Origin of the sequence: Micromonospora halotolerans (genome assembly GCF_032108445.1) — a bacterium.
Lineage (GTDB): Bacteria > Actinomycetota > Actinomycetes > Mycobacteriales > Micromonosporaceae > Micromonospora > Micromonospora halotolerans.
On sequence record NZ_CP134876.1, the window covers coordinates 4,865,974 to 4,922,122 of the forward strand.

General features: G+C 72.5%; 54 protein-coding genes (2 of these 54 running past the window's edge). 28 read left to right on the top strand and 26 right to left on the bottom strand.

Going from position 1 to position 56,149, the window contains the following annotated elements; translation table 11 throughout:
- On the top strand, positions 1 to 872 hold the 3' portion of the coding sequence (locus RMN56_RS22970; RefSeq protein WP_313719585.1) for a low temperature requirement protein A. Its footprint begins 316 nt before the window's first position; 872 of the gene's 1,188 nt are visible here — the last part of the coding sequence; its start codon lies beyond the left edge, outside the window; the stop codon is at positions 870 to 872.
- A gap of 6 nt (positions 873 to 878) precedes the next feature.
- Here RMN56_RS22970 and RMN56_RS22975 read toward each other — a convergent pair whose 3' ends face one another.
- The gene (locus RMN56_RS22975) at positions 879 to 1,373 is read right to left on the bottom strand and encodes a nucleoside deaminase (RefSeq protein ID WP_313719587.1); all 495 of its coding nucleotides are present in this window, start codon (positions 1,371 to 1,373) and stop codon (positions 879 to 881) included.
- Positions 1,374 to 1,611: 238 nt separating this feature from the next.
- On the opposite strand from RMN56_RS22975, the gene aceB reads away from it, so the two are divergent.
- The 11 genes from aceB to RMN56_RS23030 all read left to right on the top strand — a co-directional run bounded on the left by aceB (position 1,612) and on the right by RMN56_RS23030 (position 14,735).
- Positions 1,612 to 3,195: a malate synthase A gene (aceB, locus tag RMN56_RS22980; protein WP_313719589.1), complete on the top strand. Its 1,584-nt coding sequence runs from the start codon at positions 1,612 to 1,614 to the stop codon at positions 3,193 to 3,195.
- A 27-nt stretch (positions 3,196 to 3,222) separates the two neighbouring features.
- Entirely contained in the window at positions 3,223 to 4,695 is a 1,473-nt protein-coding gene (locus RMN56_RS22985; RefSeq protein WP_313719590.1) for an FAD-linked oxidase C-terminal domain-containing protein, read from the top strand.
- Positions 4,695 to 5,942, top strand: a complete 1,248-nt coding sequence (locus RMN56_RS22990; RefSeq protein ID WP_313719591.1) for an FAD-binding oxidoreductase — start codon at positions 4,695 to 4,697, stop codon at positions 5,940 to 5,942. The genes RMN56_RS22985 and RMN56_RS22990 overlap by 1 nt, the downstream gene beginning before the upstream one ends.
- A complete protein-coding gene (locus tag RMN56_RS22995) occupies positions 5,942 to 7,363 on the top strand; it encodes a (Fe-S)-binding protein (RefSeq protein WP_313719592.1) in 1,422 nt (473 codons plus the stop codon). The genes RMN56_RS22990 and RMN56_RS22995 overlap by 1 nt, the downstream gene beginning before the upstream one ends.
- Positions 7,364 to 7,418: 55 nt before the next feature.
- Entirely contained in the window at positions 7,419 to 9,302 is a 1,884-nt protein-coding gene (locus RMN56_RS23000) for an L-lactate permease (protein WP_313719593.1), read from the top strand.
- A gap of 51 nt (positions 9,303 to 9,353) precedes the next feature.
- Positions 9,354 to 9,581, top strand: coding sequence for a DUF6767 domain-containing protein (locus RMN56_RS23005; RefSeq protein ID WP_313719594.1), 228 nt, complete (start codon positions 9,354 to 9,356; stop codon positions 9,579 to 9,581).
- Between the two features lie 154 nt (positions 9,582 to 9,735).
- On the top strand, positions 9,736 to 10,509 hold the full coding sequence (locus RMN56_RS23010) for a (Fe-S)-binding protein (RefSeq protein WP_313719595.1): 774 nt from the start codon (positions 9,736 to 9,738) through the stop codon (positions 10,507 to 10,509).
- A 53-nt stretch (positions 10,510 to 10,562) separates the two neighbouring features.
- Positions 10,563 to 11,972 (top strand): lactate utilization protein B, encoded by a 1,410-nt coding sequence (locus RMN56_RS23015; RefSeq protein ID WP_313724839.1) that lies wholly within the window; start codon positions 10,563 to 10,565, stop codon positions 11,970 to 11,972.
- Complete coding sequence (locus RMN56_RS23020; RefSeq protein WP_313719596.1) at positions 11,969 to 12,571, top strand: LutC/YkgG family protein; 603 nt, start codon at positions 11,969 to 11,971, stop codon at positions 12,569 to 12,571. Before RMN56_RS23015 ends, RMN56_RS23020 begins: the two co-directional genes overlap by 4 nt.
- Before the next feature lie 320 nt (positions 12,572 to 12,891).
- Positions 12,892 to 13,749 (top strand): MerR family transcriptional regulator, encoded by an 858-nt coding sequence (locus RMN56_RS23025; RefSeq protein WP_313719597.1) that lies wholly within the window; start codon positions 12,892 to 12,894, stop codon positions 13,747 to 13,749.
- Positions 13,746 to 14,735, top strand: a complete 990-nt coding sequence (locus tag RMN56_RS23030; protein WP_313719598.1) for a BtrH N-terminal domain-containing protein — start codon at positions 13,746 to 13,748, stop codon at positions 14,733 to 14,735. The genes RMN56_RS23025 and RMN56_RS23030 overlap by 4 nt, the downstream gene beginning before the upstream one ends.
- Positions 14,736 to 14,824: 89 nt before the next feature.
- Here RMN56_RS23030 and RMN56_RS23035 read toward each other — a convergent pair whose 3' ends face one another.
- Positions 14,825 to 15,352, bottom strand: coding sequence for a hypothetical protein (locus RMN56_RS23035; RefSeq protein WP_313719599.1), 528 nt, complete (start codon positions 15,350 to 15,352; stop codon positions 14,825 to 14,827).
- 258 nt (positions 15,353 to 15,610) lie between these two features.
- Between RMN56_RS23035 and RMN56_RS23040 the strand changes: the two genes are divergently transcribed.
- Positions 15,611 to 16,321 (top strand): hypothetical protein, encoded by a 711-nt coding sequence (locus RMN56_RS23040; protein ID WP_313719600.1) that lies wholly within the window; start codon positions 15,611 to 15,613, stop codon positions 16,319 to 16,321.
- Between the two features lie 34 nt (positions 16,322 to 16,355).
- The gene (locus RMN56_RS23045) at positions 16,356 to 16,751 is read left to right on the top strand and encodes a VOC family protein (RefSeq protein WP_313719601.1); all 396 of its coding nucleotides are present in this window, start codon (positions 16,356 to 16,358) and stop codon (positions 16,749 to 16,751) included.
- Positions 16,752 to 16,865: 114 nt separating this feature from the next.
- Here the strand turns inward: RMN56_RS23045 and RMN56_RS23050 are convergent, their stop codons facing one another.
- The 3 genes from RMN56_RS23050 to RMN56_RS23060 form a co-directional block, all read right to left on the bottom strand.
- Complete coding sequence (locus RMN56_RS23050; RefSeq protein ID WP_313719602.1) at positions 16,866 to 17,195, bottom strand: nuclear transport factor 2 family protein; 330 nt, start codon at positions 17,193 to 17,195, stop codon at positions 16,866 to 16,868.
- Positions 17,196 to 17,377: 182 nt separating this feature from the next.
- On the bottom strand, positions 17,378 to 17,692 hold the full coding sequence (locus RMN56_RS23055) for a TraR/DksA family transcriptional regulator (protein ID WP_313719603.1): 315 nt from the start codon (positions 17,690 to 17,692) through the stop codon (positions 17,378 to 17,380).
- Positions 17,693 to 17,720: 28 nt separating this feature from the next.
- On the bottom strand, positions 17,721 to 18,533 hold the full coding sequence (locus RMN56_RS23060) for a rod shape-determining protein (protein ID WP_313719604.1): 813 nt from the start codon (positions 18,531 to 18,533) through the stop codon (positions 17,721 to 17,723).
- Between the two features lie 506 nt (positions 18,534 to 19,039).
- On the opposite strand from RMN56_RS23060, the gene RMN56_RS23065 reads away from it, so the two are divergent.
- Positions 19,040 to 19,264 carry a hypothetical protein gene (locus RMN56_RS23065; RefSeq protein WP_313719605.1) on the top strand — a complete coding sequence of 75 codons (225 nt, stop codon included), beginning with the start codon at positions 19,040 to 19,042 and terminating at the stop codon, positions 19,262 to 19,264.
- 53 nt (positions 19,265 to 19,317) lie between these two features.
- Positions 19,318 to 19,548, top strand: a complete 231-nt coding sequence (locus RMN56_RS23070; protein ID WP_313719606.1) for a cation:proton antiporter regulatory subunit — start codon at positions 19,318 to 19,320, stop codon at positions 19,546 to 19,548.
- Between the two features lie 4 nt (positions 19,549 to 19,552).
- Here the strand turns inward: RMN56_RS23070 and RMN56_RS23075 are convergent, their stop codons facing one another.
- From RMN56_RS23075 to RMN56_RS23085, 3 genes are all read right to left on the bottom strand, one after another.
- A complete protein-coding gene (locus tag RMN56_RS23075; RefSeq protein WP_313719607.1) occupies positions 19,553 to 20,830 on the bottom strand; it encodes a PucR family transcriptional regulator in 1,278 nt (425 codons plus the stop codon).
- A gap of 92 nt (positions 20,831 to 20,922) precedes the next feature.
- The gene (locus RMN56_RS23080) at positions 20,923 to 22,500 is read right to left on the bottom strand and encodes an amidohydrolase (protein WP_313719608.1); all 1,578 of its coding nucleotides are present in this window, start codon (positions 22,498 to 22,500) and stop codon (positions 20,923 to 20,925) included.
- Positions 22,501 to 22,636: 136 nt separating this feature from the next.
- Positions 22,637 to 23,035, bottom strand: a complete 399-nt coding sequence (locus RMN56_RS23085; protein ID WP_313719609.1) for a MarR family winged helix-turn-helix transcriptional regulator — start codon at positions 23,033 to 23,035, stop codon at positions 22,637 to 22,639.
- Positions 23,036 to 23,165: 130 nt separating this feature from the next.
- On the opposite strand from RMN56_RS23085, the gene RMN56_RS23090 reads away from it, so the two are divergent.
- Positions 23,166 to 23,615: an SgcJ/EcaC family oxidoreductase gene (locus RMN56_RS23090; protein WP_313719610.1), complete on the top strand. Its 450-nt coding sequence runs from the start codon at positions 23,166 to 23,168 to the stop codon at positions 23,613 to 23,615.
- 64 nt (positions 23,616 to 23,679) lie between these two features.
- Here the strand turns inward: RMN56_RS23090 and RMN56_RS23095 are convergent, their stop codons facing one another.
- Positions 23,680 to 24,309 carry a TetR/AcrR family transcriptional regulator gene (locus tag RMN56_RS23095; RefSeq protein ID WP_313719611.1) on the bottom strand — a complete coding sequence of 210 codons (630 nt, stop codon included), beginning with the start codon at positions 24,307 to 24,309 and terminating at the stop codon, positions 23,680 to 23,682.
- 86 nt (positions 24,310 to 24,395) lie between these two features.
- On the opposite strand from RMN56_RS23095, the gene RMN56_RS23100 reads away from it, so the two are divergent.
- Positions 24,396 to 25,667: an FAD-dependent oxidoreductase gene (locus RMN56_RS23100; protein WP_313719612.1), complete on the top strand. Its 1,272-nt coding sequence runs from the start codon at positions 24,396 to 24,398 to the stop codon at positions 25,665 to 25,667.
- Positions 25,668 to 25,726: 59 nt separating this feature from the next.
- Here the strand turns inward: RMN56_RS23100 and RMN56_RS23105 are convergent, their stop codons facing one another.
- Both RMN56_RS23105 and RMN56_RS23110 read right to left on the bottom strand, forming a co-directional pair.
- A complete protein-coding gene (locus tag RMN56_RS23105; protein WP_313719613.1) occupies positions 25,727 to 26,389 on the bottom strand; it encodes a response regulator in 663 nt (220 codons plus the stop codon).
- On the bottom strand, positions 26,386 to 27,501 hold the full coding sequence (locus tag RMN56_RS23110) for a sensor histidine kinase (protein WP_313719614.1): 1,116 nt from the start codon (positions 27,499 to 27,501) through the stop codon (positions 26,386 to 26,388). Before RMN56_RS23110 ends, RMN56_RS23105 begins: the two co-directional genes overlap by 4 nt.
- Positions 27,502 to 27,718: 217 nt before the next feature.
- Between RMN56_RS23110 and RMN56_RS23115 the strand changes: the two genes are divergently transcribed.
- The 3 genes from RMN56_RS23115 to RMN56_RS23125 are packed head-to-tail and all read left to right on the top strand — an operon-like array spanning position 27,719 to position 31,467.
- On the top strand, positions 27,719 to 28,126 hold the full coding sequence (locus RMN56_RS23115) for a DUF6223 family protein (RefSeq protein ID WP_313719615.1): 408 nt from the start codon (positions 27,719 to 27,721) through the stop codon (positions 28,124 to 28,126).
- A 53-nt stretch (positions 28,127 to 28,179) separates the two neighbouring features.
- Positions 28,180 to 29,853 (top strand): Na+/H+ antiporter, encoded by a 1,674-nt coding sequence (locus RMN56_RS23120; protein ID WP_313719616.1) that lies wholly within the window; start codon positions 28,180 to 28,182, stop codon positions 29,851 to 29,853.
- Positions 29,854 to 29,907: 54 nt separating this feature from the next.
- Positions 29,908 to 31,467, top strand: coding sequence for an MDR family MFS transporter (locus RMN56_RS23125; protein ID WP_313719617.1), 1,560 nt, complete (start codon positions 29,908 to 29,910; stop codon positions 31,465 to 31,467).
- A gap of 92 nt (positions 31,468 to 31,559) precedes the next feature.
- Here RMN56_RS23125 and RMN56_RS23130 read toward each other — a convergent pair whose 3' ends face one another.
- Entirely contained in the window at positions 31,560 to 32,936 is a 1,377-nt protein-coding gene (locus RMN56_RS23130; RefSeq protein WP_313724840.1) for an endo-1,4-beta-xylanase, read from the bottom strand.
- Between the two features lie 713 nt (positions 32,937 to 33,649).
- Between RMN56_RS23130 and RMN56_RS23135 the strand changes: the two genes are divergently transcribed.
- Entirely contained in the window at positions 33,650 to 35,167 is a 1,518-nt protein-coding gene (locus RMN56_RS23135) for a non-reducing end alpha-L-arabinofuranosidase family hydrolase (RefSeq protein ID WP_313719619.1), read from the top strand.
- A gap of 47 nt (positions 35,168 to 35,214) precedes the next feature.
- Complete coding sequence (locus tag RMN56_RS23140; RefSeq protein WP_313719621.1) at positions 35,215 to 35,454, top strand: RICIN domain-containing protein; 240 nt, start codon at positions 35,215 to 35,217, stop codon at positions 35,452 to 35,454.
- 168 nt (positions 35,455 to 35,622) lie between these two features.
- Here RMN56_RS23140 and mhpA read toward each other — a convergent pair whose 3' ends face one another.
- The 3 genes from mhpA to RMN56_RS23155 form a co-directional block, all read right to left on the bottom strand.
- On the bottom strand, positions 35,623 to 37,125 hold the full coding sequence (gene mhpA, locus RMN56_RS23145) for a bifunctional 3-(3-hydroxy-phenyl)propionate/3-hydroxycinnamic acid hydroxylase MhpA (RefSeq protein WP_313719622.1): 1,503 nt from the start codon (positions 37,123 to 37,125) through the stop codon (positions 35,623 to 35,625).
- A gap of 34 nt (positions 37,126 to 37,159) precedes the next feature.
- Positions 37,160 to 37,927, bottom strand: coding sequence for a L,D-transpeptidase family protein (locus RMN56_RS23150; protein ID WP_313719624.1), 768 nt, complete (start codon positions 37,925 to 37,927; stop codon positions 37,160 to 37,162).
- 212 nt (positions 37,928 to 38,139) lie between these two features.
- The gene (locus RMN56_RS23155) at positions 38,140 to 38,805 is read right to left on the bottom strand and encodes a DUF4097 family beta strand repeat-containing protein (protein WP_313719625.1); all 666 of its coding nucleotides are present in this window, start codon (positions 38,803 to 38,805) and stop codon (positions 38,140 to 38,142) included.
- A 361-nt stretch (positions 38,806 to 39,166) separates the two neighbouring features.
- On the opposite strand from RMN56_RS23155, the gene RMN56_RS23160 reads away from it, so the two are divergent.
- The 3 genes from RMN56_RS23160 to RMN56_RS23170 are packed head-to-tail and all read left to right on the top strand — an operon-like array spanning position 39,167 to position 42,388.
- Entirely contained in the window at positions 39,167 to 40,132 is a 966-nt protein-coding gene (locus RMN56_RS23160) for a carbohydrate ABC transporter permease (protein ID WP_262286405.1), read from the top strand.
- Positions 40,129 to 40,959 (top strand): carbohydrate ABC transporter permease, encoded by an 831-nt coding sequence (locus RMN56_RS23165; RefSeq protein WP_313719627.1) that lies wholly within the window; start codon positions 40,129 to 40,131, stop codon positions 40,957 to 40,959. Before RMN56_RS23160 ends, RMN56_RS23165 begins: the two co-directional genes overlap by 4 nt.
- Positions 40,960 to 40,978: 19 nt before the next feature.
- The gene (locus RMN56_RS23170) at positions 40,979 to 42,388 is read left to right on the top strand and encodes an ABC transporter substrate-binding protein (protein WP_313719629.1); all 1,410 of its coding nucleotides are present in this window, start codon (positions 40,979 to 40,981) and stop codon (positions 42,386 to 42,388) included.
- A 108-nt stretch (positions 42,389 to 42,496) separates the two neighbouring features.
- Here RMN56_RS23170 and RMN56_RS23175 read toward each other — a convergent pair whose 3' ends face one another.
- A complete protein-coding gene (locus tag RMN56_RS23175; protein WP_313719631.1) occupies positions 42,497 to 43,615 on the bottom strand; it encodes a glycerophosphodiester phosphodiesterase family protein in 1,119 nt (372 codons plus the stop codon).
- A complete protein-coding gene (locus RMN56_RS23180) occupies positions 43,612 to 44,403 on the bottom strand; it encodes an SIR2 family NAD-dependent protein deacylase (RefSeq protein WP_313719632.1) in 792 nt (263 codons plus the stop codon). The genes RMN56_RS23175 and RMN56_RS23180 overlap by 4 nt, the downstream gene beginning before the upstream one ends.
- Before the next feature lie 151 nt (positions 44,404 to 44,554).
- Here RMN56_RS23180 and RMN56_RS23185 point away from each other — a divergent pair, with 151 nt between their 5' ends.
- Complete coding sequence (locus RMN56_RS23185) at positions 44,555 to 45,607, top strand: FAD-dependent oxidoreductase (RefSeq protein ID WP_313719634.1); 1,053 nt, start codon at positions 44,555 to 44,557, stop codon at positions 45,605 to 45,607.
- 5 nt (positions 45,608 to 45,612) lie between these two features.
- Here the strand turns inward: RMN56_RS23185 and RMN56_RS23190 are convergent, their stop codons facing one another.
- The 3 genes from RMN56_RS23190 to RMN56_RS23200 all read right to left on the bottom strand — a co-directional run bounded on the left by RMN56_RS23190 (position 45,613) and on the right by RMN56_RS23200 (position 48,898).
- Positions 45,613 to 46,032: a PPOX class F420-dependent oxidoreductase gene (locus tag RMN56_RS23190; RefSeq protein ID WP_313719635.1), complete on the bottom strand. Its 420-nt coding sequence runs from the start codon at positions 46,030 to 46,032 to the stop codon at positions 45,613 to 45,615.
- A gap of 65 nt (positions 46,033 to 46,097) precedes the next feature.
- Positions 46,098 to 47,300 carry a D-alanyl-D-alanine carboxypeptidase family protein gene (locus RMN56_RS23195; RefSeq protein ID WP_313719637.1) on the bottom strand — a complete coding sequence of 401 codons (1,203 nt, stop codon included), beginning with the start codon at positions 47,298 to 47,300 and terminating at the stop codon, positions 46,098 to 46,100.
- A 323-nt stretch (positions 47,301 to 47,623) separates the two neighbouring features.
- A complete protein-coding gene (locus RMN56_RS23200; RefSeq protein WP_313719639.1) occupies positions 47,624 to 48,898 on the bottom strand; it encodes an alpha/beta hydrolase in 1,275 nt (424 codons plus the stop codon).
- Between the two features lie 58 nt (positions 48,899 to 48,956).
- Here RMN56_RS23200 and RMN56_RS23205 point away from each other — a divergent pair, with 58 nt between their 5' ends.
- Positions 48,957 to 49,547, top strand: coding sequence for a helix-turn-helix domain-containing protein (locus RMN56_RS23205; RefSeq protein WP_313719640.1), 591 nt, complete (start codon positions 48,957 to 48,959; stop codon positions 49,545 to 49,547).
- Between the two features lie 45 nt (positions 49,548 to 49,592).
- On the opposite strand, the gene rph is transcribed toward RMN56_RS23205, so the two are convergent.
- The 6 genes from rph to RMN56_RS23235 all read right to left on the bottom strand — a co-directional run.
- On the bottom strand, positions 49,593 to 52,190 hold the full coding sequence (gene rph, locus RMN56_RS23210; protein ID WP_313719641.1) for a rifamycin-inactivating phosphotransferase: 2,598 nt from the start codon (positions 52,188 to 52,190) through the stop codon (positions 49,593 to 49,595).
- 290 nt (positions 52,191 to 52,480) lie between these two features.
- Positions 52,481 to 53,137, bottom strand: coding sequence for an HAD family hydrolase (locus RMN56_RS23215; protein WP_313719642.1), 657 nt, complete (start codon positions 53,135 to 53,137; stop codon positions 52,481 to 52,483).
- A 77-nt stretch (positions 53,138 to 53,214) separates the two neighbouring features.
- Positions 53,215 to 53,820, bottom strand: coding sequence for a response regulator transcription factor (locus RMN56_RS23220; RefSeq protein ID WP_313719643.1), 606 nt, complete (start codon positions 53,818 to 53,820; stop codon positions 53,215 to 53,217).
- A complete protein-coding gene (locus RMN56_RS23225; RefSeq protein WP_313719644.1) occupies positions 53,817 to 54,968 on the bottom strand; it encodes a sensor histidine kinase in 1,152 nt (383 codons plus the stop codon). Before RMN56_RS23225 ends, RMN56_RS23220 begins: the two co-directional genes overlap by 4 nt.
- A 20-nt stretch (positions 54,969 to 54,988) precedes the next feature.
- Positions 54,989 to 55,720, bottom strand: a complete 732-nt coding sequence (locus RMN56_RS23230) for an ABC transporter permease (RefSeq protein WP_313719646.1) — start codon at positions 55,718 to 55,720, stop codon at positions 54,989 to 54,991.
- 1 nt (position 55,721) lies between these two features.
- Positions 55,722 to 56,149 carry the final stretch of an ABC transporter ATP-binding protein gene (locus RMN56_RS23235; RefSeq protein ID WP_313719647.1) on the bottom strand. Its footprint extends 463 nt past the window's final position, so 428 of the gene's 891 nt are visible here — the last part of the coding sequence; its start codon lies off the right edge, out of view; its stop codon occupies positions 55,722 to 55,724.

The window sequence follows — 56,149 nt, forward strand, 5'->3', positions numbered from 1 at the left end:
CCAACGGGATCGCCTTCGCCGGGGCGTACGTGGGCCTGCACCTCTGGCGCGGGCTCATTCTCATCACCGCCCTGCGCGGTCACGCCCTGCAGAGGCGGCCGATGCGGGTGTTGATCTGGTTCTCCCTGACCGGCGTGCTCTGGCTGGTCGGTGCGTTCCTGCCGAGTCCGCTCCGGCTGGTGTTCTGGGCGGTGGCGATCACGGCGGACTTCGCGGTCGGCCTCTTCGGTTATCCGCTGCCCCGGCTCGGCCGTTCGAACGCCGAGGAACTCCGGGTGGGCGGCGAGCATCTCGCGGAACGCTACCGGCAGATGTTCATCGTGACCCTGGGCGAGATCATCCTGGTCGGGGTGAGGCAGTACGGCGACCCCCCGTTCATGTCCCTGCGGACGGCCGGGGTGATCCTGCTCTTCGTCCTGACCGTGACGATGTGGAAGATCTACATCGTCTACGTCGCCGACTACCTCGCCACCGGGATCGACAAGGCCAGCAATCCCGGCCGGATCGCGCTGGTCGCGGCGTACGCGCATCTGGTCATGGTGGCCGGTGTGGTGCTGGTCGCCGCCGGTGGTGACCTGGTCGCCAGGGACCCCGTCGGCGAGATCGAACCCACCGAGCTGGCCATCGTGACCGCCGGTCCGGTGGTGTTCCTCGCCGGCCGCAGCGTGTACGCGCTGGTGGTGTTCCGGGCGATGCTGTGGCGGCTGCCCATCGGCGTGGCCGTCCTGTCGCTGGCGGCGCCGTTGATGCGGGGGCTGCCACCGCTCGCGGTCGCCGCCGTCATGACGGTGGGGATGATGGCGATCGCCTTCATCCCACACCGGGGGCGACCGGTGTACCGCACCCGCTGGCACATCCGTACCCGCTGGTGATGATCCCTATTGCGCGGCGCGCCGGTTCGCGGCGCGTTCGTGCAGGAGCCGCATCTCCTCGTCGAGCGGAGCGACCGGGCCGACAACCGTGAGAGCCGGCGCGACGGCGGTGACGGGAAGCACGGCCACCGGCCCGGCCGGCAGACCCCACTCCGCTCGCCAGGTGGCGAGCTGCGAGCTCGATGCGGCGTAGACGATGCGGCCGAGTCCCACCCACGCATGCGCGGCCGCGCACATCGGGCAGTGTTCCCCGGAGGTGTAGACGGTCGCGGCGGCCCGCGCCTCCGGCGGCAGGTGTCCGGCCGCCCACTGCGCCAGGGCGAGTTCGGGATGCGCCGTCGGGTCCGCCGAGGACGCCTCCCGGTTCCGGGCCTCCGCCAGCACGACTCCGCTCGCGCCGACCAGGACCGACCCGAACGGGTCGTCGCCCTCCGCCAAGGCTTCGGCGGCCAGCGCCACGCAACGCCGCAGATGAGTGATGTCCTGTCGGTCGGTCGTCATGGCCGGCTCTCCTCCCGAGTGTGCGATCATCGCCAGCTTCGCAGACGCGGCGAGCGCGAGATGGGCGGGCGCCCCGGCCCGACCGCTCGCCGCAGGTCAGGCACCGCTCGCCGCAGTGGATCGACCGTTCCCGGCGACTGTGCCGTCGCTCAGCTCGCGGCCATGACCAGCGAGAACTACAGTCGGCTGGAGCACCACCGGATAGATCGCGACACATATCACGGTGAGGAGCGAGTCGATGGCCAACCCTGCCGGCATCGAGGTCACCGGGCCGATGCACCCCCGGTACGACGAGATTCTCACCCCCGAGGCGTTGAGCTTCCTCGCCGACCTGCACCGCGCCTTCGACGGCCGCCGCCGCGAACTGCTCGACCGGCGCAAGCGGCGCGAGGCCGAGCTCGCCGGCGGCGCGCTGTTCGACTTCCTCCCCGAGACCCGGGAGATCCGCGAGTCCGACTGGCGGGTCGCCGACCCCGCGCCGGGCCTGGTCGACCGCCGGGTGGAGATCACCGGCCCGACGGACGCCAAGATGACCATCAACGCGCTCAACTCCGGGGCGAAGGTGTGGCTGGCCGACCACGAGGACGCCAACACCCCGCTCTGGGAGAACGTCATCGCAGGCCAGCTCAACCTGCGCGACGCGATCGACCGCAAGCTCGACTTCACCTCGCCGGACGGCAAGCAGTACGCCCTGCGCGACGGTGAGCTGGCCACCATCGTGGTCCGGCCGCGCGGCTGGCACCTCACCGAGAAGCACATCCTGGTCGACGGCGAGCGCACCTCCGGCAGCCTGGTCGACTTCGGCCTCTACTTCTTCCACTGCGCCCGCCGGCAGCTCGACCGCGGCGCCGGGCCCTACTACTACCTGCCCAAGATGGAGAGCCACCTCGAGGCGCGACTGTGGAACGACGTCTTCCTGCTCGCCCAGGAGCGCCTCGGCATCCCGCGCGGCACCATCCGGGCCACCGTGCTGATCGAGACGTTCCCGGCCGCGTTCGAGATGGACGAGATCCTCTACGAGCTGCGCGAGCACTCCGCCGGGCTGAACGCCGGCCGGTGGGACTACATGTTCAGCGTGATCAAGAAGTTCCGCACCCGGGGCGCCGACTTCCTGCTGCCCGACCGGAACTCGGTGACCATGACGGTGCCGTTCATGCGCGCGTACACCGAACTGCTGGTGCGGACCTGCCACCGGCGGGGGGCGCACGCCATCGGCGGGATGGCCGCGTTCATCCCCAGCCGCCGCGACCCGCAGGTCAACGAGACGGCGCTGGCGAAGGTCCGGGACGACAAGACGCGGGAGGCGGGCGACGGGTTCGACGGCTCCTGGGTCGCCCACCCCGACCTGGTGCCGATCTGCCGGGAGGTCTTCGACCAGGTCCTCGGTGACCGGCCGAACCAGCTCGACCGCACCCGCGACGAGGTCCGGGTGACCGCCGCCGAGCTGCTCGACGTCCGGTCCACCCCGGGGCAGCACACCGAGGGCGGGCTGCGCAACGCGGTCAGCGTCGGCGTGCAGTACCTGGCCAGCTGGCTGCGGGGCTCCGGCGCGGTCGCCATCTACAACCTCATGGAGGACGCGGCCACCGCGGAGATCTCCCGCAGCCAGGTGTGGCAGTGGCTGCACAACGACGTCACCCTCGACGACACCGGTGAGCGGGTCGCCCGGGAACTGGTCGAACGGATCGCCGACGAGGAGATCGGGAAACTGCCCGGTGCTCCGGGTGACTACGCCGACGCCCGGGCGCTGTTCATGGAGGTCGCCGTCGTCGACGAGTTCGCCGACTTCCTGACCGTGCCCGCGTACGAACGGATGCCCTGACCGACGACCGGCGACGCGGAGGTGGCGATGAGCACGACCACGACGGACCTCGACGCTCTCGCCGCCGCCCTGCGGGCCGCCATCGGCGCCGACCGGGTGATCAGCGACCGGCAGGAGCTGCGCACCTACGAGTGCGACGGGCTGGCCCAGTACAAGGTGATCCCCGCGCTGGTGGCGCTGCCGGCGGACGCGGAGCAGTGCGCCGCCGTCGTGCGGGCCTGCGTGGCCGCGGGTACGCCGTTCGTGGCCCGCGGCTCGGGCACCGGGCTCTCCGGCGGCGCCCTGCCCCGCGCCGACGGCGTCCTCGTGGTCACCTCGCAGATGCGGGACATCCTGGAGATCGCCCCGGACGACGAGCGGGCGGTGGTGCAGCCCGGCGTGATCAACCTGGCGGTCACCCGGGCCGCCACCCCGCACGGCTACTACTACGCGCCGGACCCGTCCAGCCAGCAGATCTGCTCCATCGGCGGGAACGTGGCGGAGAACTCGGGCGGCGCCCACTGCCTGAAGTACGGCTTCACCACCAACCACGTCCTCGGCGTCGAGTTGGTCACCCCGGACGGCGACCGGGTACGCCTCGGCGGCCGCGCCCCCGACGCCCCCGGCTACGACCTGCTCGGCGCGTTCGTCGGCTCCGAGGGCACGCTCGGCATCGCCACCGAGGTGACCGTCCGGCTGACCCGGCTGCCCGAGTCGGTGCGCACCCTGCTCGCCGCGTTCGAGACGACCGACGAGGCCGGTGCGGCGACCTCGGCGATCATCGCGGCCGGGGTGGTGCCGGCGGCGGTGGAGATGATGGACGCCCTGGCCATCGAGGCGGCCGAGGCAGCGGTGCAATGTGGCTACCCGGCCGGCGCCGGGGCGGTGCTGATCGTCGAGCTGGACGGGCCGGATCCGGAGGTCGCCGCCCAGTTCGGGCAGGTGGAGAGCCTGTGCCGGGAGAACGGGGCGTTCGAGATCCGGATCGCCGCCGACGACGCCGAGCGGGCGCTGTTCTGGAAGGGGCGCAAATCCGCGTTCGCCGCCGTGGGACGGATCAGCCCGGACTACATCGTCCAGGACGGAGTGATTCCGCGGACCGCCCTGTCGGAGGTGCTGCGCCGCATCGGCGAGCTCTCCGCCGAGCGCGGCATCCGGGTGGCGAACGTCTTCCACGCCGGCGACGGCAACCTGCACCCGCTGGTCCTCTTCGACGCCGCCGTCGAGGGCGAGACGGTCCGCGCCGAGGAGGTCTCCGGCGCGATCCTCGACCTCTGCATCACCCACGGTGGCTCGATCACGGGCGAGCACGGCGTGGGCATGGACAAGGCGAAGTACATGCCCCGCATGTTCACCGACGACGACCTGGACACGATGCAGCTGCTGCGCTGCGCGTTCGACCCGGACGGGCTGGCCAACCCCGGCAAGGTCTTCCCGACGCCCCGCCTCTGCGGCGAGGTGCCCGGCCGGCGCAAGGGGGTCCACCCGGCGCAGGAGGCCGGCCTGGCGGAGGTGTTCTGATGCCCGCCGACCGGACCCTCGACCGGCTCCGCGCCGCCGCCGACGTCGTCCGCACCGCCGGCGAGCACGACACCGTCGCCGGGGTGCCGGCCCGCTACGTCGCCGCGCCCCGGGACACCGGCCAGGCGGCCGCCCTGCTGCGCGCGGCGGCCGCGCTCGACCTGGCCGTCGCGTTCCGCGGCGGCGGCACCAAGCAGGACTGGGGGAGTCCACCCCGCCGACTCGACCTGATCCTCGACACCACGGCCCTGACCGGGGTGGTCGAGCACGCCGCCGGCGACCTGATCACCGTGGTCCGGGCCGGCACCCGCCTCGACGAGCTGCCGGCCACCCTGGCCGGCGCCGGGCAGCAGCTCGCCCTCGACGCGCCGCTGCCCGGCGGCACCGTCGGCGGCGCCGTCGCCACCAACACCAGCGGCCCGCGCCGGATGCTCTACGGAACGGTCCGCGACCTGCTCATCGGGGTCACCCTGGTGCGCGCGGACGGGGTGGTGGCGCACGCCGGCGGCAAGGTGGTCAAGAACGTCGCCGGTTACGACCTGGGCAAGCTGGTCACCGGCGCGTACGGCACGCTGGGGCTGATCACCGAGTGCGCGTTCCGGCTGCACCCGCTGCCCGCCACCGTCGCCTACGTCTCCCGCGCCGTGGACGACCTGGCCGAGGCCGGCCGCCTGGCCGGCACGGTACGGGCGGCCCAGCTCGTCCCCACCGCGCTGGAGGTGGACGCCCCGGCCGGCGGGCCGGCGACGGTCACCGTGCTGCTGGAGGGCACCCCGGCCGGGGTGACCGCCCGGGCCGCCGCGGCCCGCCGGCTGCTCGGCGCCGACGCCACCGCCGCCGACCAGCCGCCCGACGGCTGGGCACGCTGTCCGTGGCGGGACGGGGACGTCGGCCTGAAACTGACCGCCGCGCTCTCCGGCGTGCCCCGGCTGCTGAGCGAGGCCCGCGCGGCGGCCGACCGGCAGAACCTGCCGCTGGCGCTGCGCGGTTCGGCCGGCGTCGGTGTCCTCTACGCCGGCCTGCCCGGCGCGTCCGACCCGGAGCGGGTCGCCGGCCTGGTGGACGCGCTGCGGGCGACGACCGCCGCCGTCGGCGGGCACACGGTGGTGCTCACCGCACCCGCGCCCGTGCGGGACCGGGTCGACCTGTGGGGACCGGTCCACGGCCTGGAGCTGATGCGCCGGGTCAAGCAGCGCTTCGATCCGGACGCCCGGCTGGCGCCCGGCCGATTCGTGGGAGGGATCTGATGAGCATCCCCCAGCAGCCCGGCCCGACCCCGGTCACCTCACCCGGCGGGAGCCAGCCGGCCAGCGGTCCCCGGGACGTGCTCGGCGCGGCCGCCCAGCCGGCCGGCGTCGGCGCCTTCGACGAACACCACCCGCCGTCCGCCGAGCTGGTCGCGGACTGCGTGCACTGCGGCTTCTGCCTGCCCACCTGCCCCACCTACGTGCTGTGGGGCGAGGAGATGGACTCGCCGCGCGGGCGGATCTACCTGATGAAGCAGGGGTTGGAGGGCGAGCCGCTCGCCGACTCCATGGTCACCCACTTCGACCGCTGCCTCGGCTGCATGTCCTGCATGACCGCCTGCCCCTCCGGCGTCCAGTACGACCGGCTCATCGAGGCCACCCGCCAGCAGGTCGAACGCCGGCACCGCCGCGGCCCCCGGGACCGGGCGCTCCGGGCGGCGATCTTCGCGCTCTTCCCGTACCGGAGGCGGCTGCGGCTGCTGCGCGGGCCACTGCGGGCGTACCAGGCCACCGGCCTGGCCCGGCTGATCCGCCGGAGCGGGCTGCTGCGCCGGCTGGCACCCACCCTGGCGGCGGTGGAGTCGCTGGCCCCCCGGCTGGGCCGGGCCGCCCGCCCGCCGGAACGGGTGGCCGCCGTCGGCACCCGGCGGGCCGTGGTCGGCATGCTCACCGGCTGCGTGCAGGGCGCCTTCTTCCCCGAGGTGAACGCCGCCACCGCCCGGGTGCTCGCCGCCGAGGGCTGCGAGGTGGTGATCCTGCCCGACCGGCAGGGCTGCTGCGGTGCGCTGAGCGTGCACAACGGACGGGAAGAGGAGGCGCGCCGCTTCGCCCGCCGGATGGTGGACACGTTCGCCGCCGCCGGCATCGACTACTTCGTGGTCAACGCGGCCGGCTGCGGCTCCACCCTCAAGGAGTACGGTGACCTGCTGCGCGACGACCCCCGGTACGCGGCGCTCGCCGCCGACTTCGCCGGCCGGGTCCGCGACCTCTCCGAGGTTCTCGTCGAGCTCGGCCAGGTCGCCACCCGGCACCCGCTACCGGTGACGGTCGCCTACCACGACGCCTGCCACCTGGCCCACGCCCAGGGGGTCCGCGCGCAGCCCCGCCGGCTGCTGCGCGACATCCCCGGGCTGGAGCTGCGGGAGATCGCCGATCCGGAGATCTGCTGCGGCTCGGCGGGCATCTGGAACATCCTCCACCCCGGGCCGGCCGCCGAGCTCGGCGACCGCAAGGCCCGCACCGTACTGGCCACCGGGGCGCGGCTGCTCGTCACCGCCAACCCCGGCTGCCTGATGCAGGTCGCCGCCTCGGTGACCCGCGCCGGCGGCGACATCGCGCTGGCACACACCGCCCAGGTCCTCGACGCCTCGATCCGCGGACGAGGCGTCGAGGAGTTGCTGCACCAGCGAACCCCGTCCTGACGGCGGGACCCACCGTCACCGCTGACCCCCGTCCCCCATAGCGTCGAGGTGACCCATGTTCGACCAGTTCAAGGTCGTCACCGACCCCGTCGGTGACTCCGTCGCGCTCTCGGCCATCTTCGCGGTCCTACCCCTGCTCACCCTCTTCGTCCTGCTCGGCGTCATGAAGGTCAAGGCCTGGTTGGCCGGCGTCATCTCCCTCGTGGTCGCCCTGATCGTGGCCGTCGCCGTCTACGCCATGCCGGTCGGGCAGGCCGTGCTCTCGGCCACCGAGGGCGCCGCCTTCGGCTTCTTCCCGATCCTCTGGATCGTCATCAACGCGATCTGGGTCTACAACCTCACCGTCGAGAGCGGGCACTTCGACGTGCTGCGCCGCTCCTTCGAACGGGTCAGCCCGGACATGCGCGTCCAGGCGATCATCATCGCGTTTTGCTTCGGTGCGCTGCTGGAGGCCCTCGCCGGCTTCGGCACGCCGGTGGCGATCACCGTGGTGATGCTGATGGCGCTCGGGTTCCGCCCGATCCACGCCGCCTCGGTGTCGCTGCTGGCCAACACCGCGCCGGTGGCCTTCGGCGCGCTCGCCACCCCGATCGTGACGCTCGCCAGCGTCAGCAGTGGCGCCAACCCCGACCCCCGGCTCACCGTCGACACCCTCGGCGCGATGGTCGGCCGGCAGACACCGATCCTCGCGGTGGTCGTACCGCTGATGCTGGTGGCCCTGGTCGACGGGCGGCGCGGCATCCGCCAGACCTGGCCGGCCGCGCTGGTCGCCGGGGTGAGCTTCGGCCTGGCGCAGTTCGTCGCGGCGAACTACATCTCGGTGCCGCTGACCGACATCGTCGCCGCGCTGGTCTCGGCCGCCGCCGTGGTGCTGTTGGTCCGCGTCTGGCGCCCGGTCACCCCCGCCGACCTCGGCCGCGAGCCGGCGGCCGCCACCGTGCCGGCCGCCCGCGGCGCGGCCGACGCGGAGGTGGCCGGCCCCGGCACGGTCCGCGCCGCCGCCGGCAGCCGCGCCGACACGACCAGCACCGCCGCCCCCGGGCTGGGCGGTTCCGGTGGGGAGACCGCGCCGGGTGATCCGCGCGTCGACGAGACCGCTTCCACCGGCCGGCACCGCGGCGACGACGACCTGGAGCCGCGGCCCACCGACCAGGTGCGCGCCGGCACGGCGGGCGGCCGGCGGGTCGCGGACACCCCGGCCGAGGTCGCCCGGGCGTACGCGCCGTACCTGATCATCATCGTGATCTTCTCCATCGCCAACCTCGGCGCCGTGAAGACGGCCCTGGCGAAGGAACCGTGGACGGTGAAGTTCCCCTGGCCGGGGCTGGACATCCTGGGCGGCGACGGCAAGCCGCTGTCCTCGATGACGTTCACCCTCAACTGGCTGCCCGCGGCGGGCACCCTGATGATCCTCGCCGGCATCCTGACCGCGCTGGTGCTGCGGGTCCCGGTGGGCCGGGCGCTGCGCGCGTACGGCCGCACCTACGTCGAGCTGCGCTACGCGATCCTCACGGTGATGGCGGTGCTCGCCCTGGCGTACGTGATGAACCAGTCCGGCCAGACCAACACCCTCGGCGCGTTCCTGGCCGCGGCCGGCGGGGCGTTCGTCTTCCTGTCGGCGATCCTCGGCTGGATCGGCGTCGCGGTGACCGGCTCGGACACCTCCGCCAACGCGCTGTTCGGCGCGTTGCAGGTGCAGACGGCGGCCCGGGCCGGGCTGGACCCGCTGCTGCTGGCCGCGGCCAACTCGTCCGGCGGGGTGCTGGGCAAGATGATCAGCCCGCAGAACCTGGCGATCGCCGCCGCCGCGGTCGGCATGGCCGGCCGCGAAGGGGAGATCTTCCGGAAGGTGTTCGGCTGGAGTCTCGTGCTGCTGCTGTTCATGTGCGTGCTGGTGGCGCTCCAGGGCTCCCCGGTCCTGAGCTGGATGGTGCCGTGATCGGGACCAGTGACCCTGGACGGACCGTCTGGGACCGCGGACCGTGGAGATGTGAGTACCGCGACCAGACCGGCCCGGCCCGACGCGACCTGCCCGATCCGGCCGGGGGAGCCCTGCACGCTCTGCCAGCTCGACGTCACCGGGCCGCAGGACTGCCCCCTCGTCTACCTGGTGATGGGGGACGACGAGCTGCGCGAGGGCGTCCACCGGACCCGGTTGGCCGTCGTCGGGTCGCAGCGGCCTCCTCGCCGGACCGGTCGGGACCACCGCACTCGGTAACATCCGGGTGCGGGCCCGGTCCGCCGGCGCCGTCGGCGGCGACCTGCCGGCACTGCGGGCCCCTCCCGCGCGAGACCCAGCACCTCGTCCGATACCCGCCCCGAGGTGACCAGTCGGCCTGGCGAGCCGCCGAGGATCGGGTGGGTGGCTGAGGATGCGGATCGCCCTGTTCGTGACCTGCCTGGCCGACACCCTCTTCCCGGAGGCGGCCAGGGCGACGGTGCGGCTGCTGGAGCGCCTGGGCCACGAGGTGGTCTTTCCTGAGGATCAGACGTGCTGCGGGCAGATGCACGTCAACACCGGCTACCCGGACGAGGCGCTGCGGCTGGTCCGCCGGCACGTGCGGGTGTTCGCCCCGTACGACGTGGTGGTGGCGCCGTCGGGCTCGTGTGTGGGGTCGGTGCGGCACCAGCACGCGATGGTGGCCCGCCGGGCCGGTGACGAGCGGCTGGCGAGCCGGGCGGAGGAGGTGGCCGCGCGGACCTATGAGCTGTCGGAACTGCTGGTCGACGTGCTCGGGGTGACCGATGTCGGGGCGTACTTCCCGCACCGGGTGACCTACCACCCGACGTGTCACTCGCTGCGGATGATCCGGGTCGGGGACCGGCCGCTGCGGCTGCTGCGCGCGGTGCGTGGTCTGGAGCTGGTGGAGCTGCCGCAGGCGGAGCAGTGTTGCGGCTTCGGCGGCACGTTCGCGGTGAAGAATGCGGACACGTCGACGGCGATGCTGGCGGACAAGATGCGCAACGTGTTGGCCACGAGGGCGGACGTGTGCACCGCCGGGGACGCGTCGTGCCTGATGCACATCGGCGGCGGGCTGTCCCGGCTGCGTGCCGGGGTGCGGACGGTGCACCTGGCGGAGATCCTGGCCAGCACCGAGGCGGATGCCCGCGGCGCGGGCCGGGACGTCGCGGGGGTGGCCCGGTGACGGCCTCGCGCGGGCCGGCCGGCGCCACCGGACGCGGGACCACGTTCCTCGGCATGCCGGCGACCGCCCCGCGCGGGGTGGGCCACCTGCGCGGCGACGAGCCGTTCCCGGCGGCGGCGCGGCGGGCGTTGGGTGACGCCCAGCTCCGCCGGAACCTGCGGCATGCCACCACGACGATCCGCGGCAAGTCGGGGGCGGTGATCGGTGAGGTGCCGGACTGGCCGCAGTTGCGCGCGGCCGGTCGGGCGATCAAGACCGACACGATGGCCCGCCTGCCGGAACTGCTGGAGCAGTTGGAAGCGGCGGTGACCGCGGCCGGCGGCACGGCGCACTGGGCGGCCGACGCCGTCGAGGCGAACCGGATCGTCACCGACCTGGTCCGGGCGGCCGGCGCGGACCGGGTCATGAAGGTCAAGTCGATGGCCACGCAGGAGATCGGCCTGAACGAGGCGCTGGAGGCGGCCGGGATCGAGCCGGTCGAGACCGACCTGGCCGAGCTCATCGTGCAGCTCGGCGACGACCGGCCGAGCCACATCCTGGTGCCGGCGATCCACCGCAACCGGGCGGAGATCCGGGAGATCTTCCTGCGGGCCATGCCCGGGGTCGACCCGGCGCTCACGGACGAGCCGGCGGCCCTGGCCGCCGCCGCGCGCCGACACCTGCGCGAGACGTTCCTCAGCACGCGGGTCGCCGTCTCCGGGGCGAACTTCGCCGTCGCCGAAACCGGCACCCTCGCGGTCGTCGAGTCCGAGGGCAACGGGCGGATGTGTCTCACCCTGCCCGACACCCTGATCACCGTGATGGGCATCGAGAAGGTCATCCCCACCTGGCGGGACCTGGAGGTGTTCCTCCAGCTGCTGCCTCGGGCGTCGACGGGGGAGCGGATGAACCCCTACACGTCGATGTGGACGGGCGTCACACCGGGCGACGGCCCGCAGGCGTTTCACCTGGTGCTGTTGGACAACGGGCGCAGCGCGGTGCTCGCCGACGAGGTGGGCCGGCAGGCGTTGCACTGCATCCGTTGCTCGGCCTGCCTGAACGTCTGCCCGGTGTACGAGCGCACGGGCGGGCACGCGTACGGGTCGGTCTATCCGGGGCCGATCGGGGCGGTGCTGTCCCCGCAGCTGACCGGGGTGGCCGACAACGCCTCGCTGCCGTACGCGTCGTCGCTCTGCGGCGCCTGCTACGACGCCTGCCCGGTGATGATCGACATCCCGTCGATCCTGGTGCACCTGCGCGCCGAGGCCCCCCACCCCCGCGCCGAGGCGGCGGCGATGGCCGCGGCCGCGTACACCATGGACCACCCGGCGCTGTACGCGGCCGCGCAGCGCGCCGCGAAGCTGAGCCGGCTCGCCGGCCCGCGCGGGCGCGGCCTGCCGCCGCCGCTGTCCGGCTGGACGGCCAGCCGCGACCTGCCCGAGCCGCCTCCGCAGACCTTCCGCCAGTGGTGGGCGCAGCGGTGACCGCCCGGGACGTCGTTCTCAGCCGGATCCGTGCCGCCCTCGGCGAGCCCCGGCCGGGGCCGGCGCCGGTGCCCCGGGAGTACCGGCCCGCCGGTGCCGTCGCCACCGACCTCGACCTGTTCGTGGACCGGCTCACCGACTACCGGGCCACCGTGCACCGGTGCGCCGACACCGACGTGGCCCGGATCGTCGACGAGGTCCTCGGCGACCGGCAGATCGTGGTGCCACCCGGACTGCCAAGGCACTGGCTGCCCGCCAGCGTCCGCGCGGTGCCGGACGACAACCTCACCGCGGCGCGGATCGCGGCCCTGGACGGCGTCGTCACCGCGGCGGCCGTGGCCGTGGCCGAGACCGGCACCATCGTGCTCGACGGCGCCCCGGACCAGGGCCGCCGGATCATCACGCTGCTCCCGGACGTGCACGTGTGCGTGGTGCGCAGCGACCAGGTCGTCGCCACCGTGCCCGACGCCCTCACCCGCATCACTCCACACCGGCCCCTGACCTGGATCAGCGGGCCGTCGGCCACCAGCGACATCGAACTCAACCGCGTCGAGGGCGTCCACGGACCCCGCAACCTGCACGTGATCATCACGGCCTGAACCCGGCCGGCGTTCGCGACGATCGGGCCGGCCTCGCCGAGCGGCGCATCGTGGACCAGCGCCTGCTTCAGGCGAGGTCGGGGACGTAGGCGACGGCCACGAAGCGCACCGCGCGGCCGGCCAGGCAGCGTGCGGTGAAGACCACTGCGCGCATTCTCGTCATTCCGAAGTGGATGTGGTGGCCAGCAGCGCCGGCATCGCCTTGTCACGTGGCTGGCCGCGGCGCCTCCGTGATGATGGTGTTCCTGTTCGGTCCGGCAGGGGCCGGGCGCGGGGTTGACCCTCTCCCAGAGAGAGGGCTGAGGCTGTGGGAGGCGTCGGTGACGGGGTTGATGCCGATCGGGGTGTTCGCGCGGGCGACCCGGTTGTCCGTTCGGGTGCTGCGGAACTACGACCGGCTGGGCCTGCTCGTCCCGGCGTGGGTCGATCCGGATACCGGCTACCGCCGGTACAGCGTCGACCAGTTCGTCCGCGCGGGGCAGATCCGGCGGCTGCGAGAGTTGGAGGTGCCGTTGCCCGAGATCGCCGAGATCCTGTCGGCCGCTACCCCGGAACAGGCACGCGACGTCATCGAGCGGCACCGGGAACGCGTGGCCGCGCGGGCCGCGCGCCTCGACGAGATCGCCGGGCGGTTGGGGGCCGTGCTGGCCGAGCCGGGGCGCGTGCCGGGCTGGCTGCACGTGTACGAACGGTGGCGCGACGCCCAGCCCACGGCCCGCACGCTGGTGCGTGCCCCGCTGAGCGGGCTGGCCGAGGCGCTGGCGCCCGGGTTCGCGCGGCTGTTCGCCGGTCTCGCCGAGCAGGGGATCGCCCCCACGGGACCCACCGGCACCCGCTACCTCGGCGACGACCTCGACGCGGCGGAGCTGGAGGTGGAGGTGTTCGCGCCGGTGGCGCGTCAGCCCCGGCCGACCGCGGCGATCGCACCGGGGGAGCTGCCGGGCTGTCTGCTCGCCGCGACCGTCCACGAGGGCGGTTACGACGACATCGAGGCCGCCTACCGGTCGCTGGGGCGGTGGATCGCCGAGCAGGACCGGGTGCTGGCGGGCCCGGCCGAGGAGCGCTACCTCGTCCCGCCCACGCCCGGCGTACCCACGACCGCGCTCCGCACGGAGATCGCCTGGCCGGTCCGACCCCCGGCGGGCCCGTCCCGGCCAACAGACGAGGAGACCGAATGATCATCGAGAACGTCGCGTTCCCCGGCGGTCGCCACTGCGAGACCACCGCGCTCGGGGCCCTGCTGCGCCACGAGGGCGTCGACCTGTCCGAGCCCATGCTGTTCGGCCTCGGCGAAGGTCTCGGCTTCGTCTACTGGGACGCCAGGAGCATGGACTTTCCGTTCCTCGGGGGCCGTACCAAGCCGGGCGTGATCACCCGGACCGTGGCCGACCGGCTGGGCCTGACGCTGCACATCCAGGAGACCGCCTCGCCCCGCCGGGCCTGGCAGAACGTCGCCGCCGCCCTCGACGCCGGACGCCCGGTGGGCCTGCAGCTGGACTCCTACCACCTGGACTACTTCACCACGAGGGTCCGCTTCGGGGCCCACTTCGTCGCGATGTACGGCTACGACGACAGCCAGGCCTACCTGATCGACACCGCCCAGCAGGGCGGGGCCGTGACCACCCCGCTGACGAGCCTGGAGAAGGCCCGCAACGAACGCGGACCGATGACCGCCCGCAACCTGTCCTACACCATCGCCGGCCCGACCGGCCGGACCGACCTGGGCGACGCCGTCCGGACGGCCATCCGCAGCAACGCACACACCTTCCTCACGCCACCCATCGCCAACCTCGGCCACCGCGGCATCGCCAAGGCGGCCGGACAGGTGGCGCGGTGGCTCGACCGCTCCAGCGACCCGTCGCGCGACCTCCCGCGGGTCGCGGCGCTGATGGAACGCGGCGGGACCGGCGGCGCCCTGTTCCGCACCATGTACCGCGACTTCCTCGCCGAATGCGCCACGATCGTCGACGACGACGACCTCCGCCTCGGTCACCAGCTGTACGCCGAGATCGCCCCCCTGTGGACCGACGTCTCGGACCACATCAGGGCCGCCGGAGAAACCAGCGACCCGGACCAGCTGGCCCGTGCCTCGCCGATCCTCGCCGACCTCGCGGACCGGGAACGCCACGCCATGCGGGTCCTGTCCGGCATCCGCACCGGGTAGCCGACGCCGCCGCCATGGCGATGCACTCGACGGGGTCCAACGGTTGAAGGGCGTTCCTGCCCGGTGCCCGGATCCGCTGCGGCCGTCGGTCAGTCGCCGGAGTATCCAGAGAAATGGATGTGGTCGGGCCGGCCGTCGCGGTAGCTGATCACATACGTGCCGGACCAACGTTCCCGCAGGCCTCCACCGGCCTTCATCCACTGCTGGACCTGATCTGACGGGGGCGTCGTGCTGCCGAAGGCCCTGATCAGCTCTTCGCTGGTCAGCGGGGACACCGTGGCGAAGCCGGGGCGGTCGGCCACGCCGTTGACCATGTCGATGATCGAGTGTGTGCCGGAGTGCGGCTGCGCGGCAAGCAGCGTGTCCGGGTCGACGGGCACCGGGCGGCGTCTGCGTTCCCGCCAGTCGTCAACGATCGCGTCGTTGAAGCCGTCGCCGTCGTTGCGGGGATCCAACCGGGCCCGGAACTCCTCCTCCGTCAGGTCCAGGTCGGGGTCGCGCTCGGAGGACTCCCGATAGTATTCGCCGCGGTCGTACACCTCCTGGCGCAGTTGTTGGAGGGCGGCGCCCACGTCGGCCTGGTAGGCCACCAGGTAACGCCACTCCGAAGCACCCATTGCCGTTTCCTCCCTCGGTCGAGCCGCAGGACGGCAGCGTGGCACGGGCGTACGACGCTTCCCGGGAGTGCCGGCGCCTTGACGGCGGATGGCCGGGTGACATGTCGGCCGACGGGCTGGCGTCGAGGCACGGCTGGTCATCAACCCGGGAACTCGGCCGGCGCGGCTCGTCGACCGGCGTGGCAGGATGCCGGCGTGACTGTTCCGATCGCGCCCTGGGGTCGTCCTGCGTTTCGTCCGACCGGTAGCCGCGCCGCCGTGACGCTGATCGCCTTCGCCGACGAGGACGTGCGGCAATCCGGGCCGGACCTCGGGCTTCACGTCGCCGCTCCGAACACCGCCCCCACGGCCGCCCTCGACGTGCGCGTCCACCGGTACGCGGACAGCCCCGACTGGATCGACGGCTGGCGCACCGGTCCTCTGCGCAACATCGCCGCCGGACAACTGGGCGACCTTGATCGCCTCGACGCGGCATCCTGCTGCTACTCGATCACCGTCGAGGTCGACGATCCGAGGGACCTCACGCACCTGCAACTGGCCTGGGCGGTGGCCGCCATGCTGGCCGATGCCGGCAGTTGCGCGACGTTGGATGCCTACGCGTGCAACTGGCTTCCCGGGTCGGCTCTGGTGTCACTGTCACCTCACCGGCCGTTCACCATCCAGCAGGAGGTGAGCCTCATCGCGGAAACCGAACCCCAACCCGGGTTCGGGCACCCGGTACACACGCGCGGCATGGTGAAGTTCGGCCGGCCGGATCTGATCGCCGGTGTTCCCGCCGACCGGATCGAGGACACCGCTGGGATCCTCAACCACCTCGCCCGAATGCTCGCCGAAGGCCACGTCCTCGTGCCCGGCCAGCAGCTTCGGTTCGACGGCCGGAGGACCCTGGCGGTGACGACGTACGCTCCGGACGCCACCACGCCCGACGTGAACCTCAACAACGACGGCCTTCTGCTCGTCGATGTCTGAGCAACCTGTTCGACGCGGCGGCGGATGACCGTACGTGCACGACCAGAGGAGATTCGCTGTGCCGCTCGGCAGACTCCATCACCTGATCGTCGACTGCCCGGATCCGATGACCGAGGCGCGGTTCTGGAGCGCGGTCCTCGGCGACCCGATCACCTACGCGGACGACGGCTTCGTCGTCGTGTCGACCGGCACGGCGGCGTCCGGGCTGGCGTTTCAGCGCGCCACCGACCTGACGCCGCCGACGTGGCCCGAGCCGGCGGTACCGCAGCAGATGCACCTCGACGTGATGGTCGACGATCAGGACGCGGCGGGCGAGGCGGTGCTCGCGCTGGGCGCGCGGCGGTTGCCCGGTGACCATGTGTACGCCGATCCCGCCGGTCACCCGTTCTGCCTGATCAGACGCCCTACCTGGGCGCCGCCGGTGAACTGAGTTCCGCCCGGCTCGTACTCCGGACCGGTAGGTCCACGGCCGAGCGGAGCCGGTGGCGTAGCTCCGCACCCCAGGTCGACAGCGAGCACGTCTCCGCGGCGACCAGCAGGGGCCTCAGCTGATGTTGAGGCTCGCGATCAGGCCGTCGCGGAGGTGGAAGGTCATCGGGCCGGTGCCGTTGAAGCCGTTACCCGAGACGGTGAGGGTGACGACGTAGCTGTCGGGGTCGGTGCCGGGCTCGATCCCGACGAGCGCGAAGTGCGACTGCACCCCGATGTTGTCGGTGCGGTCCCAGGAGCGCACGCCGTCGCGGCCGTGGAACTCACGGCCCCAGTCGTTGAGGTACGCGTCGTCGGTGAACGCCGCGACGAAGGCGTCCGAGTCGGCGCGGTTGGTCGCGTCGATGAACGTCTGGATCGGGGCGGGGACGGCGGTGCTGGTCATGAGCGGATCTTTCGACGGTCGTGCGGCGCGGACGGGCGCACCACAGGTGGGATGACGGGCCGCCGCGAGGCGGCCCGCGGCCGTGGCAACTGTTGCCGAGCGTATGTCATCCATCCCTGCGCAACAGGCGGAACCCGCCCCGACGTGGTGCCCTGGCGCCGGCCGTCCGCGGACGCGACGGGTCAGCCCCGCTGCTGGCACGGCACGCAGTAGCGGGCCGAGGGCAGGATCTCCAGCCGGGCCGTCGGGATGTCCTGGCCACAGCGCTCGCAGACGCCGTAGTCGCCTTCGGACATCCGCTTCAGCGCGCGGGCGGTGTCGGCGATGCCCTGCTGGGCCACCTCGATCAGCCGGCGCAGGGTGTCCGGGTCGTGTCCGCCGTGGTCACGCTGCCGGGACTGCAGCGTGAGTTCGGTGAGCTGGTCGGTGTGCTCGCCGAACTGCCGTTCCAGCAGCTCGCGCAGCATCTCGGTGCGGTCGTCGAGGGTATGCGTCATGGTGGTCCTTTCCGGAAGCAGGTCGGGTTCAGTCGCTCGCGGGGTGCCGGGTTGCCGCGACGGCGGCCATCCCGGCGCCGGTCAGCGCGGCGGTGCGGGGTGAGGCGGCGCGGTGCACGGTCGCGCCCAGCGTGGCGACCAGCCGGGCGGTCAGGTCGGGTCGGGTCGCTCCGTCGCCGACCACGACCACGCCTCGGGCCAGGGAGGCGCGGACCAGCGGTCGCACCGCCGGCTCCTGTCGCAGCTCGCGGATCAGCCTGGTCGTGGTGTCAGCGAGCATGGCGGCGGTGATCGCGTGGTTCAGGTCGCGGGTGCCGACCTCGGCGCGCCGGGCGGCGACCACCCGACCGTGCTCCAGCACGGCCACCTCGGTGAGCTGGGCGCCGATGTCGGCGAGCAGCAGGGTGCCGGCAGCGGCGCCGGCGCCGATGGCGCCCGCGCGCACGCTGTCGACGAAGAGCAGCCGGGACGGCGCGAGTACCGCGTTGAGCACGCGGCGCGTGGCTTCCTCATCGGCCGGAGTGGCGAGCACCGGACGGCAGGCCACGACGAGCGCCCCCACCGGCACCGCAGTGCGGTGGTCGCGCAGTAGCCGCCGTAGTTCGGTGGCGCAGGCCGGGCCGTCGACGACCCGCCCGCGCCGCACGACCGGTGCCCGCAGGACCTGGCCGACCGGTGTGCGCAACACCCCGCCGGATCCCAGCCAGATCCGCAGCTGGGCGCTGCCGAGGTCCACGGCAACCGGCTCGGGGCGGACGGGGACCGCCGGGCGGGTGTGGGAGCGCCCGACCAGCAGCCCGGTGTGCGTCGAAAGGGGAAGGGAGGTGACGTTGCCGGACATGACCGACCTCTTCTACGTGGAGATGCGCTGCCGTCCGATGGACGGGGCGATGGGTGGATGGCGGGCCGCCGGCCGTAAGGCCGGTGCGCTCGACGGCGTCGGTCGGCGGGGTCTACGGGCGGCGTCGGCGGTGCGCCGGCGGCGGCGGGACGTGACCGGTCCCGGAGGCGGAGCCGCCGCCGGCCGAACCGGGAACCCGAGCCGGTCCAAGCCGGGCCGGCGGCGGACAACCGGCGATCGCGGGCGGGGTAGCCACCTGCGTGCGCGTCATCGTCATCACCGCCTCCTCGCTCTCGGGTACCGCGTCGGACCTCCAGCGTCGCCCGAAAGCGAAGGGTTGGCATTGCGCGTGACCGGCCAATAAAAGCTCGCTTGATTGCCGGCCGCCGGAGAACACCATCGCTCGGTGTCCACCTGCTGTCACCGTCCGTGACGGGCCGCGGTTCCGGAGGGATCTCCCCGATCAGCCCCCGGAGCGCGGGTGGGCGAAGGCTATGGTTGGCCCCATGCGTGCCCACCAGCACCCCGTCGGCGTCGGGCGGCCCCTCGCGCTGTCGATGCTGGCCGTGCTGGCGGTTGTCGTCGCGGCGGTTCGCGCCGGCTGCGCGCTCGGGATGTGCATCGTGGTCCGGCTGAGCCGGGCCGTCGCGGGCTGCGTTCCGGCCTGGTCGGCCGATCGGGCGCCGCCGGCCGTCGGGAGAGCCGCTCGACCGTCCACCGCGTTGCCGTAGCGCCGGCCCGCTCCCGGCCGGCCCTGGCAGCCGTCCCGCAAGGAGCATTCCTCGTGAACATCGAACGCACGACGCTGCCCGGCATCGGAGTACGACACACCTTCAGGACCAGAGAAGGCCGCCGGATCGGCATCGTGGAGTACCAGGTGGGCGACCGCCGGGACGTTGTCCACGACGACCCCGACGACCCCGACGGCATGGTCAGCCTCGCCCTGACCCGCACCGAGGCCGCCGCGCTGGCCGCCCTGCTCGGCTTCCCAGAACTGGTCGCCGCCCCGGCCTGAATCGCTACGCCGGCAGCGGCCGACGCGGCCAGTCCAGCGCCCGCGCGCCGAGCACGGCGGCGTGCAGGGTGAACCGGTCCCGGGGGTCGGCGGGGTCGTAGCCGCTCAGCGCCCGGACCCGGTCCAGCCGATAGGTGACGGTGCGCACGGACACGTGCAGGCGGCGGGCCGCCTCCGTGGCGACCTCGCGGCACGCGAAGTACTCGTTCAGGGTGTCCAGCAGCGGCTCGGCGCCGCCCCGGGCCTGGCTCAGCGGTGTCAGCACCGCCCGCACGAGATCCACCATCGCGGCCTGGTCCCGCAGCAGGACGCGGTAGATGAGCAGGTCGTGGGCGTCGATCACCGAGGTGTCGGCGTGCAGTCGCCGGGCCGTGGTCAGCGCCTCGCGGGCCTCCTCATAGGAGCGGGCGATGCCGTACAGGCCCGGGTGCGGGCGGCCCACCGCCACCTGCCACGGCCGGCCCCGCACCAGACGGTCCAACTCGCCGTGCATCAGCCGCCCCAGACCCGCCACCGACCCGCCGTCGCCCCCACCCCGGTCGGGCGTCACCGTGTCCGCCGGTGCGATCACGACGAGCAGTCCCTCCTTCGTGGCCACCAGCACGTCCCGGTCACCCAACCGGTCGAAGATGACCCGCTCCAGCGCGCTGATCGCCGCCTCGGTGTCCGGCAGCCGATGACCCGGCGCGGCGAGCGCAACCTGGTGCACCCGGGCCAGGTCCAGCCCGAACGGCTCGGCCCGCTCCACCAACCCGCCGAGGTCGGAGTCGCCGCGCAGCAGGTCGTCGACGAGTTCCCGGCGCAGCGTCTCCTCCCGGCGGACCAGGTCCCGGCGGGCCGCCGCGTAGCCCTCGGCCAGCGTGGCCACGGCGGTGTCGACCACGTGGAACACGGCGTCCGCCGCCGCGCGCACCGTCTCGCTGTCGGTGGCACCGGCCAGGTGCGGCAGCCGCCGCCAGAGCCGCCGCGCCGCGGACAGGTAGAGGCGGACCGCCCGGCCCGCTGACACACCCTGCTCGGCGGCGCGTCGGCCGAGCGCCTCCACCGCGTCGAGTTCGCCGCGGCGCGGCCGGCGGCCGGTCACCGCCGCGTCCGTCAACAGCCGCAGATAGTCGCCGAGCAACTCCACCGGTACGCCGCCGGCGTCGGCGCTGGCCGCGCGGGCCACGTCGGTCAGCCACGCGTCATCGCCGCGGGCCCCGGCCGGAGCCGGTCGGCGGACGCTCTCGGTCATCGTGGTCTCCCAGGCGGGGTCGGCATCGCGCACACCGACCCGGTTCATTCAGCCCATGGTCGCAGGCAGGGCGCCGACGGGCGCGGAAGTCGGCGAGCCCGCCAGCCTGACCGGCGGAAGCGCCGGTCCGGGCTTCCGCTTCAGCGGCTTCCGGTCCGTTGCCAGCGGATCTCGCCGCCCACGACGGTCGTCATGACCCTGGTACGCAGCACCGCGGCCGGCGAGTCCCGGTAGGGGTCGGTGTCGACAGCGATGAAGTCGGCGAGCCGGCCCGGCGCGAGGACACCCTTGCGGTCGTCCTCCCCGGCGGCGCGGGCAGCGCCCAGGGTGTGCGCGCGGACCGCCTCGGACATGCTCAGCCGCTGCTCGGGCTGCCAGCCGCCCACGGGGGTGCCGTCGGGACGGGCCCGGGTGATGGCGGCGTACAGGGCGGCGAAGGGATCGGGACTCTCGACGGGGGCGTCGGAGCCGAACGCCAGCACGACGCCGGCGTCGAGCATCCCGCGCCAGGCGTAGGAGGCCAGATCGTGGCCGGCCAGCAGGGAGTCGACCAGGTCGATGTCGCTGGTGCAGTGCACCGGCTGCATCGAGGCGACGATGCCCAGGGCGGCCATCCTGGCCAGGTCGGCGGGTCGGAGGTGCTGCGCGTGCTCGATGCGGTGCCGCAGCCCCGGTGTGCGGCCGATCGCCTCGTAGGCGTCGATGACCAGGTGGTTGGCACGGTCGCCGATGGCGTGCGTGGCCACCGCGATGCCGGCGCCCGCGGCCCTGCCGAACAGCTCGACCAGGTCCTCGTACGGGGTGACCGCGATGCCCACGTTGCCCTGCTCGCCCGCGAAGGGCCTGCTCATGTGGGAGGTGTGCGACCCGAGAGCCCCGTCGCTGAAGATCTTCACGGGCCCGGTACGGATCCAGTCGTCGCCCTGCCCGGTCCGGCGGCCCTCGGCGATGGCCGCCTCCAGGTGCGTCATCGGGATCGCCTTGTGCACGCGCAGCTTCAGCTCGCCGGCGTCGCGCAGCGCGAGATAGGCGGCCCGGCAGTCCTCGCCGTCGATGTCGTGCACGCTGGTCAGGCCGACCGCGAGCAACTCCTCCTGCCCGGCCCTCAGCAGGTCGCGCAGGTCGGGGGAGACCATGAGGTCCCGCAGCGGGTGGGAGGCCGTCTCGCGGAGGATGCCGGTCGGCTCCCCGCGTGCGTCCCGGACGATCTCGCCGCCCACCGGGTCGGGAGTGTTCGCGTCGATACCGGCCAGCCGCAGGGCTGCCGAGTTGGCCCACACGGTGTGCCCGTCCACGCTGGGCAACGCGACCGGCAGCTCGGGGCAGACCGAGTCCAGCGCGTACCGGTCCGGCTGCGCCGGCGGATCCCAGGCGTTGCTGTTCCACCGGCCGCCGAACAGCCAGGCACCCGGTTGCAGCCGCGCGGCGTGCGCGGCCACCGCCGTGAGAGCCTCGTCCAGGCCACGCACCTCACGCAGGTCCACGGCGCCCAGGCTTTGCGCGTACTGGGCGGTGTGGATGTGGGCGTCGTAGAGCCCCGGGAGCACCGCGGCGCCGTCCAGGTCGATCAGCTCCGCGCCGTGGCCCGCCGCCTCGCGTACCTGAGCCTCCCGGCCGACGGCCAGCAGGCGGTCGCCGTCCACGGCCATGGCCTCGGCCAGCGGGTTGCCGCCGTCGCCGGTGTGGATGGCGGCGTTGCGGTACACGCGGATGCTCATGGGACTCCCACGATCTTCGAGGGGCAATGGACCATCACAGTAGGAAGGGAGGACAGAAGAGGAAAGAGCTGCGGGCCGGAAATAGATCGCCGGCCAGCTGTGGGCGGGGGACGGGCGGCGCCGGCGCAGGGGCGAGTCAGCCGGGTCCGGAGCCGAGCCGGATCGTCTGCTCGCGCAGGATGTCGATCGTGCGGCGCAGGTAGCTGACGATCGCCGCCTGTTCGGCCGGGTCGTATTCGGCGATGACGCCGCCGAGTGCCTGGCCGAGCCCCGCGAACGCGTCGGCGAGTTCCGGGTGCTCCGCGTGGGCGGCGCGGATGATCGCCCGCCGCCGGTCGTCGGGATCGGTCTCCCGCACGACGTAGCCACCTGCCGCGAGCCGTGCGACGACACTGGTGATTCCGGCGGCGGTCAGCCCGGTGCGCCGGGCCAGCTCGCTCGCGCTGAACGGCCCGTCGGTCGAGATCAACTCGAGTGTCTTCAGGTCGCCCGCTGACAGTCCCAGGCGCGCCGCGACGGCCTGGTGGAACAGCACGACCGCGCCGCTGAGGTCGCGGCCCAGGTTTCGTCCGACGTGCTCGCCCTCGGTTGACACTCCGCCCACCAATACTTAGATTCGGCGTAGTAATTACTACGCTGCAGCTAAGTAAATCAGGGGGACCGCGATGACCACCACCGCACACGCCGGCGTCCTGGACGCGTTGACCGGGCTCGAGGCCTGCTGGCAGGCCGGCGACGCCGGCGCGTACGCCACGCTGCACGCGCCCGATGCGACCTATGTGGCGTTCGACGGCACCGTGATGACCGGCCGGGAGGAGATCGTCGAGGGCCACCGGCGCCTGTTCGACGGCATCATGCGCGGTTCCCGGCTCGCCGTCGTCGAGCGCACGATCCGCTTCCTCGACCCGGCGACGGCGATCGTGGTGCAGCGCGCGGGCATCATCATGCGCTGGCAGAGGGGCCGGACCGTCCCGTCGAGAAAGCGTCTGTCGACGAACACGACGGTCCTGCGCCGCGACGGGGACCGGTGGCTCGTGGTGGCGTTCCACAACACGCGGTACCACCCGTGGGCGGAAACCCTCGTGGGGCGCCTGATGACCCGCTCCGCCACGTGACGCTGGTCGGCCTCCCTGTCCGGTGCCGGTGGTCGGCACCACGGTGCGGCCCCGAGCCCCCTGATCAGTCCGACGGGGGAGTGGGTGCGGCCAGGTGGCCGAGCATGCGGCCCAGTTGTGCGGCGTACGCGTCGAGGAACTCGGGCGAGTCGGCGGCGAGGCCGGTCAGCCGGCGGACGACCTGCGGCAGCACGGTCGGCGCCATGGCCGCCGCGAAGAACGTCAGCACCACGTACGCGGGGTCGAGGTCGGCGGACAGCTCACCGGACCGCTGCCGGCGGCGCACGTCATCGACCATCGCCGTGAAGTACCGGTGGGCCTGCGCCTCCTCTTCGGTCTCGGTGGTCGCTCCCGTGTCGGCGAGTCCCTCCCAGACGAGCAGCCGCGCCCAGGACCGCTGGGTCGCGCCGAGCCGGAGGAAGCCCGCGACCACGTCGGCCATCGGCCGCTCCGGTTGCGCGGCGCCGCTGGTGGTCCGCCAGCGCTGCTGCAGGGCCTGATAGAGGCCTTCCTTGCCGCCGAAGTAGTAGGAGATCAGCTGCTGGTTGACCCCGGCGCGAGCGGCGATCGCGCTGGTGCGGGCGCCTGCGAAGCCGTGCTCGCCGAACTCGACCAGAGCCGCCTCGAGGATGCGCTCGCGCGTGCGCTCCGCGTCGCGCTGTCGTTGATCGCCGCTGGGGGACCGCCGTGGCATGCGGTGATCCTATCAGCGTCATTTGGACGAGTACTCTAATCAACCATCTGCTTGACAAACCCACACTCGCGAATGACCATCAGGTCATGAGCGACCTCAACGTCATGATCATCGGCGGTGGCATCGGCGGCCTGTGCCTGGCTCACGGCCTTCGCCGGGCCGGCGTCGCGGTTACCGTCTACGAGCGCACCCAGACCCGCACCGACTGGCTGCAGGGCTACCGCATCCACATCAACCCCCACGGCAGCCACGCGCTGCGTGCCTGCCTCCCGGCGGCGAACTGGCAGGCGTTCCTCGACACGGTCTCGGTCGACGGCGGCGGCTTCGCGTTCACCACGGAGCAGCTCGCCGACCTCGTGCGCCTCACCGCCGACGAGATCGCCCCCACCGGCGGTGCCGACGAACGCCACTACGGCGTGAGCCGGATCAGCCTCCGCGAGGTGCTGCTGACCGGCCTGGAGGGCGTCCTCCGCCCCGGCAAGGAGTTCACGCACTACGAGACGACGGCCGACGGCCGGGTCACCGCCCACTTCGCGGACGGCGGCAGCGCCACCGCCGACGTGCTGATCGGCGCCGACGGCGCGAACTCGCGCGTACGCGGTCAACTGCTGCCGCACGCGCGCCGGATCGACACGGGCATCGTGGCGGTCGCCGGCAAGCACCGCCTCGACGGCGCGACCCTGCCCCGCGTCCTGACCCACGACGCCAACCTGGTGATCCCGAAGGACCGAGGATCCCTGTTCACCGCCGTGTGGCATCCCGATCGGCGGGTCATCGTGCCCGACCGGGACACGCCCCGGGAGTTCCTGCTGGACAACGCCGTGCCGTTCGTCCTGTGGGGCTACTCCGACGCGGCGACCGCCTTTCCGGACGGCGTCGAGTCACTCCCCGGAGCGGACCTCCAGCGACTGGTGCTGGCCCGGACCGGTGGCTGGGCCCCCGCCCTGCGGGACCTGATCGCCGGCTCCGACCCGCGGGCCGTCAACGCCATCCGGATCCGCAGCGCCACGCCGGTCGACGCCTGGCGGACCACCTCGGTGACCCTCCTCGGCGACGCCATCCACAACATGACGCCGATGGCCGGAATCGGTGCCAACACCGCACTGCGCGACGCCGAGCTGCTGTGCCGCCGGCTCACCGAGGTCGCCGCCGGCACGTCTGCCCTGCTGCCGGCGCTGCACGACTACGAGCGGCAGATGCTCGACTACGGCTTCGCCGCCGTGCGGCAGTCACTGCGTAACGCCCGCCAGGCCGGGTCGAGCAGCCGCCTCGGCCGGGCCGCCGTCCGCACGGCGATGCGCATCACCGGCGCGGTGCCGCCGTTGCGCCGCCGGATGGCCGCACGGCTCGGCCGATGACGGGCCGTCCTCGGGCCCGGTACGGCGTGGCGGCGGCCTTCCCAGCCGCCGGCCGGCGGTCAGGAGGTGCGCGGCGTCACCAGGCCTGACTCGTAGGCGAGGACCACGAGTTGGGCGCGGTCGCGGGCGTGGAGCTTGGTCATGGCGCGGTTGATGTGGGTCTTCGCGGTCATCGGGCTGATCACCATGGTGTCGGCGATCTGGTCGTTGGACAGGCCCCGCGCGAGCAGGGCGACGGCCTCGCGTTCGCGGTTGGTCAGCTCCTCCAGTTCCGCGTCGGAGCCGGTGCGCAGTGGTTGGGAGACGTACCGGTTGATCAGCCTGCGGGTGATCGACGGTGCCAGCAGGGCGTCGCCGCGGGCGGCGACGCGCACGGCGTGCAAAAGGTCCTCCGGCTGGATGTCCTTGACGAGGAATCCGGCCGCGCCGGCGCGCAGCGCGTGGAAGACGTACTCGTCCAGGCCGTAGTTGGTGAGGATGACGACGTGGACCCCGGCCAGGGTCGGATCCGCGGCGATGCGCCGGGTCGCCTCGACGCCGTCGACGACCGGCATCTGGATGTCGATGAGTGCGATGTCGGGCAGGTGCTCCCTGGCCAGCGCCACGGCCTGGCCGCCGTCGGCGGCCTCGGCCACCACCTCGATGTCGTCCTCGATGTCGAGGAGCGCGCGGAATCCGCTGCGGATGAGCGGCTGGTCGTCGACCAGCAGGACACGGATCACGAGAGCTGATCCACGGGGAGTTCGGCCTGGACGGTGAAGCCGCCCTCGCGGCGCGGTGCCGCCGTCAGGTGACCGCCGAGGGCGGTGACCCGCTCGCGCATCCCGAGCAGCCCGACGCCGGGCGCCGGTGGGGTGTCCGACGTGGTCCTGCCGTCGTCCTCGACCCGGATGAGCAGGGCGTCGGGCCGGTAGTCGATCCGGACCGAGGCAGTGGCGGCAGCGGCGTGACGGGCGACGTTGGTCAGCGACTCCTGGACGATCCGGTAGGCGGTCCGGTCCACCGCGGCCGGCAGGTCGCTCCGGCGTCCCTCGATCGTCAGCTTCGCGTCCAGGCCGGTCATCCGGGCCCGTTGCACGAGTTCCGGAACCTGGTCGAGCCCACGCGGCGGGTTCCGGTCGTCGTCGCGCAGCACCTCCAGGGTCGCGCGCAGTTCCCGGGCGGCCTCACGACCGGCGTCCCGGATCGCCAGGAGGGCCTCCGGCGCCTGCTCGCCCCGCTTCTGGGCCAGGTGCACGGCGACTTCGGCCTGCACCTTGATGACGGAGATCTGGTGGGTGAGCGAATCATGCAGCTCCCGCGCGATGTGCAGCCGCTCCTCGTCGGCGCGGCGGCGCGCGGTCTCCTCGCGCGTGCGCTCGGCCTCGTCCGCCCGCCGCTCGGCCTGCCGCAGCGCCTCACCGGCCGCGCCGGCGGCGATCAGCCAGGCCAGCTCGAGGGCCCCTCGGGCCTGCGCGAACGCCTCGCCCGTGTCGTGCAGGCCCGAGGCCATCGCGGCGAGGGGGAGAGCGGCCAGCATGATCACGCTCGCCACCACCGTGACGGTATGGTGTCCCGCGCGCACGGCGCCGTACACCGCGAACAGGTACGCGACGGCCGGCACGTCGAAACCGGCCGCCTGGTGACCCACCGCGCACAGCCCGGTGAGGGCCAGCACGGCAACCGGAGCGCGGCGGCGCGCGACCAGCGCCAGGCCGCCGGCCGCCAGCAGCGCGTACCCCGCCAGGTCGAGGCTCGTGGCGGAGCGCTCCCCGGACAGGCCGGTGACCAGCAGGATCGCCGCCACGCCGACGGCGATCGCCGAGTCGCTGACACCGATGCGTCCCCTACCCATGCGCGCACCCTAACCGGCTGTCCGCCCCGGGCGAGTCCTGCGTGCGGACGATCGGCCGGCTACCGCGGACGCGGTACCGTGCCGCGTTCTGCGACATCCGTGGCAGCCGGATGCGCCGCCTGCGGCAGTGTGAAGTGCCCACGTCGGCAGGACGACAGGTGGTGGGCCGGCGGACAGGATCAGACACGTCCGGTCGTCAGAGAAGAAGGAGCACCCCATGGACACCCGTCACCTGGTCGCCGCCGTGCCCGCAGGGCTCGGGCCCGCCACACCGGCGGCCGCGTACGTCTCGGCCCAGTCGGCCGTCGATCCCTACACCCTGACCACCGGGCGGCTCGTGGGCACCGTGGCCGTGCTGGTGGCGCTGGCCGGCGTCATCGTCGGTGGGCTGGCCCTGGCCCGCTCCGCCGGCCGGATCGGCACCGGCAGCGGCCGGCGAGGGGCCCTCGTGGCCCTGGTGGCCGGGCTGGCCGGCATGGTCATCGGCGGGCTGGTGGTGGCCGCCGCCGAGGGCGGTCCCGGCACCGGGTACGGAATCGTCGGTGGCTTCGCGGCCCTGGCGATCGGCCTGATCGCCGCGGTCCTCGGCTGGCTGGCTCTGACCCGCTCCCGCCGCACCGTCTGACCCCAGGGTTCGCCGGCGCCGGGGTCCGATGGTCTTCGGGGGAGAATGCGTGGGTGAGTCCCGAAAGTCTGTTGTTGTTCGTCCTGGCTGCCGTCGCGGTCATCATCGTCGCGCGGTGGCTGGCCTCGCGCACCGGCCTGCCCGCGGCGGCGCTCCTGACGCTGATCGGCATCCTCTACGCGCTCCTCCCGGGACCGAACATCAGGCTGGACCCGCACGTCGTGCTGACCGTCGTTCTGCCACCGCTGCTGTACAGCGCGGCGCTCGACTCGTCGCTGCTGGCGATCCGCAAGAACATGCGCATCGTGGTCAGCCTCTCGGTGGTCCTGGTGCTCGTGACCGCGTTGGCCATCGGGGTGGGGTTCCACCTGTTCGTCGCCGGAGCGACCCTGGCCGCCGGTGTCGCGGTCGGCGCGGCCGTCGCGCCGCCCGACCCGGTGGCGGCGCTCGCGGTCGGCCGGCGGGTGAATCTGCCACCGAAGCTGGTCACCATCATCCAGGGCGAGGGGCTGCTCAACGACGCCACCGCGTTGACGATCCTCAGCGTGGCGGTGACCGCGGCCGTCAGCGGCACGTTCTCCTTCGCCGCGGCCGCCGGACAGTTCGTCGTCGCGGCGGCCGGTGGGATCGTGGTCGGCGCCGCGGTCGCGTGGGGCGTTCGCCTGGCGCGGCCGTTGACCAGGGATCCGCTGCTGTCCAACGCGGTCTCGCTCGCCACCCCGTTCGTGGCCTTCCTGCTCGGCGAGCAACTGCACGTCTCGGGGGTCCTCGCGGTGGTGGTCGCCGGGCTGATCGTCGGGCACCACACGCCCCGGCTCGCCTCCGGCGCCAGCCGGCTGCAGACGAGCGCCGTGTGGCGGCTGGTCGACTTCCTTCTCGAGGGGTTCGTCTTCCTCCTGATCGGCCAGCAGTTGCCCAAGGTCGTGCAGGGACTGCAGCAGTACACCCCCGCCACGATCGTCATCGCGGTGGCGGTCTCGGTCGGCGTGGTGCTGCTTCTGCGCCCGTTGTGGCTGATCCTGAACGAGTTGCTGCCCCGCTGGATGCACACCCGCCTCGGCGCCGCCGCCGAGTACGACGACGACACCGCCGGGTCCGCCCGCCGCGCCGTCCGGGAGGCACGCAACGCCCGGCGGCTGACCGGCCGTGAGGTCGTCGCGCTCAGCTGGTCCGGTACGCGCGGCGTCATCAGCCTCGCCGCGATCTTCACCCTGCCGGTGGTGACCGACAGCGGAGCACCCTTCCCCGACCGGGACCTGCTGTTGTTCTGCGCCTTCGTCGTCGTGCTCGTGACGCTGGTCGGTCAGGGGCTCACGTTCGCGCCGCTGGTGCGCGCGTTGGGCCTGCGTGCCGACGAGGCGGACCAGGTCCGGGTCCGCAATGAAGCACGGTCGGCGTCCGTCGAGGCCGCCCTGGCCCGGCTCGCGGAGGTCGCCGCCGAGGAACCGGAGTACGCCGACGCCGTCGAGTCGATGCGCGCGCAACTGCACAGCCGGCTGATCCGCTACCGCGACCGCCTCGACCTGCTCCAGGCGGCCGACGTGTCCGAGGTGCCGGTCTCACCGCAGTACGAGGCGGCGTTGCGCATCCGCCGGGCCGCGATCGATGCGCAGCGCGAGGAGCTGTTGCGCTGGCGGGACGCCGGCCAACTGCCGGACGAGGGGCTGCGTGTCCTGGAACGCGAGCTGGATCTCGAAGAGCTGCGCCTTCCCGCCCGGACACGGTAAGAGCCCGGATACGTTGACCATCGGCGATCCACCTGCCAGCGGAGGAGTGCGTACGTGGTGGCGAGACCTGCGGCCGGCAGCGGTTCGGGCCCGGCGGGCAGTGACCCGACCGTGACGAGCGTCGGCTTTCGTTCCGATCGTGGCCCGGTGCTCGCCGCGATCATGCTCAGCACGGGCCTGGTCGCACTGGACTCCACGATCATCGCCACCGCGGTGCCGTCGATCGTGCGGGACCTCGGTGGCTTCGCGCAGTTTCCGTGGCTGTTCTCGATCTACCTGCTCACCCAGGCGGTCACGGTGCCGATCTACGGCAAGTTCGCCGACTCGCTGGGACGCCGGCCCGTGATGTTCTTCGGCATCGCGCTCTTCCTGCTCGGCTCGATCCTGTGCGGTGTCGCGTGGAGCATGCCCGCGCTGATCGTCGCGCGCGCCGTCCAGGGCATCGGGGCGGGGGCCGTGCAGCCCATGAGCATGACGATCGTCGGCGACCTCTACACGGTGGCGGAACGGGCGCGGGTGCAGGGCTACCTGGCCAGCGTCTGGGGCATCTCCGCGGTGCTGGGCCCCACGCTCGGCGGCGTCTTCTCCGAGTACCTGTCGTGGCGGTGGATCTTCTACATCAACCTGCCGCTCGGCGCGGTGGCGGCGTGGACGCTCGCCCGTCACTTCACCGAACGGATCACCCGCACCAGGCACCGGGTGGACTACGCGGGCGCGGCCCTGCTCACCGTCGGATTCGGGCTCCTCATCCTCGGGCTTCTCCAGGGTGGCGTGGCCTGGCCCTGGGCGTCGGTCCGGAGCGTGGCGATCCTCGTGACCGGTGTCGTCGCGCTCGTCGCGTTCGTCGGCGTGGAGCGCCGCGCCGCCGAGCCGGTGCTGCCGCTGTGGGTGTTCGGCCGCCGCGTGCTCGCCGGAGGCAGTCTCACCGCGCTGTGCGTCGGGGCGCTCACGATCGGCCTGAGCTCGTACCTGCCCACCTACGCCCAGGGCGTGCTCGGCACCAGCGCGCTGGTGGCCGGGTTCGCGCTCGCGGCGTTGTCGGTCGGCTGGCCGCTGGCGGCCAGCCTCGCCGGGCGCGTCTACCTGCGGATCGGCTTCCGTGACACGGCCCTCATCGGCGGCGTCTTCGTGGTCGGCGGCGCGGCGCTGACCACGCTGCTCGGGCCGGACTCGACGGTGCCGGCGGCTGCCGCAGCGGTCTTCGTGCTCGGTGTCGGGCTCGGGCTGACCGCCAGCCCGACCCTGGTCGCCGTGCAGTCCGTGGTCGGCTGGGACCGCCGCGGGGTGGTCACCGGCGCCAACATGTTCAGCCGGTCCCTGGGCAGCGCGGTCGGCGCCGCCGTCTTCGGGGCGATCGCCAACGCCACCCTTGCCGACCGTTTCGCGCACCCGCCGGCGGAGATCGCCGCCCGGCTGCCCGAGCACGTGGACGCCGCAAGCCTCGTGCTGGGTGGGCACAGCCAGTCCGCCGAGCCGGCCGTGGCCGACTACGTCCGCGTGTCGCTGTACCACGCGACGCACCACGTCTTCGTCGCGCTGGCCGTGCTGGCGGTCCTGGGGGTGGGCGCGTTGTCGCTGATGCCGCGCCGCAGCGACCAGCTCACCTTCGAGTAGCTACCGACCGCACCGCCACACCGCACCGCCGCGCCGCGGCGGTGCGGTGTGGCGGCACGTGTCGCCGCCACACCGCGATCGACGCCCCGGGGTCAGTTCAGGCTGAATCGCTGGTTGGCCTGCCCGTTGCAGTCGTAGATCTGGACCTGCTGGCCGTTGCCGGTGCCCCACACGTCCAGGCAGCGTCCGGACTGCACTCCGGTGATGGTGCCGTTGGAGTTGACGTTCCACTGCTGGTTGGCCTGCCCGTTGCAGCTGTAGATCTGCACGGCCGAGGCGTTGCCGGATCCCGCGGCGTCCAGGCACTTGCTGCCGTACACGGTGAGCTGCTTGCTCGACGTGAGCGTCCAGGCCTGGTTGGCCTGGCCGTTGCAGTCGTAGAGCTGCACCCGCGTGCCGTTGTTCTGCGACGCGTTCGGCACGTCGATGCACCTGCCGGACTGGGCGCCGACGATCCGGTTCGCTCCGCCCGGCGGGACCGACGGCGACGGGGATCCGGTGCCGGTCGGGGTCGGCGAGGAGGTGGGGCCGGCCGCGTTGAGGGCATTGAGCACCGAGGTGTACGCGGCCTTCTTGTTGCCGCCACCGTCGAAGAGCAGCGGGTTCTCGCTGGAGCGCCATGAGTCGCTGTCCCGAACGCCCCACACGGTGATGCCGACACAGCGCGGCACGTTCATGCAGGCCTGGGTCAGCCCGGCGTACTGCGAGGTCGACGCGTTGGTGACGTCGACCTCGGTCAGGGCCACGTCCACCCCGAGGGCGGCGAAGCTCGACAACGTGGTCTGGAAGTTGCCCGGCAGCGAGCTGCCACCGGTGAAGTGGGTCTGCAGGCCCACGCAGTCGATCGGCACGCCACGGGACTTGAAGTCCCGGATCATGTTGTAGACGCCCTGCGTCTTGCCGTAGGACCAGTTCTCGATGTTGTAGTCGTTGTAGCACAGCCTGGTCGAGGGGTCGGCGTTGCGCGCGGTGCGGAACGCCACCTCGATCCAGTCGTTGCCGGTGGACTGCAGGTTGGACTGCCGCCGGCTGCCGTCCTCGTTGAAGGCTTCGTTGACGACGTCCCAGTAGGCGAGCTTGCCCTTGTAGTGGGCCATCACGCCGTTGATGTGATCGATCATCGCCTGGCGCAGGCTGCTGCCGCCGAGGCTCTGCATCCAGCCCGGCTGCTGGGCGTGCCACGCCAGGGTGTGGCCGCGGACCTTCATGCCGCGCTGGGTCGCCCAGTTGTAGATCTGGTCGCCGGAACCGAAGTTGAACTGGCCACGCTGGGGCTCCGTGGCGTCCGGCTTCATCTCGTTCTCGGCCGTCACCATGGTGAACTCGCGCCCGGCGACCGTGGTGTAGGTCGAATCACCGAGCCGGCCCGCCGCGATGGCCGTGCCGAAGTACCTGCCGGACTGCGCAGCCGCCGCACCCAGGGTGCTCGCCGCGGCGTTCGCGTCCGGCATCACCACCACCACACCCATTGCCGCGACGGCGGCAACGGCACCGCTGGCCAGCAGCCGGATCCGCAGCAATCGGCTCCTGGATGAGCCGGCGGAGGGGACGGGAGAGCTGGTTGCCACGATTGCCTCCTCTTCGGTTGTGCGTCCCGGCCGCCGAGCCCCATGGGTGGTGGCCGCAGCCCGGGCTTGCGGGCGAGGGCCGTCGGTCGATCGCACAACCCGGACAGGTAAAGATGGGCTTCAATCCAGGTCATGCTGGCATGGCGACCCCGTTGGAACAACATCTTCCGGAACTGTTCCGGAGGGCACCGGCGGCGAAGTGGCGCTTCCATGGGGGAAGCCAGCCCGTCTACCTGCACCTTTGGCCCCCGCCAAGATCTATACATCCGTGTCTCGCTCGGTGCGTGACGAGTCCGACGGTCGTGACCGGGAAGCCTCCGCCCGAAAGTTCCGGGCACAGCGCGAGAACCGCCCGCTCCGGCCGTGGTGGAGTGCCGGCTGGCGCGCATCACCACTTGACGAACGAGATGTTATCGCTCACTGTCGATGGACAAGGACGGCGGAACGTGTGGCTCACCGGGCAAGCCCAGTTCGCCGGCTCCCCGAATCAGGCGTTGGTCAGGGCATGCGTCCATCCTGTTAGCGCTAACACTTCCGGCGCAGGGTCCGGCCATGCGTCACGGTGCGCCCATTCCCAGGCGGACCGTTCGGCTCTTGGTCCATGAAGGAGGATCATGTCTGCCCTCGACAGGTCTCAGCCGATCGCGCCGCCGCGGCGGCGCAGGTGGCTGCCCCGGGTGGTCGCCGCCGCCGTGACGGCGGTGGTGGTCGGTGGTGCCGCCGCGGCGGCGGTGTCGACGCCGGCCGCCGCGGCGACGGTCGACACGAGCGCGTGGTACGTGTTGGTCAACCGCAACAGTGGCAAGGCCCTGGACGTCTACAACCTGGCCACGAACGACGGCGCGCGGATCGTGCAGTGGTCGCGGAACAACGGCAACCAGCAGCAGTGGCAGTTCGTGGACTCGGGCGGCGGCTACTACCGGTTGCGGTCGCGGCTGTCCGGCAAGGTGCTGGACGTCTACAACTGGTCGACCGCCAACGGCGCCAACGTCGTGCAGTGGACCGACGGCAATCAGGCCAACCAGCAGTTCCGGCTGGCCGACTCCGACAGCGGCTACGTCCGGTTGATCAACCGGAACAGCAACAAGGTGGTGGAGGTGCAGGGCGCCTCGACCGCCGACGGCGGCAGCATCGTGCAGTACGACGACTGGAACGGCGCCAACCAGCAGTGGCAGCTCGTCCGGGTCGACGGCGGGGGCAACCCCACGCCGCCGCCGGGCGGCTCGTGCACGCTGCCGTCGACGTACCGCTGGTCGTCGACGGGCGCGCTGGCGAACCCGCGATCGGGGTGGGTCTCGCTCAAGGACTTCACCAACGTCGTGTACAACGGCCGGCACCTCGTCTACGCCACGACGCACGACACCGGGACGTCGTGGGGTTCGATGAACTTCAGCCTGTTCACGAACTGGTCCGACATGGGCTCGGCCAGCCAGAACGCGATGCCCTTCGCCGCTGTCGCGCCGACACTGTTCTACTTCGCCCCGAAGAACATCTGGGTGCTCGCCTACCAGTGGGGCGGGACGGCGTTCTCCTACCGGACGTCCAGCGACCCCACCAACGTGAACGGGTGGTCGTCGCAGCAGACGCTCTTCTCCGGAAGCATCTCGGGCTCCGGGACGGGGCCCATCGACCAGACGCTCATCGGTGACAGCACGAACATGTACCTGTTCTTCGCCGGGGACAACGGCAAGATCTACCGCGCCAGCATGCCCATCGGGAACTTCCCGGGCAGCTTCGGCGCGTCGTCGACGGTGATCATGAGCGACTCGACCAACAACCTCTTCGAGGGGGTTCAGGTCTACAAGATCCAGGGCCAGAACCAGTACCTCATGCTGGTCGAGGCGATCGGCGCGCAGGGCCGCTACTTCCGCTCGTTCACGGCCAGCAGCCTGGGTGGCACCTGGACGCCGCAGGCCGCGAGCGAGAGCAACCCCTTCGCCGGCAAGGCCAACAGCGGCGCCACCTGGACGAACGACATCAGCCACGGCGACCTGGTGCGCAGCAACCCCGACCAGACCATGACCATCGACCCCTGCAACCTCCAACTGCTCTACCAGGGACGTTCCCCGAACTCCGGCGGCGACTACGGCCTCCTGCCGTACCGGCCGGGCGTGCTGACGCTGCAGCGCTAGTGGCGTGACGCAGGTCCGGGTGTTCCTGACCTTCGCGGCAACGGCGGGTGCGAGTCGGCTCAGCCGGCGAGCAGGAATGGCGGGAACCGGAGCGGGCGGGCTCGGCGTACGCGCCGAGCCCGCCCGGCCGCGCGGTCGTCGGCCGGTCCGGCGGAGGCCTCCGGGCGCAGCTGGGGGTGTACGGCACCAGGTGCCTGGACGTCAACGGCGCCGCCACCGGCAACGGCACCACCGTCATCCTCTGGAGCTGCACCGCCGCCGCGAATCAGCGGTGGACGCTCCGATAGGACTCCTCGCGCCGTTCCGGCCCGTCCGTCGGGACCGGCCGGAACGGCGCGAGGGCGCCCGACGCGACCGGCCACCGCGCCGCGTCGGCGGTCGCTTCCCGACCCGCTGCCGGGTGGCACGACGGTCTGTCCCGGGTCTCCGGCGCCGGTGAGCTCACTGCGGCGCGGTCATCCGCCGACCGGCCGGACGGCGCCGATCGTACGGGGGAGCAGCCGTCGGTCGGCACGGAGAACGGCGCCGTCGGGGCGGACGACGGCTGCGCGAGCGGCGCCCAGCCAGCGGTGCAGTGCGCTGCCCGGCCGGGCGATGATCAGCACCGCCCCGCGCCGTTCGATGTCGGCCCGCAGCGCCGTCGACGGCTCGATGGACGTGACGATCGCGAACCGGCCGGCGGCCATGTCGTCGAACCGCCGGTCGCCGTCGACGATCGCGTTCGGGCAGAGCCCGCCGGCGAGGCCGCGGCGCAGCCGTGGCCGCACCACGAGGTCGGAGCGGCGCAGCGGGGGTGTCCGGCTGTCTGTGGCCAGGTCCGTGAGACCCGGTACGAGGTGCAACCGGGGCGCCACGGCGCGACGGATGACGTTGCCCCACTCGCCGCCGGCCGTCATCGCCGTACCGATGAGCCTGGCCAGCTTGATCATGGCACGGACGTGCTGGCCGCGTTCGATCTGGTAGGTGTCGAGCACGGTCTCGGCGAGGGTCCCGCCGAGCACGCCGGCGAGCTTCCAGGCCAGGTTCATCGCGTCGCGCAGCCCGGCGCACAGGCCCTGGCCGATGAACGGTGGGCTGAGGTGCGCGGCGTCGCCGAGCAGGAACACCCGCCGGTCGCGCCAGCGGTCCGCGACCTGCGCGCGGAAGGTGTACTCGGCGACCCGGATGATCTCCAGCTCCGCGACGGGGAGGTCTCCGGTCCACCGAGCGATCAGCGGATGCAGCCGGGCCATGTCGCGGTAGTCGTCGGCGGTCTCGCCGGGCGCCAGCCGGAACTCCCAGCGGTAGCGGGTCCTCCCGATCCGCAGGTAGGTGCCCGCGCGGGCCGGGTCGGAGAGCTGATGCACACCCTCCCACTGGCCGAGGTCGGCCTCGGTGGCCACGTCGATGACGAGCCAGCGTTGCGTGAAGCCCAGGTCCCGCATGGTGGCGCCGATCGAGGCGCGGGTCAGGCTGTTGGCGCCGTCGCAGCCCAGGACGTACGCCGCCCGCACGGACCCCTGCTCGCCGGTGGTGGTGTCGGTGACGTCGACCCGCACCCCGCCGGAGTCCTGCGTCAACGCGGTGACCTCGGCGTTGCCGCGGAGGGTGACCGTGCCGAACCGCTGGAGATTGCGGCGGAGGATCGCCTCCAGCTCCGGCTGGTCGAACATGCTTCCCTGCGGGTAGCCGTGCCGGCCCGGCGCCGTGCCGCGTGGGAACTCGGCCAGCACCCGCATGTTCCGGTCGAGGAGGCGCAGGCCCCGGTGCGGGCGGGAGATCGCGGCGAAGGCGTCGCGCAGCCCGAGTCGGGCAAGGATCCGGTGGACCTCGTCGTCCAGCGCGACGGCCCGGGGCTGCGGGTAGATCGACTCCCAACGGTCGAGGACCAGGCACTCGACGCCGTACTGCGCGAGCAGCGTCGCGGCGGTGAGCCCGGTGGGGCCCGCGCCGACGATCAGTACGGGCACGGTCCTCATCGGGCCCTCGATCCACCGGCTGACGATGCCGAGGTCAGTAGCGGCCGAGGCTTTCCAGTGGGCACATCACGATGCGCGGCTGGGCAGCGGGGTCGAGCCACCGCAGCACGTTGACCAGGTCGGTGTGCGACAGGCTGACGCAGCCGGCGGTGGGACCGGACGGGGTCTTGCTGAACTCGTGCAGGAAGATCCCGCTGCCCGCGTTCGGCACCGGCTTCGCGACGTTCGGCGGCATGTTGTAGGTGATCACGGCGAAGTGCGTGTAGGCGGGCTGCTCCTTCCACAGCGCCTCGCTGAGGCCACCGGGACTGGTGGCGGTGTGCTGGAAGGTGTTGTAGCCGGGCGAGTTCGGGTTCTCGTTCCACCAGTCGTTCACGACGACCCGGTGGTAGGGGTACCGGACGCCCGGGTTGGCCGCGATGCCGTACATCGTCGGGCCGATGGAGTAGACGCCCGTCGGCGTGGTCGGGACGCCCTCGACGTGGTGGTCGCTGAAGTACTGGGATCCGATGCGCGCGGGCAGCGCCGCGGAGACGGGGACCCAGGTCCCGTCGACCTTGGCGAACGTCTCCAGTGTGGCGTAACTGGTCTGGTAGCTGGCCGCGGTCACGATGACGACCTGCCGGGTGGTCGCCGGCAGGGTCGTGAGGTTGTTGGCCTTGTTGTGCCGCGAGGTGCGGCGCGGCCGGGGGGTGTCGATGGTGGCGTCGGTGGTCGATGCGGCGGCGGGCGTCGCGCCGGAGGCCACGACGGGAGCCGCGACACCGGCCGCCGCGCCGAGGATCAGAGATCTCCGCTTCATCTGGCAGATCCTCGCACCTGGGCCGTCTCCGTGTCGTCCTTCGCCGCGACGGATTCCGGTGCCCGGTCGCGGGCGGCGACCTCGTTCCTGCTCGTCGCCGCGCTTCTCGAACGACGTCCCCGACCCGACGACATACCGACCGGGCCGGGCCGGCGACGATCGACGGGATCTCGATCGCGGCGGGCCCGGCGGCCGGTCCTGGTAGTGGTCGGTCAGAGGCTACGGGCGGTGATGTCGCCCTGGGCGGTGGTGGCGCGGATGTCGAGGCCGGTGGTGCCGTCGTTCTTGAGGCTGTTGCTGACGCGCCCGTAGCCGGTGCCGGCGTCCAGGGCGGCCGAGACGCCGACGGCGGCAGCGACCGAGATGTCGCCGGACCCGGTGCGGAGCACGACCGTGCCGCGCACGGCCTCGGTGATCCGGATGTCGCCCCGTGCGGTGCTGATCTCCGCGGGGCCGTTGAGCCGGCCGACCTCGACGTCGCCGTCGACCGCGGTGAGGCGGACGCTCGCGGCCTCGTCGATTTTGATCCGGCGGTACGCGCCGTCGAAGACGACGTCACCGAGGCGCCCGACGCCGCGGAGCTCGGTGGCGGCGGACCTGGCCTCGACGCGGGAGCCGGCGGGCAGCTGGACGGTGACCTCCACGGATCCGGAGGGACCGAAGAGCCGGTTGTCCGGCGTCGGGGCGGTGACCCGCAGGACACCGTCGCCGTACGCGACGCTGGTCTGCTCGGCGGCCCGGGCGTCGCGGCTCTTGCTTGGGCTGGCGGGCCGGACGTCGACGGTGGTGTCGGCGCGGTCCGCGGCGATGAACTGGATGCGTCCGGCGGGGATGTCGAGGACGGCGGAGATCGGGGCGGGGGTGTCGAACTTCTGCATCATGCTCTCCCGTGCTCGTGCACTGTTTCTGATATCGGAAACGCTACGTTGCTTTCCACCTTCCGGCAACAACCTTGTTGCGTCCTACGGGGATCTCTCCAGCTCAGCGGTGCCAAAGTGTTGCAACGGTTGCGCGAGGAACGCAACGTCGATCATCTCGTCATTGCAATGGACGGGCGGTGAACGCTACGGGCCGGATGCCGCGCTTCGGGATGGACGGGCCGGCGCGCGTGGCGGGCCGGACGCCGTCGTCGGGGGCTTCGCGACGCCGCCGACCGCCGGGACCGCTGGCAAGAACTTCCAGCTCCGGGTCGTGCAGAGGAGGATTTCTTTCGCTCGATGGCGTTGGTACTGTGCTGCCGTGCCTCCCCCTCGCACCGTCAGCGCCCCACCGGACGACCGCGCCCCGACCGTGGAGTCCACACGCTCCACCGGCCGCCGGGCGAAGCCGGCACGCTTCACCGAATCCGCTCTCGGGTGGTTGCTGCTGCTGCCGTCGGTCGTGGTCTTCGTGCTGTTCGTGTTCTGGCCGCTGGGCCGGACGCTCTACCTGTCCGTCCACGGCAACGACCTCTTCGGCGCCCCGTCGGTGTACGTCGGTGCGGAGCACTACCGGGAGATGCTGTCGGCCGACTTCGGCAAGGTGCTGGCCACCACCGGCCTGTTCACGCTGTTCTCCGTGGTGCCGGCCGTCCTGGGCGCGCTCGTCGTGGTGCTGCTGCTGGAGGCGCGCATCCGCGGGGTACGGGTGTTGCGCACCGCCTTCGCGCTGCCGTTCGCGTTCTCGGTGGCGACGGCGTCGGTCGTCTTCGCCGTCATCTACAACCCGGCGATCGGCGTGGCGAACGGAGTCCTCGGTTCCGTCGGGATCGACCGGGTCAACTGGCTCACCGACCCGTCGATCGCGCTGCCCGCCGTCTGCGCCGCCACGGTGTGGATGAACTTCGGCTACAACGTCCTCGTGCTCTCCGCCGGCGTCGCGGCGATCTCACCCGAGGTGGTCGAGGCGGCGCGGCTGGACGGGGCGTCCGGCTGGCGGCTGGCGTCCCGGATCACCGTGCCGCTGCTCTCCCCGCAGCTGTTCTTCCTCGTCGTGGTGTCCACGATCCACGCGCTGCAGAGCTTCGGGCAGATCCACATCCTGACGAAGGGCGGCCCGGACCAGGCCACGACGACGCTGGTCTACTCCATCTACGAGAAGGCGTTCGCCTTCGGGTCCTCCGACTTCGGCTCGGCCAGCGCACAGGCCGTCGTGCTGCTGGTCGTCATGCTCGGCTGCACGGCCATCCAGTTCGGCATCCTCGAGCGGCGGGTCCACTACCGATGAAAAAGTTCAGCCTCGGACGGGTCGCCGTCTACGTCGTGCTCGGCCTGGCCGCGATCCCGGTTCTGTTCCCCATCTACTACGGCTTCGTCGGCGCCGTGATGGGCCCCGGCGACCTGGCGACCTACCCGCCCGCGCTGGTGCCGCACGAGCTCTACTGGCAGAACATCAGCGACGTCTTCCGCTCGGTGCCGCTCGGCCGCTTCTACGTGAACTCCGCCATCCAGGCCGGGCTCATCACGGTGGCCCAGATCGTCACCAGCATCCTGGCCGCGTACGCCTTCGCGTTCCTTCGCCTGCCCGCGAGGGCGGTGACGTTCAGTCTGTTCCTCGCCACCCTCATGGTGCCGTGGGAAGCGATCATCATTCCCAACTACCTGGCCATCTCCGGGTGGGGTCTGGCGCGGGGCGGGTTGACCTACCTCGGTCTCGTGCTGCCATTCCTCGCCTCGGCCTTCGGCACGTTCCTGCTGCGGCAGGCCTTCCTGCAGTTCCCGACCGAGTTGCGGGACGCCGCGGTGATCGACGGGTGCGGCCACTGGCGCCTGTTGTGGCGGGTCATCGTGCCCCTGTCCAAGCCCTCGATCGCGGCGGTCGGGGTCTACGTCTTCCTGTCGGCGTGGAACCAGTACTTCTGGCCGCTCATCCTGATCCGCGACTCCGAGTACCAGACGCTGCAGATCGGCATCTCGCAGCTCAACGACGCCGAGGTGGCGCAACCGGGCCTCGTCCTCGCGGGCGTCGCGCTGTCCCTGCTCCCGACGTTGGCTGTCGTGCTCTTCGGTCAGCGCTACATCGTCCGTGGCCTCACCGCCGGCGCGCTGAAGTAATCCGAGAAGAGGAGAACCCGTGAGACAACCCAAGCTCCGTCGGGCCATGACGGCGTTCGTCGCCCTGGCAGCCGCCGCCGCGCTGACGGCGTGCGGTGGTTCCGGGTCCGACACCGATTCGGCCAAGGACGCCCTCGAAGCGCCCGGCGCGGAGGTGCTCGAGAAGGCCACCGACAAGACCACCATCGAGTTCTGGCACGGGATGAAGGGCGCCAACGCCGCGGCGATCGACAAGCTGGTCGCCGACTTCAACGCCCAGAGCGGGGGCAAGGCCGAGGTCAAGGCCATCTACCAGGGCAACTACGACGAGACGATCGCCAAGTACAAGGCCTCGGTGCAGCAGAAGAACACGCCCGCGCTGGTGCAGGTCTACGACATCGGCTCCCGCTTCATGGTCGACTCCAAGCAGACCGTGCCGATGTTCAAGTTCATCGACAAGGACGGGTTCAACGCCGGCGACATCGAGCCGAACATCGCCAACTACTACTCGATCGACGGCAAGCTCCAGTCGATGCCGTTCAACACCTCGACCCCGCTGCTCTACCTGAACAAGGAGGCCTTCGTCCGGGCCGGCCTCGACCCGACGAAGCCGCCGACGAACCTGGACGAGCTCGGGGAGATGGCGAAGAAGCTGACCGTCAAGGACGCCAGCGGCAAGACCGTCCAGTACGGCTTCGGGGCCGCCATCTACGGCTGGCTGCTGGAGCAGTTGATCGCCACCGACGGCAAGGAGTACTGCGACAACAGCAACGGGCGCAAGGGCCTGGCGACGAAGGTGCAGTTCGACCAGGAGACCGGCGTCCGCGTCGCGCAGTGGTGGGTGGACCTGGTGAAGGGCGGCTACGCGGCGAACACCGGCCGCAAGACCGACGACGCCCAGGCCGCCTTCAAGGCGGGCACCGTGGCGATGCACCTGGAGTCCACCGGCGCCATGCGCGGCTACGTCGACGCGGCCAAGGGCAAGTTCACCGTGCTCACCGCGCCGTACCCGAAGGCCAGCAGCGCGGCCACGGGCGGGCCGATCATCGGTGGCGCCTCGCTGTGGATCAACGGCGTCGGGCACAGCGACAAGGAGAAGCGCGCCGCCTGGGAGTTCGTGAAGTTCGCGGTGAGCCCGGCCCAGCAGGCCAAGTGGCACACCGGCACCGGGTACGTGCCGGTCAACGCCAAGGCGCTCGACGAGCAGATCGACAAGGACTGGGTGGCGCAGTACCCGCAGTTCAAGACCGCCGTGGACCAGCTGCACGCGCTGCCGCCGTCGGTCGCGTCGGCCGGCTGCCTGCTCGGCGTGATGCCGCAGGCCCGCAAGGCGTCCGAGGACGGCCTGGAGGCGGCGATCGTCGGCAGCAAGCCGGCCGACCAGGCCATGAAGGACGCCGCGGCGAGCGTGCAGCCCGCGATCGACAGCTACAACAAGTCGGTCGGCTGACCAGCACGTCACCGCCGAGGGGACACCTCGGTCCCGAGGGGCCGGCTCCGTCGGAGCCGGCCCTTCGATGCTCCGCCGGACCGCACCGGGCTCGGCGGGTCGGTCGGGTCAGACGACGTAGGCGTACAGGTCCACGATCGTGCCGTCCGCCCGATGCAACCCCGCCGAGTCGCCCTTCGTGCCGTTCCAGACGGCGGTGGTGCGGCCGTTGTGGTAGCTGGCCGCGTCATTCCGGCCCGGGCCGGTATGCACCCGCAGCAGCCCGCCCGGCGGAATCACGTAGCCGTCGCCCACCACGACCCTGGCGGATGACTGGCTGCGCAGGTACCAGCCGCTGACGTCCACCGGCTCGCCGGAGACGTTGCGCAGGACGGCGTGCTCGCCGGTCCACTGCGGCTCGTCGCCGGGGGAGCGGCACACGATGTCCTGGACGACCACACCCGCCGCGCCGGGCACCGGGTCGCGGCCGCGCAGCATGTTCCGCAGGGCGTACGGATAGTTGGTGATCATGCCGGCGACGCCGAGGTCGAGGGCCCGGCGCCACAGCTCCGGTGAGTCGACCGTCCACGGCACGACGGCCATGCCCGCCTCGACGACGCGGGCCGCGTCCGCGGGTTGCAGCCGGCGGACGTCCGGGTTGACCGAGTAGACCCACCCGGCGAGCTCGGTCAGCTTCCCGGCCGCCGGCACGTCGTAGGCGATCAGCGCCACCGGGACGTCGTGCAGCCGCGCGTGGAAGTCCCGGATGGCCTGCTCGTCGAAGGACCCGACGACGAGCGGCCGCGGCAGGGGGCCCCGCTCGATCTCGCCCCGACGTTCCCGCAGCCGAGCGGCGACGGCCCGCACCAGCCCGGGATTCAACGCGGGTGACTTCAGCTCGAGGTTCAGGCCGACCCGGCCGCCGAGCAGGTCGAGCAACTCGTCGAAGGTCAGGATGTGCTGGCCGGCGAAATCGTCGTCGTACCACCCTCCGGCGTCGAGCTTCCTGAGCTCGGCCAGGGTGAAGTCGTGCACGTTCCAGGGCGACCGGTCGGCGAAGACCAGCTTGGCGTCGGTGGTGCGGGCGAGCGTGGCATCGTGGACGATCACCAACTCCCCGTCGGCGCTGAGCTGCACGTCGGTCTCGACGTAGTCGGTGCCCTCGGCGATCGCCAGCTCGAAGGCGGCCGCGGTGTTCTCCGGCGCCATGCCGGACGATCCTCGGTGCGCGTACGTCGCGGTACTCACGTCTTGTCGGTTTCCTTCCACGCGGCCGCGACGAGGGCCGGAAGGACCTGTGCGGCGGGGCCGCGCAGGTTGACGGCGGAGACCCGGTCGAGTGGGGTCGGCTCCGGGTTGACCTGGATCACGGCAGCGCCGGAGCGGGCCGCGATCCGGGGAATCTCGGCGGCCGGGTACACGACGCCGGAGGTGCCGACCGTCAGGAGCACGTCGGAGGCGGCGGCGGCCTCGACCGCGGCGGTCAACGCCGCCTCGGGCAGCGCCTCACCGAACCACACCACGCCGGGGCGGACGAGCAGTCCACAGGACGCGCACCGCGGCGGCGGGATCCGGCCCCCTTCGTGCGGCCGCGCGACATCGCCGTCGGGTGGGTCCGGGAGGGTCGCCGGGTGACCGGCCGCGGCCACGCATCGGGGCGTGAAGAGGCTGCCGTGCAGGTGGATCGCGGCCCGGGTTCCGGCCCGCTCGTGCAGGTCGTCGACGTTCTGTGTGATGACGGTGGTGCTCGGGGCGCGGGCTTCGATGGTGGCGATGGCCAGGTGCCCGGAATTCGGCTCGGCCCGGAGCACCCTGGTGCGCCGCCATTCGTACCAGCCCCAGACCAGGTCGGGATCGGTGTGGAACGCCTCCGCGGTGGCGAGCCGCTGGGCATCGAAACGCGCCCACAGGCCGCTGAGATCGTCACGGAAGGTGGGGACGCCGCTCTCGGCGGAAATCCCGGCGCCGGTGAAGACGACGACACGGCGGGCGTCGCGGAGGAGTTGGGCCGCGCGATGCGGCAGCACACCTTCCATGTCGGAGATCCTGCCACCACGTGCCGGTGTGCGGCTGCTCCGGGGCGGCCGATCGTCCGACCAACCTCCGGTGGCCTGGCCAGCTCGGGGAGTCGGTGTGAGGTCCATCGCCCGTGGGAAGTCCGGGCGGGCCGGAGCTGTTGTGCGGCACGTGCCGGAGACGGATGTGGTGGTTGTCGGGGCTGGGCAGGCGGGGCTGTCCAGCGCGTACCACCTGCGCTCCTCCGGTCTTGACTTCGCCGTTCTGGACGCCGACGCGGCGCCCGGCGGGGCCTGGCGGCACCGGTGGCCGACGCTGCGCATGGCGACCGTGCACGGCATCTTCGACCTGCCCGGAATGCACTTCACGCCGCCGCCGCCGGACGAACCCGCCGCCGACGCGGTGCCGGCCTATTTCGCCGCCTTCGAGCGTGAATTCGGCATCGACGTGCAGCGGCCGGTCGCCGTCACGGCCGTCCGGGACGCCGGCGACGGACGACTCCTCGTCGAATCCGACAAGGGCACCTGGACCACCCGCGCACTGATCAACGCGACGGGGACGTGGACCAGGCCGTTCGTGCCGTACTACCCCGGGCAGGAGACGTTCCTCGGGCGGCAGCTGCACACCGCCCACTACCGGGGACCGGCGGAATTCGCCGGGAAGCGGGTGGTCGTCGTCGGGGGCGGAGCTTCGGCCGTCCAGCTCCTGGTCGAGATCGCCGACGTCGCGGCGACGACGACCTGGGTCACCCGCCGCCCGCCGGTGTTCCGGGACGGGCCGTTTACCCCGGACTACGGCCGCGAGGTGGTCGCCAAGGTGGAGGCACGCGTACGCGCCGGCCTCCCCCCGGGCAGCATCGCCAGCGCGACCGAGCTGGCGTGGACACCGCAGATGCGCGAAGCCCGGGAACGGGGTCTCCTCCGACGCCGGCCGATGTTCGACAAGATCGTCCCCGGCGGCGTCCAGTGGCGCGACGGCGCCGCGCAGGAGGTGGACGTCATCCTCTGGTGCACCGGCTTCCGGCCGGCGCTCGACCACCTGGCCCCCCTGCGCCTGCGCGGCCCTCGCGGCGGCATCGTCATGGACGGCACCCGGGTGGTCGCCGATCCCCGGATCCACCTGGTCGGCTACGGGCCGTCCGCCAGCACGGTCGGCGCGAACCGCGCCGGGCGGGCGGCGGTCCGCGAGCTGCGCGCGCTCCTGGCGGCGCCCGCCCTCACCTGACCGGCTCAGCCGACCTGGTCGTTGTCCTTCAGCGCGCCCCAGCCGTGCCAGCGGTCGATCTCGATGACGGCGCTCACCCGCCGGCGATCGCGCCGCGGGTACGCCCTCCCGGTGTAGTGCTGGGAGAGCCGGTCGATGTCGGCCAGGTCCTCGTCGTCGCGGAGTTCGACGACGCGCCCCAGGATCGTGACGTGGGTGTACCGGGCCTGCTCGTCGAGCACCGTCAGGGTGACCCGGGGGTCGTTGCGGAGATGGCTGAGCCGGCGGCGGCCCTCGTCCATGTTCACCATGATCCGACCGTCGTCCCACAGGTACCAGGTGGCCGCGGAGACCGGCTGACCGTCGGCCCGGAGCGTGGCGATGACCGCGGGGTTCGCCTTGCGCAGCATGGTGATCGCGGGTTCGGGCAGCGGCGGCTTCGACATGGTTCTCCTCCTCGCGACAGCGTGACCTCCGCAATGTACGCAACCGCCGGGGCGGATCCCGCCGGCTACCGTCTGGTCGCCGCCCGCGCCGCCCTCCGTCGCCGGGGCACCGCCAGCAGCAGGACGGCCAGGGCGCCGGCGGCACCGACGCCGAGGACGATCGGCCACGGCGTCGACCGCCCGGTCCGCGCCGCCCCGTGCTGCTCGGCCCTGACCTGGGCGACGGGACGGTCGTACTTCTTCTCGTCCGGGGTGACCAGGCGGCCGACCGACGCGCCGGGGGAGAGGGCGAAGCCCCAGTTCAGCAGCGCCGCCGCCTCGCCCAGGCTGCCCAGCGGCGCGGTCTCCGCGCCGAGCAGGGTCACGGCGAGCCGCCGGCCGTTGCGCTCGGCCACCCCCACGTACGTCTGCCGTGCCAGGTCGGTGAAGCCGGTCTTCCCGCCGACCGTCCCCGGGTAGTGGTCCAGCAGGGTGTTGTCGTGGGTCAGGGAGAAGCCGGCCCGTCCCGGCGCTGCCGGCACCTCCGCCACCCGGGTCGCGACGTACCGCCGGAAGTCCGCGCGGGCGTAGGTGGCGCGCGCGATCAGCGCCAGGTCGTACGCGCTGGTGTACTGACCGGGACCGTCCAGGCCGGACGGTGTCACGGCGTGGGTCTGGTGTGCGCCCAGCCGGTGTGCCTCGTCGTTCATGGCCTGGACGCCGCCCTGCCGTCCGTCGGCGCCACCGCCGACGCGGGCCAGCACGTTGGCGGCGTCGTTTCCGGATTTCAGGAGAAGCCCCAGCCACAGGCTCTCGATCGAGTACCGGCCGCCGGGCACCAGCCCCATCACCGAGCTGGCCGGATCGAGGTCCTGCAGATCCGCCCGGGTCACCTCGACCACCCGGTTCGGGTCGAGGCGGGGCATCAGGGCCGCGGCGAGCAGCATCTTCTGCACGCTGGCCGGCGTGCGGTGCTCGTGCGGTCCACACCCGCCCAGCACCGCGCCACTGTCCAGGTCGGCCACCAGCCACGAGGTGGCGGTCACCGCCGGGGCCGCCGGCGCACCGGCCGGGACGGACAGTCCCGCCGTCGCCAGCGACTCGCCGCCGACGGCGAGGTCGGCGGGACCGACCGGTGGCGGAGACGGTGCGGCCGGTGGGGCAACCGGCGGCGTCACGGTCGGGCAGGGCAGGTACGGCGTGGCGGCCCGCGCCGGTGACGCCGACACCGTGGCGGGCACGGTCAGGACGGCGCTGAGCACTACCGCGGCGGCGCGAATAATGGTCACGTCTTTGCACCGTAATCGCCCGCCATGCGGGCACGGCGCGGTTGCCGAAAGTGGTCCCGGGAGGGCGACAATTTCCGGCCTACGCCCGACCGGCACTCCCTCAAGGTGCTTGTGCCGTTTCGGGTGGCTCCGAAAGTGCGATTTCCGGCGCCCTCGACCGGTGAATCGCCGCAGCCGGGACGTTTCCCGGACCAGTGGAGACGCGGGGCGCGGCCCGGTCAGGACGGGACGGGTGAGCCGAGCGTCGTCCATTCCGTCGAAACGCGCCCCGTCGTTCGCCGCGCCGGCGAGCGTCGGGCGGAGGGCCGACAGCGGGGGAGACGTCACGACTGGCGGGCCGGCGCCAGCCAGTCGGCGATGTCGGCGACGACGGTGGGGTCGACGTGCTGCGCCGCCTCGTAATCGGCGGGCCCGGGACGGCCGGTGCCGCGGAAGAACAGGTGGTTGTCGGCGTCGTAGACACGGATCGTGACGCCGGGCCGGTCCGTGAGCCCGGCCTCCCATCGCGCGAGGTCGTCGTCGACGGTCACCTGGTAGTCGCGGCCGCCCTGGAGGATGAGCATCGGCTTGTCCAGTGCGGCCGCCGTGGAGACCGGGTCGTAACCGCGCAGGTCCCGCCAGTACGAGGCGGACAGGCCGAGCGGCAGGTCGGCGGCCGGTGTCGACGGGGACAGGTGCGGGCTGTCGACCAGCGCGGCCTGCCGCAGGAGCACACGCACGAACTCCTGCGTCGCCGGGTCGCCGGTCAGCGAGGCGAGGTAGCGGGCGACCCGCACGGCGGCCCGGTGCATCGGCTGCGCGTCGGCGGCCAGGAGCACCAGGCCGGCCACGGACGGCTCAGCGGCTGCCACGCGCGGCGCGACCTTGCCGCCCATGCTATGTCCGAGGACGAAGACGCGGGTGGGGTCCACTGTCGGCTGTCGCTGGAGGAGGTGAACGGCGGCGACGGCGTGCGGCACGTACTCGTCGGTCATGGTGAAATCGCGAGCCTCGGCCACCTGGCCGGCATGCGTGTGGGTCACCTTGTCGAAGCGCGCCACCGCGACGCCGCGGCTGGCCAGCCCCCAGGCGAGGTCCTTGAGCGGCTTGTTCGGGCCGCTGGTCTCGTCACGGTCGAACGGCCCTCCGCCGCTGAGCAGGACGACGCCGGGACGGGGGCCGGGCCTGCGGGGCAGGCTCACCGTGCCGGCGACAGCGAGCGGACCCGAGCCCACGGTGACCTCGTGCTCGTCGAACATGGTCGGGGACGCGTAGGGCGGCGGAGTCCACGCGGCGGGCGCACCGGGTGCGAGGCGGAGACCGTGCAGCATGCCGTCGGCGTCGACGGACATGATCACCGTGCGGTCGCCGCGCTCGCAGGTCACCGGAACGCTCACCCGGACCAGGCCGGCGGCGGTCGGCTCGCTCAGCGGTGCGCCCACGACGCGGAGCGCCCCGGATCTGCCGATCTCGGCCTCCCAGGCCGCCCGCAGTGTCCCGGCGGAGACGACGGCCCGCAGCGCGGGGGCGAACCGCTTCTCGATCTCGGCGAAGCGGCCGTCGCGGGCCAGTGCGACGACCTCGAGGGCGTGCTCCGCCGGCCTGCTTCCTGAGATCATCCCCGCCCCTTCCATTCTCAATTGTTGCGAACGTTAGCACGTATGAGATCGTTGGGCGATGGACGTCCTGGAGCTCCTGGCCCACCCGGTGCGGCTGCGGATCGTGCACGCCATGCGGGGCGGCCGCACGCTCACGACCGCGCAGCTCTGCGCCCGGATCTCCGATGTCTCGAAGGCGACCGTCTACCGGCACGTCGACCTGCTGGCCGGCGGAGGCATCCTGGAGGTCGCCGACGAGCGCCGGGTACGCGGCGCGGTGGAGCGTCGATACCGCCTGCGCCAGGACCGGGCGGTCATCGACCCCGCCGTGATGGAACTCCTCTCCGCCGACGACCATCGACGGGCGTTCGCCACCGCGATGGCCGCCCTGCTCGCCGAGTTCGACGCCTACCTCGACCGCGAGAACGCCGACCCGGCGGCGGACCTCGTCGGCTACCGACAGCACGCGCTCTGGCTCAGCAGGGACGAACTCCGTGAGCTGATCGGCGAACTGCGGACGGCCATCGCGCCCCGGCTGGCGAACCGATCGACACCCGACCGCGCCCGATACCTCCTCAGCCCGATCCTCTTCCCGACCGAGGAACCGAACACCGATCCCGACGCGGACCCGTCGGACCCTCCGGAAGCCCCCGGCGCCGCCGCGGTCTGAGGCACCGACGCCGCCCCGACCCGATCCTTCTGCCACGGGGGTCGGTCAGGGCAGGATCTCCACGTAGCCGTCGGTGCCGTGCACGCGGATCCGCTGCCCGTCCCGGATCAGCCTGGTCGCGTGCGCCACGCCGACGACGGAGGGCAGGCCGTACTCCCGGGCGACCACCGCACCGTGGGTCATGAGGCCGCCGACCTCGGTCACCAGTCCCTTGACCGCGACGAACAGGGGTGACCAGCTCGGGTCGGTGTACGCGGTGACCAGGATGTCGCCGGGGTCGAGGTCGGCGTCGGCCAGGTCCAGGATGACCCGGGCCCGCCCCTCGACGACCCCGCCGGAGACCGGGAGGCCGACCAGCGCGCCGGCCGGCACGTCGTCGCGTCGGTACGCCCCGGTGATGCCCTCACCCTCCGAGGTGAGCACCCGGGGTGGCGTGAGCGCGTGATACGACCGGAAGTCGTCCTTCCGCCTGCGGATGAGCCGGTCATCCACCTGGTTCGTGCGTACGACGTCGTGCAGCTCCTGGAACGTGAGGAAGAAGATGTCCTCCTTCTCGCGGAGGACGTTCGCCCGCACGAGGCGTTCGGCCTCCCTGAGCAGGGCCTGCTTGTAGACGAAGTAGCGGCTGACGATGGCGTACTTCGGATACTCCCGGTACCCGATGAAGGTGCGGACCCGGTCGATCATCCGCTTGGCCTCGTCCGCCTTCCGCTCGCCGTCCGGCAGGGCCCGCAGGCGTGCCAGGACGTCCTGTTCCTTCTTCGCCGCCTCCTGGCGCCCCTGCTCGAAGCGCCGCTCCCGGGCGCCCGGCGCGAAGTTCCGGATGTTGTCGAGGATGACGGGCACGAGGGTGGTGGGGCGTTCGCTCCAGCGCGGCCTCGTGATGTCGATCTCGCCGACACAGCGCATGCCGTATGTGTCGAGGAAGGCCAGGATGGCCTCCCGTGCTTCCGGGCCGCCCGGGAGCGTGGCCAGCTCGTCCAGGAAGTCCTCGTCCTCGACCTCCCGCAGGAAGGCGACCACCTCGGCGTGCGGGCGGATGACGTCGGCGACGTCCAGGAGCGCCAGGCCCATCTCCGACGTGACGTTGTGCGGCGCGGACAGGGTCAGCGTGTCGGCCGCGTTCTTCTCGCCCAGCCATGCCCACAGCTGGTCGTTGAGCCACCAGGTGGCCTCCATGCCCGCCATGATCGCCTGCATGCTCCGCGGTTCGGCCAGGAGCCGCTTGTGCTCCTGGAACGCCGCCAGGAGGAACTCGAACAGCGCCGGGCCGGACTGCGTCGCGATGTCGCGCCGCAGGGTGGCGATGGACGCCTGGCTGCGGTCGATCAGGTCGGTGACGATGGCCGGATCGGTCTCGATCGGCGCCGGCGCGCCGCCGGCGCGCGGCCCCGTCGGGGCCTGGTCGGGGAGCGACGGGAGGAAGTCGCCGCGGTCGATGACGGTCTCCAGCGCGTCCCGGACCAGGGGATCGGATCTGCCCGCCATCTCCAGCAGGCCGGCGCGGCTCGACGGCGCTGCCAGGGCCCGGGTGGCGTCGACGAACAGCCTGCCGCCGGCGTCGTACATCGGTGCCATGGCCGTCAGCTGCCACACGGAGAGCCCCAGGGGCTTCATGGGGTCGGTCATCATCTGCTGGTGACCGACCGAGATGAAGACGTGGTTCCCTCCGTCGCCGGTCTCGGGGACGGGGAACAGCGTGGTGATCGGCCGGCTCTGCACGATCTGGAAGTCGCCGTCGACCAGGCACCATTCGATGTCCTGTGGGTGGCCGAAGTGGGCTTCGATCCGCCGGCCCAGCTGCACCAGCCGGATGACCTGTGCATCCGTGAGCGCCGGCCGGTCCTGCCACGCCGCGTCGATCGCCTGTTCGGTCGTCCCGCCGGCCGGTAGGGCGTGGACGGCGAGCCGCTTCGTGCCGATCGTCCGGTCGACGATCGCACCCTCCCGCACCGTGTAGGCGTCCGCGTTCACCAGCCCGGAGACCAGAGCCTCGCCGAGGCCGAAGCTGGCCTCCACGGTGGCGACCTTCCGGTGGGACGTCACGGGGTCGGCCGTGAACAGGATGCCGGACACCTGCGGGAAGACCATCTTCTGCACGACGACGGCCATGTGGACGGTGCGGTGGTCGATGCCGTTCCGCTGGCGGTAGGTCACGGCCCGCTCGGTGAAGAGCGAGGCCCAGCACCGGCTGACGTGCTGGAGGATCGCGGCCGTCCCCAGGACGTTGAGGTAGGTGTCCTGCTGGCCCGCGAAGGAGGCCGTCGGCAGGTCCTCGGCCGTCGCGCTCGATCGGACGGCGTAGGCCGCCTGTTCCCCGAGTCGGGTGAGAGCGCGGGTGATCGCCGCCGCCACATCGTCGGCAAGGGCGGTTCCCTCGATGGTCCGGCGGACCTCCGCGCTGACCGCGCGGATCGCCTCCCGGTCGTCCGGGGCCAGGCGCGACAGCTCGTCGAGCCGGTCGTCGATCGACGGCGCCTCGGCCATGACCCGCCGGAAGGCGTCCGTCGTGACGCAGAAGCCGGGCGGCACGTCGATGCCGTCGATCCGGGTCAGCGCCCCGAGATGCGCGCCCTTGCCGCCGACGATCGCGACCTGCCCCTCGTCGACCTCGGGGAGACCCCGCACGTACCGCTCGGTCATCGCGACACCTCCGAGGTGGCCGTCGCCGATGCCATCAGCGATTCGACGTCACCGCGCTCCCGACCGGTCGCCCACAACATGCGCACGTCGTGCCCCGTTTCTTCGTACGTTCCTGGGTCCGGCCGACGATTCTGCGGCACCACCCGGGTCTTGCGGCAAGACCCCTGGTGCGATATACATTAAAGTGGGGCGAAGTTCTCGGGCCGACGAAGTTCTCAGGCCGTGGGCAATGAGCGAGAGCCGCCTGGATTCATCGTTGGCCGCGTGCATTCTCCGCCGCCCACCTGCCGTCAGCCGCCTGCCGCGTTGTGCTTCGCCACCAGGTTCGGAAGTTCGTCCAGCGAATCGATGCGGAACAGGCACTGCGCGGCCACGGCGGGCATGTCGAGGATGTGACCCCACGGGCCGCGCCGGATCAGGCACGTCTTCATGCCAGCCGCCATGGCCGGGCGTACGTCGTTGTCGGGCCGGTCGCCGACGTACAGGATCGACGACGCGGCACCACCGCTCGCACGGATGACGTGCGCGAAGAAGGCCGGTGCCGGCTTCGCCACGCCCCAACCGTGCGACGTGCCGATCACATCCACGGGCAGGTCGAGAGCCCGGAGGCTCGCCTCGGCATGGGCCGGCTGGTTGCCGGCCAGGCCCACGAACAGGCCCTGGTCCTTCAGGGACCTCAGGCACGATCGCGCGTCGGGGTAGAGATCCTCTTCGCCGAACGCCTCCGGTTTGCCGGCGGCTGCCCGCCGTTCGAGCTCGACCGCGAGGTTGAAGTTGGGCCGGAAGACCCGGAACGGTTCCTGCCAGTCCAGGCCCCGTGCGATCGCCGCGCCGAAAACCGCCGAGAAGGTGTGCCGTGGAACGCCGAACCAGTCCGCCCAGTCCCCGAACTCGCGGGACTCGTCGAGAATCGTCCCGCCGACATCGAAGAAGACCGCGTCGATCACTTCGTTCCTCCGTCACCGTCGCCGTCGCCGGATCATAGGCGGACGCCGGGGACCTCGTGGGGCGCGCGGATCCGGGCCTAGATCCAGCCGTTCGCCCGGGCGCTGACGGCCGCCTCGATCCGGTTGCGGGTGCCGGTCTTGCCGATGGCGGCCGACAGGTAGTTGCGGACGGTGCTCTCGGACAGGCGCAGGCGGGCCGCGATGTCGGCGACGGTGGCGCCGTCCACGGCGGCGGCCAGCACGTTCCGCTCCCGGTCGGTGAGCGGGTTCGGGCCGGTCGACAGGGCCGCCGCCGCGAGAGCCGGATCGATCACCCGCTGACCGGCCAGGACGCGCCGGACCGCCGACGCCAGTTCCTCCACCGGCCCGTCCTTGACCAGGAAACCGGCGGCGCCGGCCTCCATCGCCCGCCGCAGGTAGCCGGGCCGGCCGAAGGTGGTGAGGATCAGCACCCGGCAGCCGGGCAACCGTTCCCGCAGCGTCGCCGCGGTGTCCAGGCCGCTGCCGTCGGGCAGCTCGATGTCCAGCAGCGCCACGTCCGGGCGGTTGCTCAGGGCCGCCTCCAACGCCTCGGCGGCGGTCCCCGCCTCCGCCACCACCTCGATGTCGGGTTCGAGGTTCAACAGCAGGGCCAGCGCGCCGCGCATCATGCCCTGGTCCTCCGCGAGCAGCAGCCGGATCATGCGGTCACCGTCCCCTGTGGGACCGCGGGGACCCGGGCGGTGAGCAGCAGTCCACCACCGCGGGCCGGGCCGACGTGGAGGGTCCCGCCCGCCTGCTCGATGCGCTCGGTGAGACCACGCAGGCCGTTGCCCGGCTCGGGCCGGCCACCCACGCCGTCGTCCCGGACGGTCAGCACCGCCCTCTCGGCGTCGGCGCTGACCTCGATGTCGCACCGCGACGCGCGGCTGTGCCGCAGCACGTTGGTCACGCCCTCGCGCAGCACCCACCGGAACGCATCGTCGGCCTCGACGTCGAGCGGATGCCCGCTCTCCCGCACGGTGACCGTGATGCCGACGTCGGCCAGGACGCTCCGCGCGTTGTCCAGCTCCCGGCCGAAGCCGTGCTCGCGGTAGCCGGTGACCGCCTCGCGGACCTCGGCGAGCGCGGTGCGTCCGATCCGCTCGATGTCGGCCGCCTCGGCGGCGGCCCGGCCCGGGTCCGTCGGGGTGAGCCGCCGCACCACCTCCGCCTTCACCACCACCAGCGACAGGGTGTGCCCGAGCAGGTCGTGCAGGTCCTTGGCGAACCGGAGTCGTTCCCGCTCCACCACCGTCCGGGCCAGCTCCCGCTGGGTGCGGCGGAGCTCGTCCACCAGGCGGGCCACCCGCGTGAACGCCAGGGTCATGGCGCCGCCGAGCAGCGTGATGAGGGCCACCTGGGCGGTGTCGTCGGCCGGCAGGCGGCGCGCTGTCCCGATCACCAGGACGGCGGCGACGCTGCCGCCGACCCAGCCGAAGCCCCAGCCCGTCCGGACCAGCCCCACCGCGCCCGCGGAGCAGACGTACAGGAGCAGGGCCAGCCAGCCCTCCGGGGCGCCCGCGTAGGCGGCGGCGAGCCCGAGCAGCGCGAGCAGGGCCAGACCGGCGTGGTGCAGAGCCGGCCGGACCGCCAGGTCCGCCACGGGCACGGCCACCAGCGCGAGGTAGAGCAGCGCGAAGGCGCCCAGTCCGACCGCTGCCACGGGTGCGGGCTGCACCTGCCCTCGTGTGATGGCGGCGGCCGGGGGCAGCAGCAGCCACAGCCACAGCGTGTGAGCGGCCACGAGCACGAGGCCGCGGCGCTGCCGGCTCCGGTCGGCGGCACCCGGCGCGGGGCTGTCCCGGGGCATGGTGGACACCGTAGCGGCCGTCAACGGCGTGCGGTCGCGCGCCGGTAGGCCCACGCCGCGACGGCCGCGAAGACCACGGTCCACGCCGTGAGCAGCCCCAACCCGGACGGGGTGGGCGCCAGCCCGGCGACCGACCGCCAGCCGAGTTCGGCGTACCGGTACGTCGGTAACGCGTGCGCCAGCTGCCGCAACGCGGTGGGGAAGTACGTGACCGGCACCAGCAGGCCACCGAGCACCGACAGGCCGAGGAAGGCCAGGAAGTTGACCGGCTGGGCGAGGTGCGGCGCGACCCCGTACCCGATGGCGAGCCCGAGCAGGGCGAAGGGCACCGTACCGACCCACATGAGCAGCAGCAGCGCGAGCCACCGGCCGGCACCCAGCTCGATGTGGTGCTGGAGCCACCCGGTGACGCCGACCGCGAGCACCGACGGCACCCCGCTGAGCGTGCAGACCAGGGCCTTCGCGCCGACCGCCCGCCAGGGCGGCAGCGGGGTGACGCGGAGCTGGTGCAGCCAGCCCACCGCGCGTTCCTGGGCGACCAGCGACCCCACCGAGAGCACGCCCGCCACGGCGCCGTACCCGGCCAGCCCCACCATGAGGGCGGCCGCCGCGTCCACACCCTCCAGCCGGTCGCCGCCGCTGGTCAGACCCGAGAAGATCAGGTACGTGACCACGGGGCCCAGGACGGTGAACAGCGCGAGGCGGGGGTCCCGGGCCAGCCGGCGCAGCTCGAATCGCAGGTAGGCGCGCATGTCAGTGCTCCGTTCCGGTGGCCGTGAGGGTGAGGAAGGCGGTCTCCAGCGCGGCGGAGACCTCCAGGTTCCGGAAGCCGCGGTCGGCGGCCAGCGCCAGGACGGTGGCGTCGGCGTCGTCGGTGCAGAGGACCACCCGGTCGCCCCGCACCGCCACGGATCGGACGCCGGGCAACCGCTCCAGCCCGTCGGCCGTCGCCCCGGCGAGGTCGAACGCGACGGTACGGCCGCCGGCCAGGCCACGGATCTCCGCGGGCGGCCCGTCGGCCACCACCCGACCCGCGGCGAGCACCACGACCCGGTCGGCGAACTCGTCCGCCTCGTGCAAGTGGTGGGTGCTGAACAGGACGGTGTGGCCCTCGGCGGCGTACCGCTGGATGGCGGCCCAGAAGGCCTGCCGGGCCGCGACGTCCATGGCCGCGGTCGGCT

Excerpts from the sequence above, each read along its gene's own strand:
- RMN56_RS22975 (WP_313719587.1), bottom strand. The coding sequence starts at position 1,373 with ATGACGACCGACCGACAGGACATCACTCATCTGCGGCGTTGCGTGGCG.
- aceB (WP_313719589.1), top strand. The coding sequence starts at position 1,612 with ATGGCCAACCCTGCCGGCATCGAGGTCACCGGGCCGATGCACCCCCGG.
- RMN56_RS22985 (WP_313719590.1), top strand. The coding sequence starts at position 3,223 with ATGAGCACGACCACGACGGACCTCGACGCTCTCGCCGCCGCCCTGCGG.
- RMN56_RS22990 (WP_313719591.1), top strand. The coding sequence starts at position 4,695 with ATGCCCGCCGACCGGACCCTCGACCGGCTCCGCGCCGCCGCCGACGTC.
- RMN56_RS22995 (WP_313719592.1), top strand. The coding sequence starts at position 5,942 with ATGAGCATCCCCCAGCAGCCCGGCCCGACCCCGGTCACCTCACCCGGC.
- RMN56_RS23000 (WP_313719593.1), top strand. The coding sequence starts at position 7,419 with ATGTTCGACCAGTTCAAGGTCGTCACCGACCCCGTCGGTGACTCCGTC.
- RMN56_RS23010 (WP_313719595.1), top strand. The coding sequence starts at position 9,736 with ATGCGGATCGCCCTGTTCGTGACCTGCCTGGCCGACACCCTCTTCCCG.
- RMN56_RS23015 (WP_313724839.1), top strand. The coding sequence starts at position 10,563 with ATGCCGGCGACCGCCCCGCGCGGGGTGGGCCACCTGCGCGGCGACGAG.
- RMN56_RS23030 (WP_313719598.1), top strand. The coding sequence starts at position 13,746 with ATGATCATCGAGAACGTCGCGTTCCCCGGCGGTCGCCACTGCGAGACC.
- RMN56_RS23035 (WP_313719599.1), bottom strand. The coding sequence starts at position 15,352 with ATGGGTGCTTCGGAGTGGCGTTACCTGGTGGCCTACCAGGCCGACGTG.
- RMN56_RS23050 (WP_313719602.1), bottom strand. The coding sequence starts at position 17,195 with ATGACCAGCACCGCCGTCCCCGCCCCGATCCAGACGTTCATCGACGCG.
- RMN56_RS23055 (WP_313719603.1), bottom strand. The coding sequence starts at position 17,692 with ATGACGCATACCCTCGACGACCGCACCGAGATGCTGCGCGAGCTGCTG.
- RMN56_RS23060 (WP_313719604.1), bottom strand. The coding sequence starts at position 18,533 with ATGTCCGGCAACGTCACCTCCCTTCCCCTTTCGACGCACACCGGGCTG.
- RMN56_RS23065 (WP_313719605.1), top strand. The coding sequence starts at position 19,040 with ATGCGTGCCCACCAGCACCCCGTCGGCGTCGGGCGGCCCCTCGCGCTG.
- RMN56_RS23075 (WP_313719607.1), bottom strand. The coding sequence starts at position 20,830 with ATGAACCGGGTCGGTGTGCGCGATGCCGACCCCGCCTGGGAGACCACG.
- RMN56_RS23080 (WP_313719608.1), bottom strand. The coding sequence starts at position 22,500 with ATGAGCATCCGCGTGTACCGCAACGCCGCCATCCACACCGGCGACGGC.
- RMN56_RS23090 (WP_313719610.1), top strand. The coding sequence starts at position 23,166 with ATGACCACCACCGCACACGCCGGCGTCCTGGACGCGTTGACCGGGCTC.
- RMN56_RS23095 (WP_313719611.1), bottom strand. The coding sequence starts at position 24,309 with ATGCCACGGCGGTCCCCCAGCGGCGATCAACGACAGCGCGACGCGGAG.
- RMN56_RS23100 (WP_313719612.1), top strand. The coding sequence starts at position 24,396 with ATGAGCGACCTCAACGTCATGATCATCGGCGGTGGCATCGGCGGCCTG.
- RMN56_RS23110 (WP_313719614.1), bottom strand. The coding sequence starts at position 27,501 with ATGGGTAGGGGACGCATCGGTGTCAGCGACTCGGCGATCGCCGTCGGC.
- RMN56_RS23115 (WP_313719615.1), top strand. The coding sequence starts at position 27,719 with ATGGACACCCGTCACCTGGTCGCCGCCGTGCCCGCAGGGCTCGGGCCC.
- RMN56_RS23130 (WP_313724840.1), bottom strand. The coding sequence starts at position 32,936 with ATGGGTGTGGTGGTGGTGATGCCGGACGCGAACGCCGCGGCGAGCACC.
- RMN56_RS23135 (WP_313719619.1), top strand. The coding sequence starts at position 33,650 with ATGTCTGCCCTCGACAGGTCTCAGCCGATCGCGCCGCCGCGGCGGCGC.
- mhpA (WP_313719622.1), bottom strand. The coding sequence starts at position 37,125 with ATGAGGACCGTGCCCGTACTGATCGTCGGCGCGGGCCCCACCGGGCTC.
- RMN56_RS23150 (WP_313719624.1), bottom strand. The coding sequence starts at position 37,927 with ATGAAGCGGAGATCTCTGATCCTCGGCGCGGCGGCCGGTGTCGCGGCT.
- RMN56_RS23155 (WP_313719625.1), bottom strand. The coding sequence starts at position 38,805 with ATGCAGAAGTTCGACACCCCCGCCCCGATCTCCGCCGTCCTCGACATC.
- RMN56_RS23165 (WP_313719627.1), top strand. The coding sequence starts at position 40,129 with ATGAAAAAGTTCAGCCTCGGACGGGTCGCCGTCTACGTCGTGCTCGGC.
- RMN56_RS23180 (WP_313719632.1), bottom strand. The coding sequence starts at position 44,403 with ATGGAAGGTGTGCTGCCGCATCGCGCGGCCCAACTCCTCCGCGACGCC.
- RMN56_RS23190 (WP_313719635.1), bottom strand. The coding sequence starts at position 46,032 with ATGTCGAAGCCGCCGCTGCCCGAACCCGCGATCACCATGCTGCGCAAG.
- RMN56_RS23200 (WP_313719639.1), bottom strand. The coding sequence starts at position 48,898 with ATGATCTCAGGAAGCAGGCCGGCGGAGCACGCCCTCGAGGTCGTCGCA.
- RMN56_RS23205 (WP_313719640.1), top strand. The coding sequence starts at position 48,957 with ATGGACGTCCTGGAGCTCCTGGCCCACCCGGTGCGGCTGCGGATCGTG.
- rph (WP_313719641.1), bottom strand. The coding sequence starts at position 52,190 with ATGACCGAGCGGTACGTGCGGGGTCTCCCCGAGGTCGACGAGGGGCAG.
- RMN56_RS23220 (WP_313719643.1), bottom strand. The coding sequence starts at position 53,820 with ATGATCCGGCTGCTGCTCGCGGAGGACCAGGGCATGATGCGCGGCGCG.
- RMN56_RS23225 (WP_313719644.1), bottom strand. The coding sequence starts at position 54,968 with ATGCCCCGGGACAGCCCCGCGCCGGGTGCCGCCGACCGGAGCCGGCAG.
- RMN56_RS23230 (WP_313719646.1), bottom strand. The coding sequence starts at position 55,720 with ATGCGCGCCTACCTGCGATTCGAGCTGCGCCGGCTGGCCCGGGACCCC.